General features: G+C 72.4%; 35 protein-coding genes and 1 pseudogene. 16 read left to right on the top strand and 20 right to left on the bottom strand.

Annotated elements, in window-relative coordinates:
* Positions 1-745, top strand: a 745-nt coding sequence (locus LIU39_RS28460) for an outer membrane protein assembly factor BamB family protein (RefSeq protein ID WP_227049795.1), incomplete at its 5' end; no start/stop codon positions are given.
* A 7-nt stretch (positions 746-752) separates the two neighbouring features.
* Here the strand turns inward: LIU39_RS28460 and LIU39_RS35705 are convergent.
* The 4 genes from LIU39_RS35705 to LIU39_RS28480 form a co-directional block, all read right to left on the bottom strand.
* Entirely contained in the window at positions 753-1,700 is a 948-nt protein-coding gene (locus LIU39_RS35705) for a hypothetical protein (RefSeq protein WP_372464075.1), read from the bottom strand.
* A 130-nt stretch (positions 1,701-1,830) separates the two neighbouring features.
* Positions 1,831-2,601 carry an enoyl-CoA hydratase/isomerase family protein gene (locus tag LIU39_RS28470; RefSeq protein ID WP_227049796.1) on the bottom strand — a complete coding sequence of 257 codons (771 nt, stop codon included), beginning with the start codon at positions 2,599-2,601 and terminating at the stop codon, positions 1,831-1,833.
* Positions 2,598-3,080 (bottom strand): Zn-ribbon domain-containing OB-fold protein, encoded by a 483-nt coding sequence (locus LIU39_RS28475; protein ID WP_227049827.1) that lies wholly within the window; start codon positions 3,078-3,080, stop codon positions 2,598-2,600. The genes LIU39_RS28470 and LIU39_RS28475 overlap by 4 nt, the downstream gene beginning before the upstream one ends.
* A 117-nt stretch (positions 3,081-3,197) precedes the next feature.
* A complete protein-coding gene (locus tag LIU39_RS28480) occupies positions 3,198-4,349 on the bottom strand; it encodes a lipid-transfer protein (RefSeq protein WP_227049797.1) in 1,152 nt (383 codons plus the stop codon).
* Positions 4,350-4,455: 106 nt separating this feature from the next.
* Here LIU39_RS28480 and LIU39_RS28485 point away from each other — a divergent pair, with 106 nt between their 5' ends.
* Complete coding sequence (locus LIU39_RS28485; protein ID WP_227049798.1) at positions 4,456-6,096, top strand: FadD3 family acyl-CoA ligase; 1,641 nt, start codon at positions 4,456-4,458, stop codon at positions 6,094-6,096.
* 27 nt (positions 6,097-6,123) lie between these two features.
* On the opposite strand, the gene LIU39_RS28490 is transcribed toward LIU39_RS28485, so the two are convergent.
* The 6 genes from LIU39_RS28490 to afsR all read right to left on the bottom strand — a co-directional run bounded on the left by LIU39_RS28490 (position 6,124) and on the right by afsR (position 13,637).
* Complete coding sequence (locus LIU39_RS28490) at positions 6,124-6,717, bottom strand: TIGR03086 family metal-binding protein (RefSeq protein ID WP_227049799.1); 594 nt, start codon at positions 6,715-6,717, stop codon at positions 6,124-6,126.
* Between the two features lie 173 nt (positions 6,718-6,890).
* The gene (locus LIU39_RS28495; RefSeq protein ID WP_227049800.1) at positions 6,891-8,501 is read right to left on the bottom strand and encodes a class I adenylate-forming enzyme family protein; all 1,611 of its coding nucleotides are present in this window, start codon (positions 8,499-8,501) and stop codon (positions 6,891-6,893) included.
* A 156-nt stretch (positions 8,502-8,657) separates the two neighbouring features.
* The gene (locus tag LIU39_RS28500; protein ID WP_227049801.1) at positions 8,658-9,230 is read right to left on the bottom strand and encodes an LppU/SCO3897 family protein; all 573 of its coding nucleotides are present in this window, start codon (positions 9,228-9,230) and stop codon (positions 8,658-8,660) included.
* 257 nt (positions 9,231-9,487) lie between these two features.
* A complete protein-coding gene (locus tag LIU39_RS28505; RefSeq protein ID WP_227049802.1) occupies positions 9,488-9,679 on the bottom strand; it encodes a hypothetical protein in 192 nt (63 codons plus the stop codon).
* Between the two features lie 488 nt (positions 9,680-10,167).
* Complete coding sequence (locus LIU39_RS28510; protein WP_227049803.1) at positions 10,168-10,479, bottom strand: laminin G; 312 nt, start codon at positions 10,477-10,479, stop codon at positions 10,168-10,170.
* Positions 10,480-10,694: 215 nt separating this feature from the next.
* Positions 10,695-13,637, bottom strand: a complete 2,943-nt coding sequence (gene afsR, locus LIU39_RS28515) for an SARP-family global regulator AfsR (protein WP_227049804.1) — start codon at positions 13,635-13,637, stop codon at positions 10,695-10,697.
* Positions 13,638-14,085: 448 nt separating this feature from the next.
* Between afsR and LIU39_RS28520 the strand changes: the two genes are divergently transcribed.
* The 7 genes and pseudogenes from LIU39_RS28520 (at position 14,086) to LIU39_RS28550 (ending at position 23,046) form a co-directional block, all read left to right on the top strand.
* Positions 14,086-15,303, top strand: coding sequence for an amidohydrolase family protein (locus tag LIU39_RS28520; RefSeq protein WP_227049828.1), 1,218 nt, complete (start codon positions 14,086-14,088; stop codon positions 15,301-15,303).
* A 33-nt stretch (positions 15,304-15,336) separates the two neighbouring features.
* On the top strand, positions 15,337-16,287 hold the full coding sequence (locus LIU39_RS28525) for a TIGR03619 family F420-dependent LLM class oxidoreductase (RefSeq protein WP_227049805.1): 951 nt from the start codon (positions 15,337-15,339) through the stop codon (positions 16,285-16,287).
* An 83-nt stretch (positions 16,288-16,370) separates the two neighbouring features.
* Positions 16,371-17,156: an SDR family NAD(P)-dependent oxidoreductase gene (locus tag LIU39_RS28530; protein ID WP_227049806.1), complete on the top strand. Its 786-nt coding sequence runs from the start codon at positions 16,371-16,373 to the stop codon at positions 17,154-17,156.
* A 97-nt stretch (positions 17,157-17,253) separates the two neighbouring features.
* On the top strand, positions 17,254-18,384 hold the full coding sequence (locus tag LIU39_RS28535; protein ID WP_227049807.1) for an LLM class flavin-dependent oxidoreductase: 1,131 nt from the start codon (positions 17,254-17,256) through the stop codon (positions 18,382-18,384).
* 91 nt (positions 18,385-18,475) lie between these two features.
* Positions 18,476-20,215, top strand: coding sequence for an N-acyl-D-amino-acid deacylase family protein (locus LIU39_RS28540; protein WP_227049808.1), 1,740 nt, complete (start codon positions 18,476-18,478; stop codon positions 20,213-20,215).
* Positions 20,212-21,714, top strand: coding sequence for an aldehyde dehydrogenase family protein (locus LIU39_RS28545; protein WP_227049809.1), 1,503 nt, complete (start codon positions 20,212-20,214; stop codon positions 21,712-21,714). The genes LIU39_RS28540 and LIU39_RS28545 overlap by 4 nt, the downstream gene beginning before the upstream one ends.
* An 87-nt stretch (positions 21,715-21,801) precedes the next feature.
* Positions 21,802-23,046 (top strand): annotated as a pseudogene (locus LIU39_RS28550) (RNA-guided endonuclease InsQ/TnpB family protein).
* 186 nt (positions 23,047-23,232) lie between these two features.
* Here the strand turns inward: LIU39_RS28550 and LIU39_RS28555 are convergent.
* Together LIU39_RS28555 and LIU39_RS28560 are read right to left on the bottom strand one after the other, a co-directional pair.
* Positions 23,233-24,138, bottom strand: coding sequence for a zinc-binding dehydrogenase (locus LIU39_RS28555; RefSeq protein ID WP_227049810.1), 906 nt, complete (start codon positions 24,136-24,138; stop codon positions 23,233-23,235).
* 206 nt (positions 24,139-24,344) lie between these two features.
* Positions 24,345-25,859 carry a CehA/McbA family metallohydrolase gene (locus tag LIU39_RS28560; RefSeq protein WP_227049811.1) on the bottom strand — a complete coding sequence of 505 codons (1,515 nt, stop codon included), beginning with the start codon at positions 25,857-25,859 and terminating at the stop codon, positions 24,345-24,347.
* Positions 25,860-26,061: 202 nt separating this feature from the next.
* On the opposite strand from LIU39_RS28560, the gene LIU39_RS28565 reads away from it, so the two are divergent.
* The 5 genes from LIU39_RS28565 to LIU39_RS28585 all read left to right on the top strand — a co-directional run bounded on the left by LIU39_RS28565 (position 26,062) and on the right by LIU39_RS28585 (position 31,655).
* On the top strand, positions 26,062-26,886 hold the full coding sequence (locus tag LIU39_RS28565) for a TIGR03619 family F420-dependent LLM class oxidoreductase (protein WP_227049812.1): 825 nt from the start codon (positions 26,062-26,064) through the stop codon (positions 26,884-26,886).
* 222 nt (positions 26,887-27,108) lie between these two features.
* Positions 27,109-27,510 carry a VOC family protein gene (locus tag LIU39_RS28570; protein WP_227049813.1) on the top strand — a complete coding sequence of 134 codons (402 nt, stop codon included), beginning with the start codon at positions 27,109-27,111 and terminating at the stop codon, positions 27,508-27,510.
* A gap of 43 nt (positions 27,511-27,553) precedes the next feature.
* Positions 27,554-30,217 carry a bifunctional FO biosynthesis protein CofGH gene (locus tag LIU39_RS28575; protein WP_227049814.1) on the top strand — a complete coding sequence of 888 codons (2,664 nt, stop codon included), beginning with the start codon at positions 27,554-27,556 and terminating at the stop codon, positions 30,215-30,217.
* 222 nt (positions 30,218-30,439) lie between these two features.
* Positions 30,440-31,081, top strand: a complete 642-nt coding sequence (locus LIU39_RS28580) for a hypothetical protein (RefSeq protein ID WP_227049815.1) — start codon at positions 30,440-30,442, stop codon at positions 31,079-31,081.
* A gap of 337 nt (positions 31,082-31,418) precedes the next feature.
* Complete coding sequence (locus LIU39_RS28585) at positions 31,419-31,655, top strand: hypothetical protein (protein ID WP_227049816.1); 237 nt, start codon at positions 31,419-31,421, stop codon at positions 31,653-31,655.
* A gap of 267 nt (positions 31,656-31,922) precedes the next feature.
* Here the strand turns inward: LIU39_RS28585 and LIU39_RS28590 are convergent, their stop codons facing one another.
* Positions 31,923-32,195 (bottom strand): hypothetical protein, encoded by a 273-nt coding sequence (locus tag LIU39_RS28590; protein ID WP_227049817.1) that lies wholly within the window; start codon positions 32,193-32,195, stop codon positions 31,923-31,925.
* A gap of 102 nt (positions 32,196-32,297) precedes the next feature.
* Positions 32,298-33,257, bottom strand: a complete 960-nt coding sequence (locus tag LIU39_RS28595; protein WP_227049818.1) for a D-2-hydroxyacid dehydrogenase family protein — start codon at positions 33,255-33,257, stop codon at positions 32,298-32,300.
* Positions 33,258-33,488: 231 nt separating this feature from the next.
* Between LIU39_RS28595 and LIU39_RS28600 the strand changes: the two genes are divergently transcribed.
* Complete coding sequence (locus LIU39_RS28600; protein WP_227049819.1) at positions 33,489-34,634, top strand: ADP-ribosylglycohydrolase family protein; 1,146 nt, start codon at positions 33,489-33,491, stop codon at positions 34,632-34,634.
* 28 nt (positions 34,635-34,662) lie between these two features.
* Here LIU39_RS28600 and LIU39_RS28605 read toward each other — a convergent pair whose 3' ends face one another.
* The 4 genes from LIU39_RS28605 to LIU39_RS28620 all read right to left on the bottom strand — a co-directional run bounded on the left by LIU39_RS28605 (position 34,663) and on the right by LIU39_RS28620 (position 39,286).
* Positions 34,663-36,237, bottom strand: a complete 1,575-nt coding sequence (locus tag LIU39_RS28605) for a sodium:solute symporter family protein (protein ID WP_227049820.1) — start codon at positions 36,235-36,237, stop codon at positions 34,663-34,665.
* 370 nt (positions 36,238-36,607) lie between these two features.
* Positions 36,608-37,393: an SDR family oxidoreductase gene (locus LIU39_RS28610; protein ID WP_227049821.1), complete on the bottom strand. Its 786-nt coding sequence runs from the start codon at positions 37,391-37,393 to the stop codon at positions 36,608-36,610.
* A gap of 87 nt (positions 37,394-37,480) precedes the next feature.
* Positions 37,481-37,873 carry a hypothetical protein gene (locus LIU39_RS28615; RefSeq protein WP_227049822.1) on the bottom strand — a complete coding sequence of 131 codons (393 nt, stop codon included), beginning with the start codon at positions 37,871-37,873 and terminating at the stop codon, positions 37,481-37,483.
* Between the two features lie 189 nt (positions 37,874-38,062).
* Entirely contained in the window at positions 38,063-39,286 is a 1,224-nt protein-coding gene (locus LIU39_RS28620) for an aminotransferase-like domain-containing protein (protein WP_227049823.1), read from the bottom strand.
* Positions 39,287-39,439: 153 nt separating this feature from the next.
* On the opposite strand from LIU39_RS28620, the gene LIU39_RS28625 reads away from it, so the two are divergent.
* Positions 39,440-40,318: a hypothetical protein gene (locus LIU39_RS28625; protein WP_227049824.1), complete on the top strand. Its 879-nt coding sequence runs from the start codon at positions 39,440-39,442 to the stop codon at positions 40,316-40,318.
* A gap of 90 nt (positions 40,319-40,408) precedes the next feature.
* Here LIU39_RS28625 and LIU39_RS28630 read toward each other — a convergent pair whose 3' ends face one another.
* A complete protein-coding gene (locus LIU39_RS28630; RefSeq protein ID WP_227049825.1) occupies positions 40,409-40,618 on the bottom strand; it encodes a DUF397 domain-containing protein in 210 nt (69 codons plus the stop codon).
* Between the two features lie 213 nt (positions 40,619-40,831).
* Positions 40,832-41,698 carry a helix-turn-helix domain-containing protein gene (locus LIU39_RS28635; RefSeq protein WP_227049826.1) on the bottom strand — a complete coding sequence of 289 codons (867 nt, stop codon included), beginning with the start codon at positions 41,696-41,698 and terminating at the stop codon, positions 40,832-40,834.
* Positions 41,699-41,844: the final 146 nt, after the last annotated feature.

The raw sequence follows: 41,844 nt of genomic DNA on the forward strand, positions 1-41,844 counted from the left end.
CGGCATGGGACTGGTCTATCTGGCGCGTTCGGCGTCCGGCCGGCGCGTGGCGATCAAGACGGTGCGTACGGAACTCGCCGAGGACCAGCTGTTCCGGGTCCGTTTCACCCGCGAGGTCGAGGCGGCCTGCGGCGGCGTCCCGATGCGGCTGACACCGGCGCCGGACGGCACCGTCTACGTCGTCGCGGGCGCCCGGGTGCTGGCCATCGACAGCGCGCGCGGCGACCTGCGCTGGCACTTCGAGGCGCCCGCGGTCTTCCTGAGCCCGCCCGCCTTCGCACCGGGACCTGCCGTCACCGGAGGCGGCGTCTATCTGGCGGACTACCTCGGCACGGTCTACGCGCTGGACGCCGCCGACGGCCGTGACCGCTGGCGGATCGCCACCGAGGCGCGGCAGTCGGCCGAACCGGTGCTGGTCGCGCACGGCGCCGTCCACCTGGGCAGCGGCAAGGCGCTCTACACCCTGGACGCCGTGACCGGCACGCCGCGCTGGCGGTTCCAGGCGGGCGCCGAGGTGATCGGCGCGCCGGTCGTCGCCGAGGGCCGGGTGCACTTCGGCTCCGCCGACCACTGCCTCTACACGCTGGACGCGATGGGCGGCCAGCTGCGCTGGAAGCTGGCCACCGGCGGCGAGATCACCGGTTCGCCGGTGGCGGTGGGCGGCGTGGTCTACGCGTGCAGCAAGGACCGCTGCGTGTACGCCCTGGACGCGGCACGGGGGACGGGGCTGGCGCGCCGGACGTGAAGCCGGGCTACTCCCGCTCGTCGTGGCGGTGTTGGGGCCCGGACTCGTCTTCCTGCCGGGACGCCGGACGCTGCACGGTGTCGTCGAGCGCCCGGTCATCCGCCGGGGCGCCGGGGTGCGCCTGCGGGTGCTGGACGGTGTCGTCGGGGTCCGCCTGTGGCTGCTGGACCGTGGGGTCGGGTTCCGGTTCGCCGGCCCCTTCGGAGGAACGGTGCGCGCCGCCGCCGTGGCCTGGCGGCAGTCCCTGCGGGTGCTGCCGGAGGGCCTGGGCCCATTGCACCGGGGGCGTGGGGTGGTGCGGCTGCGCGGCCCGGACGTCCGCCCGGTTCTCCGGGGGCTGCCGGGTGTCCTGAGGCGGCTGTGGCGGGCCCTGTCCGCCGGTGTGCGGCGCCGCGGGAGCACCGGACGGCGGGGCCCACTGCTGGGCCGGTGGCCGGCCCGGATCCCACGGCTCGGGCGGGTACGGCTCCCGCGCCTCCGGCGGCCGGCCGTCGCCGTACCGTCCGCCGCGGTGCCGGCCGCGGCCATGGCGCGGTGCGTCGTAGCGCGACGGGCGGCCGCGCATCGCCAGCGCGCCGATCAGCAGCGCCACGCCGCCGCCCAGTGCGTAGGCCACGCCCGTGCCCAGCCCGTTGTGACCTGCCGTGAGGCTGCCCGACGCCTGCCCCTGGCGGACCATCCACAGGATGGTGAAGCCGAGCACCACCACACTCGCAGCGGCGATCACGGCCCGCGCGCGCAGCGCCACCCCGATCAGCGTCAGCAGGGCGGCGAAGGCCATGGGGAGCAGCAGCGAGGCCAGGAGCGGGGCGGAGGCGGTGGTGATGCCGCCGAAGAGGTCCTCGATGCGGACATCGCGTCCGTGACGGCCGTCGTACCAGGGACGGAAGGGGCTCCAGACGGCGGCCGCCGCTCCGATGAGGGCGATCAGGGATCCGATGACGTTGCGCACCACGGGCGTCGCCTCGCTTCGGGTGGTCCTGATGTCCTCCGCAACCGACGCTACGCCTGCCCGCCGACCCCCGCGAGACATGTGCGGCACGACCGGTCAAGCCCTGTGGACGGGCGTACGGGGACGGCACGCCCTACGGGGAGCCGCCCCGGCCGTCCCGCTTCCTGGCGGCGAACAGCGCGGCCTGCCGGTCCCGCGGCAGGCTGCCCAGGGCGATCAGCTGCGGCGCCAGGGCCAACGCCCGCTCCCTGGTGGCCTCGTGGGCGGCCCAGAGGGCCCGTACGGTGCCCTGGACGGCGTCGGTCGGCTGGGCGGCCAGTACGGCGGCGCGGCGGAGCGCCGTGGCGGCGGCGGCTCCGGGCGCGGTGAGTTCGCTGACCAGGCCGGTCGCATGTGCACGGGCCGCGCTCAGCCGTTCCGCCGAGCCCATCAGCGCCATCCGGGCCGCTTCCCCGTAGGGCATCCGCTGTGCCATGAGGATCGCCTCGTAGGCGTTGACCATCCCGTAGGTGGTGTGCGGGTCGAAGAACGTGGACGTCTCGGAGGCGACGATGAATTCGGCTTCGCCCAGGAGGTAGCAGGCGCCGCCGCAGGCCATGCCGTCGACCGCGGCGATCACCGGCTTCCACAGGTCGTTGGTCTTCGGCCCGATGCGCAGCAGAGGGTCGTCGAGCGAGTACGGGGAGGACGGTTGCGGGACGTCCACGGAGCGGTCGATACCGGTGCAGAAGGCCCGGCCGCCCGCTCCGGTGACCACGGCCGCGCGTACGGAGTCGTCGAAGCGGAACGCCCGCCAGACGGCGGTGAGTTCGGCCGCCGTCGCGAGGTCGAGGGCATTGAGCCGCTCGGGCCGGTCGATGGTGACCTGCGCGACCCCGTCCGCGATCTCGGTCCGGATGCTCACGGCCGCTCCAGGAGCCAGCGGGGCACGGTCGTGCCTCCGGGCAGGGCGTGGAAGGCGACCTTCACCGGGGCGCCGATCCGCAGCCGCGCCGGGTCGACGGAGTTGAGGGCGGCGTCGGCCGAGGCGACGAGGTTGCCGACGAGCCGGATGCGCGGTGCCTCCGCCAGTTCCACGACGATCGCGTTGTACGGCGCCTGCGCGGCGTACGCGGGCAGCAGCGGCGGGTGCGGCAGGACGTACGACCAGATGCGGCCGCGGCCGCTCATCGGCTGCCAGTGGCTGTCGAACGACTGGCAGTGCGGGCAGCAGGGGCGGGGCGGGAAGCGCAGTTCGTCGCAGGACGTGCAGACCTGGATGCGCAGTTCGCCGCGGGCCGCGTACTCCCAGAACGGTGCGCCGTCGTCGTCGGGGACGGGAACCAGCAGGTCATCGGCGGTTTCGGGGGGATTGTCAGTGGGGGGTGTCACGATGGGTGACATGGAATTACGAACAGTGTGTGCGGTGGCTTTTCCGTCCGGCGCGGCGGCGGGCTCCCGGCCCGGTGCGGCGGCTTCGCGGCCCGGTGTGCCGGCGGTGTCACGAGTGCTCATCGGGTATCAACTCCTCAGCAGCAGGGCCGATGTGGGGACTCCCTCGCCCGCGGTGACCAGACAGGTGGCGGCGTCCGGAACCTGCGCCGTGCTGGTGCCGCGCAGCTGCTTGACGCCTTCGGTGATGAGGTTGAAGCCGTGGACGTACGCCTCGGAGAGGCCGCCGCCGCCGGTGTTGACCGGCAGTCGGCCGCCGGTCTCCAGGGCTCCGCCCTCGGTGAAGGCCGCACCCTCGCCGCGCCCGCAGAAGCCGTAGCCCTCAAGGGAGAGGGGAATCAGGGGGGTGAACGCGTCATAGATCTGTGCCACGTCGACGTCCTGCGGGCCGAGGTCGGCGCCCTTCCACAGATGGCGGGCTGCGGTCCAGGCGGGCCCGGTGAGCGGGTCGTCGTTCCAGTAGTTGACCATGCCGTGGTGCTGGGCGGGCAGGCCCTGGGCGGCGGAGTGGACGTAGACGGGCCGTTGGCGGCAGTCGCGGGCGCGCTCGGCGGAGACCACGACGCAGGCCAGCGCCCCGTCCGTCTCCAGGCAGTTGTCGAAGAGGCAGAGCGGTTCGCTGATCCAGCGTGCGGTCATGTACATCTCCCGGGTCAGCGGGCGTTCGTACATGACGGCGGCCGGGTTCTGGTTGGCGCGGTTGCGGCAGGCGAGGGCGACGTTGAAGAGGTGATCGCGAGTGGCGCCGTACTCGTGCATGTAGCGGCGGGCCAGCATGCCGATCTCGTCGGCGGGGCGCAGCAGTCCGAAGGGCCGGGTCCACTGCCCCGGGGTGGGCAGCTGGATCTGGGTGTTCTTCCAGGGCCTGGGGCCCGAGCCGCGTTTGCGGGACCGCCAGGCGACGCCGACGCTCGCCTGTCCGGTGGCGATGGCGGCAGCCAGGTGGGCGACCGTCGCGCAGGAACCGCCGCCTCCGTAGCCGACCTTGGAGAAGTGGGTGACGTCGCCGGCGCCGATGGCCTTGGCGATCTCGACCTCGTCGGTCTCCTCCATGGTGTAGGAGGCGAAGGCGTCCACCTCCGATGCGGCGATGCCGGCGTCGTCCAGTGCGGCGACGATCGCGCGGCAGGCCAACTCCTTTTCGGATGCGGGGAGTTGTTTGGCAAAGGGAGTCTGCCCGATGCCGGCTATCGCCGTAGCGTCCTTGAGGGTTGCCCCCATCGCCACCTCCGTGGTCGGTCGCCAGTGCTGACAGCGGAGGAGGCTACCGTTAATCTGACGGGTAGTCAGCTATCGGGCGGGCGGCACTTTCCCGGGAGGTCGGACGATGCGCGGTGACCTGGAACTGCGGGCGGACCTGAAGTACGGCTCCATCCCCCGCCTGGTGCGCGCGGCCGCGGAACGGCACGGTCCCCGGGAGGCCGTCGTCGACGGCAGAACCCGCCTCTCCTACGCGGAGCTGGGCGCCCGCGTGGAACGCGCGGCGGCGGCCTGCATCGCCTCCGGCGTCGCCGCGGGCGACCGGGTCGCCGTCTGGGCGCCCAACACCGCCGACTGGATCGTCTCCGCGCTCGGAGCCGTCACCGCAGGCGCCGTCCTCGTCCCCGTCAACACCCGCTTCAAGGGCGCCGAGGCCGCCTACGTCCTGCGCCGCACCCGCGCCAAGATCCTCTTCATCACCGGCACCTTCCTCGGCACGTCCTACGTCGCCTCGTTGCGCCGCGCGGCCCAGGAGGGCAGCGGCAGCGGCCCGCTCCCCGGCCTTGCGCACCTCCAGCGGGTGGTGGTGCTCTCAGGCGACGCACCCGCCGACTTCACCACCTGGAAGGACTTCCTGGCCGAAGGCGCCGAGGTGCCCGCAGGCACGGTCCGCGCACGGGCCGACGCGCTCCCCCCGGAGGCGCCGTCCGACATCATCTTCACCTCCGGGACCACCGGCCACCCCAAGGGCGCCGTGATCACCCACTCCCAGACCCTGCGCGCCTACGGCGTGTGGAGCGAACTGGCCGGCCTCCAGGAGACCGACCGCTACCTCATCATCAACCCCTTCTTCCACACCTTCGGCTACAAGGCGGGCATCATCGCCTGCCTGTTGCGCGGCGCGACGATGGTCCCGCAGTCCGTCTTCAGCGTCCCGGCGGCGCTCGCCCGCATCGCGGCCGAGCGGATCTCGGTCCTCCCCGGGCCGCCCACCCTCCACCAGCAGATCCTCGACCACCCCGCCCGCGACCGGCACGACCTGTCGGCGCTGCGGCTGGTCGTCACCGGCGCCGCCGTCGTCCCCCTGGAACTGGTCGAGCGGCTGCGCGGCGAGCTGAAGGTCTCCACCGTCCTGACGGCGTACGGCCTGTCGGAGAGTTCCGGGATCGTCACGATGTGCCGCCGGGGCGATGCGCCCGAGGTCATCGCCGCCACCTCCGGCCGCGCCCTCCCCGGCACCGAGGTCCGCGTCGTCGGCCCCACCGGCCGTCCGGCGGCGCCCGGCGCCCCCGGGGAGGTGCTGGTCCGCGGCTACCCCGTCATGTCCGGCTACTTCGAGGACCCGGCGGCCACCGCCCGTGCCGTCACCCCCGACGGCTGGCTGCACACCGGCGACGTCGGCGTGCTCGACGCGGACGGCAACCTCTGTATCACCGACCGCATCAAGGACATGTTCATCGTCGGCGGCTTCAACGCCTACCCCGCCGAGATAGAGCAACTGCTCGGCCGCCATCCGGAGATCGCCGATGTCGCCGTCATCGGCATACCCGACACCCGTCTGGGCGAGGTCGGCAAGGCGTACGCCGTCCGCCGCCCCCGCTCGTCCCTCACCGCCGACGACCTCATCGCCTGGTCCCGCCGCGCGATGGCCAACTACAAGGTCCCCCGCGAGGTCGAGTTCGTCACCGAACTGCCGCGCAACGCCGGCGGCAAGGTCCTCAAGACGCGGCTGCGGGACGACAGTTCGCACCCGGGGCCGCGTCCTTGAGGCGGCCGGGTCCGGCCGTGCGCCCGCCTACCGCCCCTGCGGCGGTGCCCAGGACGGGCTGCGCCCGCTCAGTGCCACCACCCGGTCCAGCAGCGGCGCATCGTCCGGCACGGGAACGGTCGGCCCGAACATGCCGCCGCGCTCCGGATCCTCGGCCGACGGCGCGAGCAGCGCGTACGAGACGCCGAGCGCGGTGGTGTCGGGCGCGTACGGCTGGCCCGTGGCGCGGGCGAGGTCCCAGCCGTGCAGCACCAGTTCGTTGAGCGCGACCCGTCCGGCGATTGCGGCCGGGAGCGTGACGCCACCCGCCTGGGTCTCGCCCTCCCACGCTTCCGGCCGGTGCCAGGCGTCCGCCATCGCCGCCAGATTCCGCTCCAGTTGCGCACGCCAGCCGGCCTGCACGTCCGGCCTGCTCGCGTCGGGTGTGGTGGCGGTCGACGGCCCCAGGTCCTTGGCCGCCGCATCCCGGAAAGAGCCGGTCAGGCCGACGAGATGGCCCAGCAGATGGCGCACGGCGTAGCCCTCGCAGGGTGTGGGCGCGTCGAGCTGGTCCCCACGGGTGTCCGCGGCGAGCTGTGCGACCAGGCGGGTCTGCGCCGTGAAGTCGATCGTCTCGGTCATGTCCTGGCTTCCTTCCGTCGTCACCGGTGCCTGGACGGGTGGGCCGCGGCCCTGCCTGCCTCGCGCAGCCGCCGTCACCCCTCCGGCCACCAGTGAAAGACGTCCCGGCCGCCCGCGCCCCCGCGCCACACCGCCGTACGCCCGACCGCCGCCCCTGGGTCCTGTCGTTCGGATCAGGCCGGGCCCGCGGCATCCGGTGCGCCCTGCCCCGCCGCGTACCGCTCCCGCAGTGCCGTCTTCAGCACCTTGCCCAGCGGGCCGCCGCGCGGGAGCCCGGCCGTGATCTCCAGCTGTTCGGGAAGCTTCTGCGCCATGAGTCCGGCGGCCCGCAGGTGGGCGGTCAGTTCGGCCAGCGTCGGCGGCGGCGCGGCCGGTTCGGCGAGCGTGACCACCGCGCAGACCCGTTCGCCGCGCGCCCGGTCCGGCAGCCCGATCACCGCCGCCTCCGCGACCGCCGGATGCGCCAGCAGCAGGTCCTCGACCTCCTGCGCCGAGATGTTCTCGCCCTTGCGGATGATGATGTCCTTGCTGCGCCCGGTCAGCACGAGGTGGCCGTCGGGCCGCAGGTGCCCCAGGTCGCCGGTGCGGAAGTAGCCGTCGGCGTCGAACGCCGCGGCGGTCAGCGCCGGATCGGTGTACCGCCGGAACACCATCGGCCCCTTCACCGTCACCTCGCCGCCCTCTCCGGCGGCCGCCTCGCTCCCGTCCGGCCGCGCGATCCGCACCCGCGCGCCCGCTACCGGCCGCCCCACGGTGTGCGCCAGCTGCTCGTCCCGGTCGTACGGCGTGCCCATCGCGATCATCGGGCACTCCGTCATCCCGTACCCGTGCACGAGCGCGCAGTCCAGCTCCCGCCGGACCTCGGCGTACAGCTCGGGCGGCAGCGGCGCGCCGCCGCCGGACAGCAGCCGCAGCGAGGGGATCAGCCGCCCGGCGTGCGGCAACTCGTGCCGATGGCGCCGCGACTCGTCCAGGAACGCCTGGTAGAACGCGGTGCTGCCGCCCGCCATGGTCACACCGTGACGCCGGTAGACGGCCGCCGCATCGCCGGGCCTGAAGACGTCGATGATGACCGCGGGGAAGCCGCTGACCAGCATCGCGATGACGTAGTCGGGCCCCGCGATGTGCGCGTAGGGGAAGGCGATCGAGCCGACGTCGTCCGCCGACATCCCCAGCGCGGTGGCCAGCCCCACCCCGCCGGCGATCAGCGAGGCGTCCGTGTGCTCGACGCCCTTGGGGGAGGAGGTGGTGCCCGACGTGTAGGAGATCCACCGGGTGTCCGCGGTGCCGTACGGCCGGGGCGCCTCCGCGAGGGCGCGCGGGTCGCCGCCCGGCAGCCCGTACCCGCCGTCCGCGGGGCCCTCCGCCCCGACGGTGATCACCCGCACCCCGTCCCCGGCCAGCTTCCGCGCCATCGCCGTGAAGTCGAAGCCCCGCCACACGCCCGGGACGAGTACGAATTCGGCCGCCGACTCGGCCAGGACGAAGCCGACTTCGCGTTCCCGGTGGAGGTGGATGACCGGCGTCTGCACGGCCCCGAGCCGGGCCAGGGCGATCGACGCGATCACCGTCCCGATCCGCGTCGGCAGCTGCCAGGCCACCCGCGTTCCGGCCCCGATCCCCAGCTCCTGGAACCCGGCCGCCGCCCGCAGCGCCTCGTCACGGACCTCGCCGAAGGTGGCGGTCCGCCCGTCCCCGTCGAAGAACATCGGCGCTCCGGGCGACGCGCCGGCCCGGTACTCGACCAGTTCCCAGAGCGTCTGTATGCGAGCGGACTCAAACACGGCGCGCCTCCTGGCTGCGAGGGGAGCGGGCGGAACCGGGGGTGTCCAGCCTAGAACTGACGCTCCGTCAGGTCCAGATGCGGGGCGGCCGCCGGTTCGGAGCCGCGACGTGCTCGGGAGGGCGCTTGGAGAAGGGCAGGCCCCTACGGGCGTGCCCTAGTGGCTCACGTCCGCAAGGCAGAGCGTGACCGTCTTGATGCGGCCCTGGCGCTCGGTGTACCGGGTGGTCCCGGCGGGGCACTCGTCGATGCGGGAGCTGTCCGCGCCGATCTTGTACTCGGCCTTCGCGGCGTCGCAGTCGATGACGAAGAGCGCCGGGTCCGCGGTCGTCCCCCGGTTCTCCAGGCACTCGCCGACGCGTGCCTCCTTCGCGGTGCGTACCGGCGTGCTGTTGCCGGTCAGCGCCCAGAGGCCGCCGCCCGCGAGGACGAGCAGCGCCACGGCGATGAGGCTGAACCGCACCGGGTTGCCGCGCTTCTTGCCCGGAGGCGGCGGAAAGCCGGGCGCCCCGGGGAACCCGCCCTGCTGCGGCCCGGCCTGCCCGTACGGAGCCTGCGGCGGCGGCCCGTACGGGGACGGACCCTGCGATCCGTACGGGGGTGCGCCCTGCTGCCCGTACGGAGCCTGCGGCGGCTGCCCGTACGGGGGCGGGGCCGGGGGGCCGTGCGGTGCCTGGCCTGGCTGGCCGTAGGGGGCGTGGCCGTCCGGCGGCGGTGGGTACGCGGACACGGTGATCTTCCTTTGCGGCAGCGATGGCGTCGCCCCGGCGGCGAAATCGCACAGCGGAACGAGGCGGACCACCGTATCCCGGCCCGCTGCCGGGGCTGCGCGGCGCGGATCGCGCTCGCTGCGTCCGCCCCGGCGACGGCCGTGCCGCGGCGTCCCGGAGGTGCCGCAACGGCCGTTCGCACCCGGCCCCGCCCAGGGGTTCGTGAACCACCGGAGTTTGCTGACGGGGAACGGGTGCGAGGCGTGACGTTCGCCGGTTACGGGGCCACGGGGAAGTGGCTGTCCTGAGTGGTGACGTCGCCGGGGGCCACGGGGAAGTGGCTGTCCTGGGCGGTGACAGCCGGGCCGGGGCCGGGAATGTGGCTGTCGGCCAGGGCGGGAGTCGCCGCGGCGCCGGCGGCGGCGACGGCAAGGGCGATGGTGACCAGCGTGCGTCGGGTACGACTCATGTCAACTCCTCCGTTGGGTACGCCCCTTGGAAGGAAGCGTTCCCTTGTGTAAACATCTCTTGCCGAACGACGGTAGCTCTTCGCCAGGCAGATGTTCGACCGGAAACAGATAACTTCCGTAAAAATCCCAGGAGTTGGGGCCATGTGCGGTGCTGCGGCGCGGCGTGGTCCGGGCATGCCGCAGGGGCCGGCGTCCGCGAACGGCGTGTGCCGTCACGGGGCCCGGCCCCTGCGATCCCCCGGTCCCGGCAGCACGGCTGCCGGGACGCCCGGTACGGACCGGTCCCTCCCCAGAGCTCCGGTCGTTCCGGTTGCCGGTCCCCCCTTACGAGCGCCGGGCGTCCTGGACCCGTGTCCCCCCACGGGTCCTGACGTCCCCGGCCCTCCCCCCTGCGGATCCCGGGCCACCGGCACGGCACGGCGGGATCCGCTGCGAAAGGACCGCGGCGCGCAGGGGCGATGCGCGACGGTCCGGTGCGCGACCTGCGTTACTTCGGGTCGGCGATCGGGCGGTTGCTGTCCTTGGTGTGGAGGGTGTCGTCGCCTGCGGCCTTGCGCACGGTGCCGTCCGCCGGGGCCGGCCCGTCGATGATGGGGCGGTTGCTGTCCATCGGCTGAATCGGACGGTTGCTGTCCATCGGCCTGATGGGGCGGTTGCTGTCCATGGGCTGAATCGGACGGTTGCTGTCCATCGGGCGGATGGGGCGGTTGCTGTCCATGGGCTGAATGGGGCGGTTGCTGTCCATCGGCCGGACGATGTCCTTGTCGTCGCCTGGCCGTGCCTGATTCTGACTGCTCACGGTGGCTCAACTCCTGTGTGTGGGCGCTGATGATTCCACCCGCCCGGCAACTCCCCCGTGGGTTGCCGGACGAGCGGACCCAGGGCCTGACACCTTGACGGTGGGGCCTGGGCACCGAGCCGCTTGCCCCCCGAGGCGGCGGTTCGATGTGTAAGAGATTGTCGGGTGTCGATGAACGATCGATAAACGCCCGCGACGGAGGCCCTGACCTGGCGTTATGCGACGGCGGCCGGAAAGATGAGGTGCTGCATGCCGGTGTCGGCGGGCAGGCCCAGCTGCTCGCGGAGCGACACGACTTCCTGCCAGCAGACCTTCGCGCGGCCGGTGTGCCCTATCTGGTTGAGCGCGTGCCCCAGCGTGGTCAGGGTGTCGGCGCGCCAGCGGCCGCCGCCGATGCCGCGGAGCGCGGTGAGCGCCTGCTCGGCGTAGTTGGCGGCGCTGGCGGGGCGGTCGGCGGCGAGGTCGACCTCGGCCATCCGGAGATACGTCATCCCCTCCCAGAACCGCTGCCGGCTGTCCTGGAAGATGGCGAGCGCGGCGGCGAGCTGGTCCGTGGCCTCGTCAAGCCGCCCGGCCAGGGTGAGGGCCATGCCGAGGGCGTACATGCCGTTGCCGAGGCGGCGGGAGGCGCCGGCCTCGCGGTAGCAGACGATGCCCTGCTCGGCGAGGTGGATCGCGCTGTCGATGCGCCCGGTGTCCAGGTGGACGCGGGAGAGATTGCACAGCGCGCTGGCCTCGGACTGCTTGCTGCGGTTGTCGCGGAAGGCGACCAGCGCCTGGTTGAGGTACGCCTCCGCCTCGTCGTGGTGGTGCCGGATGCCGGCGATGATGCCGCGGTCGTTGGGCCCGTTGGACGAGCTGAACGGGTCGCCGGCCGCGAGCCCGAGCAGGGTCGCGAGCTTCGCGTGCTCGTCGGCGTCGCTGAGCCTGCCGAACTGGGTGCAGATCGGCGACAGCGCCCAGTGCGCGCGCCCGGCCGCGTGCTGGTCATCGGCCTCCAGGGCGGCGGCGAGCAGCGTGAGGTTGGCCTGTTCGTACTGGCGGTTGTTGGCGCCGGACTCGGCCATGTCCCGGGTGAGCAGCAGCAGATCGACGGCGCGGCGCAGTCCGGCGTGGCCGGTGTTCTGGAGGGCGCACGCGATCAGGCAGCGGGTCTCGCCGAACAGCCAGCTCAGCGCCTCCGAGCGGCTGGTGAAGACCAGGCCCGGGTAGTGCGGCGTCTCCATCTGGCTGAGCAGGCTGTCGCCCGGCCGCTCCATCATGTACATCTGCGCGGCGGACGCCAGGTAGAAGTCGAGCAGTCGCGACAGGGCCGCGTCCCGTTCCTGCGGCGGCTGTTCGTCGCGTTCGGCGCAGGAGCGGGCGTAGAGGCGTACGAGGTCGTGGAAGCGGTAGCGGCCGGGGGCCGCGGACTCCAGCAGGGAGGTGTCCACGAGCGATTCGAGGAGGCTCTCGGCGGAGTCGGTGTCCATGTCGAGCAGGGCCGCGGCGGCCGCCAGGGACAGGTCGGGGCCGTCGGCGAGCCCGAGCAGCCGGAAGGCGCGGGCCTGCTGGGGCTCCAGCTGGCCGTAGCCCAGCTCGAAGGTGGCCTTCACGGCGAGGTCGCCGGCCTGGAGTTCGTCGAGGCGGCGGCGTTCGTCGGCGAGCTTGCGGGCGAGGAAGGAGACGGTCCAGGTGCGGCGGGCGGCCAGCCGGGAGGCGGCGATGCGGATGGCGAGCGGCAGGAAGCCGCAGGCGCCGACGACGTCCATGGACGCCTCGCGTTCGGCGTTCACGCGCTCCTCGCCCACGATGCGGCGGAAGAGGGTGAAGGCTTCCTCGGGGCTCATCACGTCGAGGTCGATGAGGTGCGCGCCGGCCAGGTCGATCATCCGGGCGCGGCTGGTGATCAGCGCGGCGCAGCCTTCGGTGCCGGGCAGCAGCGGGCGGACCTGGGCGGCGTCGCGGGCGTTGTCGAGCAGCGTGAGCACCCGGCGGCCGGCGAGCGAGGAACGGTAGAGGGCGGCGCGTTCGTCGAGCCCGTCGGGGATGGAGGCTTCGGGCACCCCGAGGGCGCGCAGGAACGCGGCCAGGACGGTGTCGGGCTCCGAGGGGCTGTGGCCCGCGCCCTGGAGGTCGACGTAGAGCTGGCCGTCGGGAAAGTGCCGGTTCGCGGCGTGTGCGACGTGGACGGCGAGGGTGGTCTTGCCGACGCCGCCGATGCCGGTCAGCGCCGAGAGGGCCATCACGTGGCCCTCGGCGGTGGCGAGTTGCTCGCTCAGCTCGGCGACGAAGGCGGCCCGGCCGGTGAAGTCCGAGACCGTGGCCGGCAGTTGCTTGGGGCGCACGATGACCGGTTCTGCCGGGTTCCGGCCGGAAGGCGGTGCGGTCGGCGGGTCGAGATCCGGGTCCGCCCGCAGGATGCGCTGCTGGAGTTCGGAGAGCGAGGCGCGGGGGTCGACCCCGAGCTCGTCGGCGAGGAGCTTGCGGGTGTCGGCGTAGACGGCGAGGGCCTCGGCCTGCCGGCCGCTGCGGTAGAGGGCCAGCATCAGCAGCTCCCGCAGGCGCTCGCGCAGCGGGTGGGCGGCGGTGAGGGAGGTCAGCTCGGACACCGCCTCGGTGTGGCAGCCGAGTTCCAGCTCCAGTTCGAGGCGGCTCTCGATGAGGGAGCGGCGCCACTCGTCGAGCCGGGTGCGCTGGTTGTCGGCGTACGGGCCGCCGAGGCCGGCCAGCGGTTCGCCGTCCCACTGGGCCAGGGCGGATTCCAGCAGGTCACGTGCGCGTAAGCGGTCGCCGGCGGCCTTGGCCTTCTCGGCTTCGACGGCGTACTGCTCGGCGTGGTCGAGGTCCAGGTCGAGCGGGCGGCCGTCGGCGGACCTGAGCGCGTAGCCGCCGGACTCGCTGACCAGCATGTCGGCGTCGTCCCCGAGCGTCTTGCGGATGCGGGACGCGTAGGTGCGCAGGGCGGCGAGCGCGGCGTGCGGCGGCTCGTCGCCCCAGAGGGCGTCGACGAGTTCGGCGGCGGTGGCGGTGCGCCCGCCACGCAGCAGGAGTGCGGAGAGGAGCGCGCGCTGCTGCGGTGATCCCGCCGCCAGCTCCTTCGCACCGCGCCACGCCCGTACGGGACCGAGCACGGTGAAGCGCAGTCGCTCCCGCCTCTGTCCCGGACCGTCGTCCATGGTGACCCCCTGCCCTGTCCCAATCGTGCGCGGTGTGTGCCGTGTTCCGCCGTGCGCAACGGTCAGTCTGCCCTGTCAGGGCCCCTTCCGTCAGTAGCGGGCCGGAGCGTGCACAAACCCTCCCCGCCCTACCGGTGCCCGCCTGGGGTGGTGAGGCCATGACAATGGGACACGGTACGCGGAGGTGCGCTCCGTGGCGTGCGCCCGTACGGATTCGGGCCGCCGGATGCCCGTTCGGTCACGTTCCGGACGCCCCCGCGTCTCCCACCCTGCTGCACCGTGCACCGCCGAGGATGCCCCTCCGGTTCCGGGTCCGCGACCTCCCCCCGGATTCTTCACCGTTCGTTCGCGCACCGTCCTTTTCGGTGCCCGCGTTCCGTCCGGGCCATCCTTGTCCGCATTGCTGACGGGTCGTCAGATCGCGGTTACCGTACCTCCCATGGAGACCATGGAGACCTTCCCCAAGATCATCTCGGTGGACGACCACACGGTGGAGCCGCCCCGCGTGTGGCAGGACCGGCTCCCGTCGAAGTACCAGGGAGCAGGACCGCGGATCGTCCGCGCACCGGTGAGGGAAATGACGTTCGTGGGCGGCAGGTTCGCGCCGAAGATGGGCGCCCCGGGCGACGAGGGCCCGCTGGCCGACTGGTGGGTCTACGAGGATCTGCACCGGCCGCTGACCCGCCTCGACACCGCCGTCGGCTACTCCCGCGACGACATCAAACTGGAGGGCATCACCTACGAGCAGATGCGGCCGGGATCCTTCTCCGTGCCGGACCGGCTCGCCGACATGGACGTCAACCACGTCCAGTCCGCACTCTGCTTCCCCACCTTCCCGCGCTTTTGCGGCCAGACCTTCACCGAGGCCAAGGACCGTGAGCTGGGGCTGCTCGGCGTGCGCGCCTACAACGACTGGATGGTGGAGGAGTGGTGCGGCCCCGAGGCGCAGGGCCGGCTGATCCCGCTCACCCTCGTCCCGCTGTGGGACGCGCAGCTCGCCGCCGACGAGGTGCGGCGCAACGCGGCCCGCGGCGTACGGGCGGTGTGCTTCAGCGAGATACCGCCGCACCTCGGACTGCCCAGCATCCACACCGACCACTGGGATCCGTTCCTGCGCGCCTGCGACGAGACCGGCACGGTCGTGGCCATGCACATCGGCTCGTCCAGCCGGATGCCGTCCACATCGGCGGACGCGCCGGCCGCCGTCGGCTCCACCATCACCTTCGCCAACTGCTGCTTCTCGATGACCGACTGGCTGATGAGCGGCAAGTTCGACCGCTTCCCGAACCTGAAGATCATGTACGCCGAGGGACAGATCGGCTGGATCCCGTACATCCTGGAGCGCGCCGACGTCGTCTGGGAGGAGAACCGCGGCTGGGGCGGCGTCGCCGACAAAGTGCTCCGCCCGCCGTCCGAACTCTTCACCGAGCACGTGTACGGCTGCTTCTTCGACGACGCCTTCGGCCTCAAGAACCTCGACGCGATCGGCGTCGGCAACGTCCTCTACGAGACCGACTACCCGCACTCGGACTCCACCTGGCCGAAGTCGCGGCAGGTCGGCGAGGAACAGATGGGGCACCTGGCACCGGACGTCGTCGAACGCATCGTGCGCGGCAACGCCATCGAGCTGCTGGGGCTCACGGGGGAGGGGCTGTGGGAGGGCTGAGCCGAGCCGGACGGGACACTACGGAGGGGTCGTATGGTGCGGATACTGCCCGTAGGACGGCTGTCCTACGGTATGCAGCTGCCGGTGCAGGCGCAGAGCACGCTGTTCGCCGAGGAGTGGGAGGCGGACGCGGGGCCAGGGGATCTGGTGGAGATCGCGCGGGCCGCCGACCGGTACGGGTTCGCCTATGTCGCCTGCTGTGAGCACGTCGCGGTGCCGCGGCGGCTGGCCGGGGCGATGGGGACGGTCTGGTACGACCCGGTCGCCACGCTGGCGCATCTGGCCGCGGTCACCGAGCGGGTCCGGCTGCTGAGCCATGTCGCCGTGGTCGGGCTGAAGCATCCGCTGGTCAGTGCGAAGCAGTACGCCACGCTCGACCGGCTCTCGGGCGGCCGGCTGATCCTCGGGGTCGGCGCGGGGCACGTCCAGGAGGAGTTCGCGGCGCTCGGCGTGGACTTCGCGCGGCGCGGTGCGGTGCTGGACGAGACCGTCGACGCGCTGAAGGCGGCGCTGGGGCCCGAGGAGTTCGCCGAGTTCGCGGGGGAGCGGTTCGCGTTCTCGGGCCTCGGGCAGGCGCCGCGTCCGGTGCAGGTGCCGCGGCCCCCGGTGTGGGTGGGCGGCTCCTCGCCCGCCGCGGTGCGCCGGGCCGCCGAGCGCGGCGACGGCTGGCTGCCGCAGGGTGACCGGCGCGAGCAGCTGCCGGCGAAGATCGCGCGGCTGCGGAAGCTGCGGGCCGCGGCCGGGATCGCGGAGCCCGCGGAGATCGGCACCATCGCCGAGCCGCTGTACGTCGGCGAGGCGTCCTGGGCGGTGGGCCGGCGGACGCTGTCCGGGCCGCCGGAGCGGATCGCCGCCTCGCTGCGGGAGTACCGGGAGATGGGCGTCGACCAGATCCAGGTGCGGTTCCGCAGCCGCGACCGCGCCGAACTCCTCGACCAGATGGCCGCGTTCGGGGAACAGGTCGCGGCGCACCTGGAGGAGTAGGCCGGGCCCGGTCGAGCGGGGCGGTGGCCGGTGGGGACAGGGGCGCCGGGTGCGCCCACATCACGCGAGGCTGGGAGAGTGGCATGGGCAAGCTGGACGGGCGGGTCGTCGTCATCACGGGCGCGGCGCGCGGGCAGGGCGAGCAGGAGGCGCGGCTGTTCGCCGCGGAGGGCGCCCGGGTGGTGCTCGGGGATGTGCTCGACGAGCAGGGTGCGGCTCTGGCCGCGGAGTTGGGCCCGGATGCGGCGCGGTACGTACGGCTGGACGTGACGCGGGAGGAGGACTGGCAGGCGGCGGTCGGCGCGGCCAAGGACGCCTTCGGGAAGATCGACGGGCTGGTGGCCAACGCCGGGATCCTGCGTTTCAACGAGCTGGTGTCCACCCCGCTGGAGGAGTTCCAGCAGGTCGTACAGGTCAATCAGACCGGCTGCTTCCTGGGCATCCGCACGGTGGCGCCCGAGATCGCGGCGGCCGGCGGCGGCACCATCGTCAACACCGCCTCGTACACGGGCCTGACGGGCATGGCGGGCGTCGGCGCGTACGCGGCGAGCAAGCACGCCGTGCTGGGGCTCACCCGGGTCGCGGCGCTGGAACTCGCCGCGAAGAAGATCCGGGTGAACGCGGTGTGCCCCGGGGCGGTGGACACGCCGATGACGAATCCGGCGGGCCTCGCCCCGGGTGCCGACCCGGAGGAATCCCGGCGGGCCGTGGACGGCCTGTACCGGAAGCTGGTGCCGATGGGGCGGATCGGCCGGCCGGAGGAGATCGCCAGGCTCGCCCTCTTCCTGTCCTGCGAGGACTCCTCGTACATCACAGGGCAGCCGTTCGTCATCGACGGCGGGTGGCTGGCCGGCGTCGGCCTCTCCTGATGCCTCGTCAGGTATTGACGGTCCCGGATGCCGGTGGAACAGTCGACCACATTCGAATCTGACGGTACGTCAGAAAACACTGGGACGGTGAACCCCCTTGGAATTCGGGCTCTTTGTGCAGGGATACGTGCCCGCGTCGCGGGCGAGGACGGACCCCGAGGCCGAGCACCACGCGCTGATGGAGGAGACCGAGTACGTCATCCAGGCGGACCGGTCGGGCTTCAAGTACGCCTGGGCCTCCGAGCACCACTTCCTGGAGGAGTACTCGCACCTCTCCGCCAACGACGTCTTCCTCGGCTACCTCGCCCACGCCACCGAGCGCATCCACCTCGGCTCCGGCATCTTCAACCCGCTCGCGCCGGTCAACCACCCGGTGAAGGTCGCCGAAAAGGTCGCCATGCTCGACCACCTCTCCGGCGGCCGCTTCGAGTTCGGCTCCGGGCGGGGCGCCGGCAGTCACGAAATCCTCGGCTTCATGCCGGGAGTCACCGACATGAACCACACCAAGGAACTCTGGGAAGAGACCATCGCGGAGTTCCCCAAGATGTGGCTCCAGGACGAGTACCCCGGCTTCAAGGGCAAGCACTGGGAACTGCCGCCCCGCAAGGTCCTGCCCAAGCCGTACGGGGCCTCGCACCCGGCCATGTGGTACGCGGCGGGCTCGCCGTCCTCGTACGCGATGGCCGGGCGCAAGGGTCTTGGCGTGCTGGGCTTCAGCGTGCAGAAGGTCGCCGACATGGAGTGGGTCGTCGACTCGTACAAGACCGCCGTCAAGGAGGCCGATGCGGTCGGCGGCTTCGTCAACGACAACGTGATGGTGACCTCCACCGCCATCTGCGCCGAGACGCACAAGAAGGCGGTCGAGATCGCGGTCGGCGGCGGCCTCAACTACCTCCAGTCGCTGCTCTTCCGCTACCACGACACCTTCCCGCGGCCCGACGGCGTACCCGAGTGGCCAGAGCTGCTGCCCGAGTACACCGAGGAGCTGGTCGAGCTGCTGATCGCCGAGGAGCTGATGATCTGCGGCGACCCGGACGAGGTGCTCGGGCAGTGCAGGCGCTGGGAACAGGCCGGCGCCGACCAGCTCTCCTTCGGACTGCCCATCGGCATCGGCTACGAGGACACGCTCACCTCGATCAAGCTGATCGGCGAGCACGTCATCCCGAAGATCGACACCGACCCGGTGCACCGCACGACGCGCTTCCGGCAGGCGGCGGGCGGCAGCTGAGCCCGCAGGCCCGTTCCGGCACGGGCGGCGCCCCGTACGCGACGGAGCGCCGCTCGCCCCGCACGCACCCACCGAGAAAGGGATCCACGCCATGCTCGACCACCTGATCAAGGGCGCGACCGTCGTGGACGGGACGGGTGCGCCCCGCCGCGCCGCCGACGTGGGCATCCGGGACGGGCGCATCGCCGTCGTCGCGGACCGGGACACGGTCACCGAACCCGCCCTGACCAGCGAGGACGCCACCGGCCTCGTCCTCGCGCCAGGGTTCGTCGACCCGCATACGCACTACGACGCGCAGCTCTTCTGGGATCCGTACGCCACCCCCTCGCTCAACCACGGCGTGACCACCGTCGCCGGCGGCAACTGCGGCTTCACCCTCGCCCCGCTGCACCCCGACCGGCCCGACGACGCCGACTACACACGGCGGATGATGAGCAAGGTCGAGGGCATGTCGCTGGTGGCGCTTGAGGAGGGCGCGCCCTGGAACTGGCGCGGCTTCGGCGAATACCTGGACGCCCTGGAGGGCCGGATCGCGGTCAACGCCGGTTTCATGGTGGGGCACTGCGCGCTGCGCCGGCACGTCATGGGGCCCGACGCGGTCGGCGGGCAGCCCACCGAAGCGCAGCTCGCGGCGATGGTCGCGCTGTTCCACGACGCGATGGACGCCGGCGCCTGGGGCCTGTCCACGACGCAGTCCTCCACCCACTCCGACGGCGACGGCGCGCCCGTCGCCTCCCGGCACGCGTCCCCCGCCGAACTCCTGGCGCTCTCCCGCGCGGTGGCCGACCACGAGGGCACCCAGCTGGAGGCCATCGTCTCCGGCTGCCTCGACCGGTTCGACGACGACGAGATCGACCTGCTGGTGGCGATGACCGCGGCCGCCGGGCGCCCGCTGAACTGGAACGTGCTGACCATCGACGCGGCGGTGCCCGAACGGGTACCGCGCCAGCTGATACCCAGCGCCCGCGCCCGCGAGGCCGGCGGCCGCATCGTCGCGCTGACCATGCCGATCCTCACCCCGATGAACATGTCGCTGGGCACCTTCTGCGCGCTCAACCTCATCCCCGGCTGGGGCGACATCCTCGGCCTGCCGGTGCCCGAACGCATCGTCCGGCTGCGCGACGCGGACGTACGGGCCGAAATGCTGCGGCGCGCGACCAGCGAGGAAGCCGGGATCTTCCGCCGGCTGGCCCGCTTCGACCGCTACGTCATCGGCGACACCTACTCCGCCGCCAACGAAGGGCTCAGCGGCCGCGTGGTGGGCGACATCGCCGCCGAACGCGGCCAGGAGCCGTTCCACTGCCTGGTGGAGATCTGCGCCGAGGACGAACTGCGCACCGTGCTGTGGCCGATGCCCACCGACAACGCCCCGGACAGCTGGGCGCTGCGCCGGGATACCTGGCAGCACGAGGACGTCCTGCTGGGCGGCTCGGACGCCGGGGCGCACCTGGACCGTATGTGCGGCGCGCCCTACACCACCCGCTTCCTGGGGGACTGCCTGCGCGGGCGCAAGCTCGTCGGTCTGGAGGACGCGGTGCGGATGCTGACCGACGATCCGGCGCGGCTGTTCGGGCTGCGCGGACGCGGCAGGGTAGCCGAGGGCTTCCACGCCGACCTGGTGCTCTTCGACCCGGAGCGGATCGACGCGGGGCCCGCCACGCTCGTGCACGACCTGCCGGGGGACAGCCCGCGGCTCGACTCCAAGGCGCTGGGCATCGTGAGCGTACGGGTCAATGGCGTGGAGACGATCCGGCACGACGTGGTGACCGGCGCGGTGCCAGGGACGGTGCTGCGCTCGGGCCGGGACACGGAGACGGTGAGCACCAAGTGAGCCGCCGGGGCGGGGAGTTCGCGGAGCGGCTGCTCATCGGCGGCGAGTGGACCGAGCCGGACTGCGGGCACTACGACGTGCTGGACCCGGCGACCGAAGAGGTCGTGGGGCGGGCGCCGGAGGCGAGCGGTGCGCAGGTGCGGGCGGCGGCCGAGGCGGCCCGCGCGGCCTTCGGCCCCTGGTCGCGCACCGCGCCACAGACCCGCGCCCGGGTCCTGGACCGCACCGCGGAGATCATCCGGCGCAACTTCGGGCGGTACGCGGAGCTGGCGCAGGCGGAGAGCGGCGCGACGACGGCCACCGCGCGCGGGATGCAGGTGGGGGTGTCACTGGCGCGGTTCCAGCGGTACGCGCGCGGCGCCCTGGAGCCCGTCGAGACGCCGCTGCCGCCGCAGATCAACGAGGCCGGGCCGATGGGGAAGGCGGGTGTCTTCGGAGCGTTCGCGGCCCGCCGTCCGGTCGGCGTGGTCACCTGCATCACCTCGTACAACAACCCGTGGGCCAACCCCGCGGGGAAGGTCGCCCCTGCGCTGGCGATGGGCAACACGGTCGTCGTCAAACCGGCGCCGCAGGACCCGCTGTCGGTGTACCGGATGGCCGAGGCGCTCCAGGAGGCGCTGGCGGAGGCCGGGGCGCCGCCCGGCGTGGTGAACGTGGTCTCCGGCGAGCGGACGGCGGTCGGTGCGGCGGCGGTCGAGTCGCCGGACGTGGACATGGTGAGCTTCACCGGATCCACGGCCGTCGGGCAGCGGATCGCGGAGGTGTGCGGGCGCGGGATGAAGCGCCAGCTGATGGAGCTGGGCGGCAAGGGCGCGGCGCTGGTCTTCGACGACCTCGACGAGGCGGGCCTGGCCGCGGCGGTGGCCGGCATCGGCACCACCTTCGCCTTCTACAGCGGGCAGATCTGCACCGCGCCGACCCGGGTGCTGGCCCAGCGCGGGATCCACGACCGGCTGGTGGAGCGCCTGGCCCGCTACGCAGGGCAGCTCACGGTCGGCGATCCGCGGGCGCGGGGCACCGTCGTCGGCCCGGTGATCTCCGCGGCGCACCGCGACCGGGTCGAGTCGTACATCGAGCTGGGGCGCAAGGAGGGGGCCAGGGTGGTCACCGGAGGGGAGCGCCCGGACGGGCCGGACACGGCGCGCGGCTTCTATGTCGCGCCGACGCTGTTCGCGGACTGCACCGCTGCGATGCGGGTGGTGCGCGAGGAGATCTTCGGCCCGGTGGTCGTGGTGGTCCCCTTCGACGACGAGGAGGAGGGCATCGCGCTCGCCAACGACAGTGACTACGGCCTGCTGGACTACGTCTGGTCCGGCGATGTGGCGCGGGCCTTCCGGGTGGCCGGGCGGCTGCGGGCCGGCGGGGTCGGCGTCAACACCGTCGGGCGGAACATGGAGGCGCCGTTCGGCGGCTTCAAGTACAGCGGGGTGGGCCGGGACGTGGGCTCGTACGCGCTGCACGCGTACAGCGAGCTGCAGTCGGTGGTCTGGCCGGGGTGAGGGCGGGGACGGTCCGTCAGAAAAACGGACGGGAAACTTTCGGGTGAGGGGCCTCAACTGTCAGACCTCCCGGGTGGGTTGCTGTTCATGACGACGGAAGCGAAGCCGGGCGAGAGGGCCGGGCGCGCCCGGTATACCTACCGTCTTCGCCTCTCCCGCACGGCCCGTACCGCGCTCGAAACCGAGTGGGACCGGTGCCGGTGGGTGTGGAATGAGTGCGTGGCCAAGTCGAAGGCCGTGCACCTGCGCAACAGAGCGACCGGTGGTAGGGCGACGTGTGGGGCCGGTGCAGCTTGCCGCGATGCTGACGGAGGCGCGTTCGCGTACTGAGTGGCTGCGTGCGGGTGCGTGTGTGCCGCAGCAGCAGGTGATACGCGACTTCGGCAAGTCCCGCGCCAAGGCGCTGAAGGACGTCAAGGCTCGGCTTCCTCAGCGGCAGCGGGCGGGGATGCCGGGGTGGAAGCAGAAGCGCGAGGCGCTGCCGACTCTCGAATACACCAGGCGTGGTTTCCGTCTCAAGGACGGCCGTCTGCACCTTGCGGGCGGCATCGTGGTGACGGTGGTGTGGTCGCGGGATCTGCCCGAGCCCCCGTCCAGCGTTCGCGTGTACCAGGACAGCACCGGAGCGTGGCACGCGTCCTTCGTCGTACCCACCGTGACCGGGGAGCTGCCTGCCACGGGCCGTGTGATCGGCATCGACTGGGGCGTACGCGAGACCGCGACCACCACGAGCGACGAGCACGACCTCCCCCACCCGCAGCACGGCAAGACCGCTGCCCAGCGCCTGGCCAGGTATCAGCGGATGATGGCCCGCAGGAGGCCCAGGCGCGGGCAGGCCGCATCCCAGGGCTACCGCGAAGCCAGGCGGCAGACCGCGAAGCTGCACAAGAAGGTCGCCAGGCAGCGTCAGGGCACGGCCCGCAAGTGGGCCAAGAAGGTCGTTCGCGACCACGACGCCCTGGCTGTCGAGGACTTCCGGCCGAAGTTCCTCGCCAGTCGGCCATGGCCCGCAAGGCCGCCGACGCGGCGATCGGCGCGACGGAGCGAGCCCTGGTCGACATGTGCCGCAAGCACGGCCGGGCCGTGCATTTGGTCCATCCAGCGCACACCACGATGGACTGTGCGCAGTGCGGAGCGAGAACCGAGCACGCACTACCTCTTTCGGAACGAACGTATGCCTGCACCGTGTGCGGAGCCGTATCCCCCAGGGACAAGAACTCCGCGCGCGTGATGCTGGTCCGGGCTGGTCTCCACCCGGCTGGTGCTGATCGTGTAAGACCTGTGCGCCCGCCGGGCCGCAGGCGACGTGAGCCAGGAATCCCCCTGTCTTAGCTGGGGGAGGAGTCGAGGTTCAGGTAGCCCCCGGCCCCGGCCCCGGACCGGAGACACGGGGAGCGGGGAGCCCGCAGAGGACGGGCGGCCTTCGTGCGGCGCGGGGGTGCCCCGGCCGCCCGCCGGCGGGTCCGGCGGGGGCAGTGCCGCCGGACCGGTGGGGGGTCCGGTGAGCGGGCCGGCGGGTCAGCCGATCGTGAGTACGGCCTTGCCGCGTACTTCGCGGTTCAGCAGGGCGGTCGCCAGCTTGCCCGCTTCGGACCAGTCGGCGACCCGGTCCACGCTCGCCTCAAGGCGGCCGTCCGCGACCAGCCGCACGAGGTGGGCGAGGTCGTGGCCGATGCCGTCGCCGAGCTTGACGCCGCGCAACGTGAGGCGGTTGGGGACGAGTTGATAGGGGTGGATCGGCGCGGGCTGCCCGGAGGTGGCGCCGATGGACGCGACGACACCCTCTGGGGCGAGGTGTCCCAGCAGCTCCGAGAGCAGCGGCCCGCCGACGTTGTCCAGCACCGCGTCCACCGGCCTTTCGATCTCCGCGGCGCCGGTCAGGACGTGGTCGGCGCCCAGGGCCGCCAGGCCCTCGCCGCGGGCCGCGCTGCCGACCAGCGCGTAGACCTCGGCGCCCGCGAGGCGGGCCAGCTGCACGGCGAACCTGCCGACGCCACCGGACGCGCCGGTGACGACCACCCGCAGGCCGGGCCGCACACCCACCACCCGCAGGGCCCGCAGCGCGGTCACGCCGGCCACCGGGAGGGCAGCGGCCGTGGTGAAGCCGACGGCGTCGGGGAGCACGGCGAGTTCGTCGACGTGGACGGCGCGCAGCTCGGCCCAGCCGCCGCCGCGCCCGCGGGTGACGACCCGGTCGCCGGGCTGCGGGCCGCGCCCGCCGGACGCCGCCCGCTCCACCACTCCGGCGGCATCCCAGCCGGGCACCACGCCCTCGGCGGCGCCGGTGTTCGTGGGCAGTTCGCCGTAGTTGAGCGAGATCGCGGCGACGCGCACCAGGGCCTCGTCGGGGCCGGGTTCCGGGTCGGCGACGGTACCCAGGGCGAGCCGTCCGGGTGCGGAGTGATCGACAACGAGAGCGCGCATCGGGTATCTCCTCGGTAGGGCAGACGTGATGAGCCGTAACCGGCGGCCACCTGCGGTTATTCCGGCGCCGGACGCGGGCCTGGGTGCGGGCCGGGAGACTGGCCGGGCGCAGGCAGGGGTGCGGGCCGGGGCGCAGGCCGGGCGCGGGCCCGGAGTTGGTGCCGGTTCCGGTGCCCGGCATCCCGCGAGCGCTGCGGTCGCCGGCCTCAACCCCGGCCCAGGAACACCGGGTTGGTGAGGGCGGCCGGCGGGCCCGGCAGGCCGGGAGTGGTCGCCGGGTGACGTATCTCGGCCCGTATGTAGGCGGCACGGTCGGGTGTGGTGGGCCAGCTGACCGTGCCCGCACCGGACGGCGGCAGCGAGGCGGTGTGCAGCACCCCCTGGTCGGTGTGGAGGGTGACCGTGCAGCCCGGAGCGCCGGACACCTCCAGGCGGGCGGTGACGGGCGCCGTACGGGGAAGGGCAAGACGCCCGCCAATTCCGGCGTGTTCGCCGCGCGGCCCGCTGACGGAGAAGGCCAGACCGACCGCGGCGGACTCGGCGATCCAGACCCGGCCCGCCCGGATGCCGTCCTGGAGCGCACGCCGGGAGAGGTCGTCGGCCAGCACGACGGTCTGCGGCAGGCCGACGACATCGGGATCGCGGTGCGCGTCGCTGTGCCCCACCGCGGGCAGCCAGCGGTCGCGCTCGCCGCGGGCGTGCGCGACCAGTGCGTTGTCCCACTCCGCGAGGGCGATGTCGTCATCGGGGGTGTGCGGGCCGTTCCACACCTCCACCGCGTCGGCGTCGGCCAGCCCGAACTTCCAGCCGCAGCCGATGCAGGGCGCGTGTGGATGCGCCGGGATGACCAGGCCGCCGGCCCGGCGGATGGCCCGTGCGTACCGTCCGAAGGCGTTGTCGCGTGCGCGGTAGCGCCAGTCGATGAACGTCCCGGGGTCGGTGCCCATGGCCACGACGTGGCCGTTGCGGGTCGTGACCTCATCGCCGGTCAGGATCAACAGGTCGTCGCCCCACAGACCGGCCCAGGCGCGGTGCGAGGACGTGGTGTTGTGCTCCGAGGTGTTGAGGAAGTCGAGACCGGCCTCGCGGGCCAGCGCGGCGATCTCGGCCGGGGTGCGCCCGCCGTCGGAATGCACCGAGTGCAGATGGCTGTCGCCGCGGTACCAGGCACGGCCGCGGCCCCGGGCACGCTCGGGTGGGTACACCGGCGCGGGAGTGCGCCCGGGAGCGCCGCGCCGCAGCGTGACCGTGATCTCGTACGCCAGGCCCTGCGGGGCGATGGTGTACGGGCCGAGGGCGATGTGCCAGCGGCCGGGGCGCACCGGGCCCGGCAGGTAGCCGGGGGTGGCGTCGTCGGCACGCAGGAAGAACTCCGTGCGCGCCCCGCCCGACCAGCCCCGGAACCCGGCGCCGCCCGGCGCCGTACCGCGCTCGTCGAAGATGCCGATGTCGCAGGCGTTGCCGACCGTGCCCTCGGGGACCGCCGGTCTGTCGTAGGAGTACGCGACGGCGATCTCCCGCACGCCGGGCGGCACTTCGACGGGTACGTAGACGTAGTCCGGTGCGCCCGGAGGCAGCCGGCCGCGCACCTTGCGGGTCTGTGTGGCACCCGACCCGCCGTCGGCACCCGGTGCCGCGTCGGCGAAGCTCACAGGACCGAGCGTAAGCGCGCCCGCAGCCCCCGCAACCGCCGACCGTTTCACTACCTCACGCCGGTCCATTTCCGCCCCCCGTCCTGATGGATGCCGCTGCCGCCCGCGCCGCACGGCACGCTCTCACGCACCACCGCCGCGTATCGCCGTGTGTCACCGCGTGAAAACTGTTGTACGCGGGTGTGACACGGAGGGAAAGGGCTGTGGATAACCCGTGGACGGTAGGGCACCATGCGGTCACCCACACCCTTCACGCGGAGGTGCGCGCTGTATGCGGATCGCGACCACGATCTTCCTGACCGACGAGACGATCCGGCCCGTACGGCTCGCCCGCGAGCTGGAACAGCGCGGCTTCGACGGCCTCTATCTCCCCGAGCACACCCACATCCCGGCGAGCCGGGACACTCCCGCTCCCATGGGCGAGCCGCTGCCGCGCGAGTACGGCCGCACCCTCGACCCGTTCGTCGCGCTCGGCCAGGCAGCCGCCGTCACCGAACGGCTGCGCCTGGGCACCGGAATCACCCTCGTCGCCCAGCACGACCCGGTCGACCTCGCCAAACAGATCGCCACCCTCGACTTTCTCTCGGGCGGCCGCTTCACCCTGGGCGTCGGCTTCGGCTGGAACGTCGAGGAGGCCGCCGACCACGGGGTGACCTGGTCGACCCGGCGGGAGCTGACGCGCGACCGAATGGCGCTGATGCGCGCCCTGTGGGCCGACGAGCCCACCTCCTACGAGGGCGCGTTCGGCTCCGTACGGGCGTCGTACGCGCACCCCAAGCCGTGCCACGGGGCGCCGCGCACCCTGGTCGGCGGCGCCGCGGGCCCCAAGCTCTTCTCGCACGTCACCGACTACGCCGACGGCTGGCTGCCGATCGGCGGCCGCGGCCTGACCGGGACGCTGCCCGCGCTGCGCGCCGCCTGGACGGACGCCGGGCGGCCGGGCGAACCGGTCGTGGTGCCGTTCGCGGTCCTCCCGACACCAGGGAAACTGGCCTACTACCGGGAGCTGGGGATCGACGAGGTGGTGCTGCAACTGCCGCCCGCCGACGAGGCGGAGGTACTGCGCACGCTGGACGACTACGCGCAGTATCTGTGACACGTCACTCGGCGAGCAGGCGGCAGACCGGGGCGGCCGTGCCCTAAGACCAACGGCGTACGGCACGGCGTCCGAGGTGGGGACCGGAGACCGATCCGCGGGCGTCCCCGGTGGTCGTAGCGTCGTTACTGCGGGCCGTCGCAGCGCGCAAGGGCCACGTGCGCCGCGCGCGGACCGCAGGCCGCAGATCGCGGCCGCAGACGCAGGTCCAAGGAGCAGACCATGCCGCAACTCGACCACACGATCGTGCACAGCACCGACCGCTTCGCCTCCGCCCGCTTCCTCGCCGCGCTGCTCGACGCCCCCGAGCCGCGCTCGTACGGCCCGTTCGCGGCCCTCGCCCTCGACAACGGTGTGGTCCTCGACTACGCCGAGCACGTCGCCGCCGGACGCGAATTCGTGCCCACGCACTACGCGTTCCTGGTGACGGAGGAGGAGTTCGACGGGATATTCGGCCGTATCCAGGAGCAGCAGCTGGCCTATTGGGCCGGGCCCCGGCACGCAGGACCGCAGGAGATCAACCACCTCGACGGTGGCCGTGGCGTGTACATCGATGACCCGGACGGCCACGCCATGGAGTTCATTACGCGTAAGTACTCCGAGGAGTTGCTGACAAGTTTGTAAGCGCGCTCGTCCGACTGTCGGATGCCGCTCGTATGCTCGGGGGATGACTTCCAGCGCGCAGGCACCTGACCAGGGATCCGACCGAGAAGCCGACCCGTCGGCGGACGACGGAACGAACCGTTCCGAGCGGCCCACCGCGAACGCGATGCGCCGCGCGCTGCGGCGCGCCCGCGACGGTGTGGCGCTGGACGTCGGCGAGGCCGCGGTGCTGCTCCAGGCACGCGGCGACGACCTCAAGGACCTGTGCGCCTCGGCCGCCCGGGTGCGGGACGCCGGTCTGGAGGCGGCGGGCCGGCCGGGCGTGATCACGTACTCGCGCAAGGTCTTCATCCCGCTGACCCGGCTGTGCCGCGACAAGTGCCATTACTGCACCTTCGTCACCGTCCCCGGCAAGCTGCGCAGGGACGGCCACGGCATGTACCTCTCGCCCGACGAGGTGCTGGACATCGCCCGCAAGGGCGCCGAAATGGGCTGCAAGGAAGCGCTGTTCACACTCGGCGACCGCCCCGAGGACCGCTGGCCCGAGGCCCAGGAGTGGCTGGAGGCGCACGGCTACGACGACACCCTGTCCTACGTGCGCGCCATGGCGATCCGCGTCCTGGAGGAGACCGGCCTGCTGCCGCACCTCAACCCCGGCGTGCTGACCTGGACGGACCTCCAGCGCCTCAAGCCCGTCGCGCCCTCCATGGGCATGATGCTGGAGACGACGGCGACGGGCCTGTGGAGCGAACCTGGCGGCCCGCACTACGGCTCGCCCGACAAGGACCCGGCCGTACGGCTGCGCGTCCTGGAGGACGCCGGGCGCTCCAACGTCCCCTTCACCACCGGCATCCTGATCGGCATCGGCGAGACCTACGAGGAGCGCGCCGACTCGGTCTTCGCGCTCCGCAAGACGGCCCGCGCCTACCACGGCATCCAGGAAGTCATCGTGCAGAACTTCCGCGCCAAGCCGGACACGGCGATGCGCGGGATGCCCGACGCCGAACTGGAGGAACTGGCCGCGGCCATCGCTGTCACCCGCCACATCCTCGGCCCGTCCGCCCGCATCCAGGCGCCGCCGAATCTCGTCGACGCCGAGTACGCGCTGCTGATCGGCGCCGGCATCGACGACTGGGGCGGGGTCTCGCCGCTGACCCCCGATCACGTCAACCCCGAGCGCCCCTGGCCGCACATCGACGACCTGGCGGAGCGGACCGGCGCCGCCGGCTTCACACTGCGCGAACGCCTCACCATCTACCCCGAGTTCCTCCAACGCGGCGAGCCCTGGCTCGACCCCCGTCTGCTGCCGCACGTCCGGGCCCTCGCCGACCCGGAGACGGGCCTGGCCGTCGAGGACGCCCCCGTGGTGGGCCGCCCCTGGCAGGAGCCCGACGAGGGCTTCTCGATGGCCGCCACGGGCCGTACGGACCTGCACCGCACCATCGACACCGAGGGCCGCACAGGCGACCGCCGCGACGACTTCGACGAGGTCTACGGCGACTGGGAGGCGCTGCGCGAGGCCGCGGCGCCCGGAATGGTCCCGTCCCGCATCGACGCCGACGTACGCCAGGCCCTGTCGCAGGCGGCCGACGACCCCACCCGGCTCACCGACGCCGAGGCGCTGGCGCTGCTGCACGCGGACGGCCCGGCCCTGGACGCCCTGTGCACCATCGCCGACGACCTGCGCCGCGCCACCGTCGGCGACGACGTCACCTACATCGTCACCAGGAACATCAACTTCACCAACGTCTGCTACACCGGCTGCCGTTTCTGCGCCTTCGCCCAGCGCCGCACGGACGCCGACGCCTACACCCTGTCCCTCTCCCAGGTCGCCGACCGCGCCGAACAGGCGTGGGACGTCGGCGCGGTGGAGGTGTGCATGCAGGGCGGCATCCACCCCGACCTGCCCGGCACCGCCTACTTCGACATCGCGCGCGCCGTCAAGGAACGCGTCCCCGGGATGCACGTCCACGCCTTCTCGCCCATGGAGGTCGTCAACGGCGCGACGCGTACGGGGATGTCCATCCGCGAGTGGCTGACCGCGGCCAGGGAAGCCGGCCTCGACTCCATCCCCGGCACGGCCGCCGAGATCCTGGACGACGAGGTCCGCTGGGTCCTCACCAAGGGCAAGCTGCCGACCGCCACGTGGGTCGAGGTCATCAAGACCGCCCACGAACTGGGCATCCGCTCGTCGTCGACGATGATGTACGGCCATGTCGACCAGCCCCGCCACTGGCTCGGCCACCTCCGGCTGCTGGCGCAGATCCAGCAGTCCGCGCTGGAGAAGGGGGTCGAGGGATTCACGGAGTTCGTCACCCTCCCCTTCATCCACACCAACGCTCCCGTCTACCTCGCGGGCATCTCCCGCCCCGGCCCCACCACCCGCGACAACCGCGCCGTGACGGCCATGGCCCGGCTGCTGCTCCACCCCTACATCCCCAACATCCAGACCAGTTGGGTCAAGCTCGGCACCGAAGGCGCGGCCGAGATGCTCCGTTCCGGCGCCAATGACCTGGGCGGGACGTTGATGGAGGAGACCATCTCCCGGATGGCGGGCTCCAGTTACGGCTCCTACCGCTCCATCCAGGACCTGATCGCCATCGCCGACCTGGCCGGCCGCCCGGCCAGGCCCCGTACGACGGGCTACGGCCCGGTCTCCGATGAGCGGCAGGCGGCCGCGCTGTCGTCCGACGGCCATCTGCCGGAGCTGCTGCCGGTCCTGGAGTAGTCCTGTGGCCGGCCGGGCGTCTTCCAGGGGCGATACCACTTGCCCTGCAGTCTGTTGGATCCCTCCGGTGGTGGCATCGGTGCAGGTCAGCGGCGTGATCGACCGTAAAGTGCGTGGCGCCGGCCCACTGCATTAGTCGTCTGTTAGCGGAACGCCAGCCCGGTCTTCGAAGCTGGTTGTCGTCCGGGAGCAAGACGAGAGAACAGAGCTACGGGAGATCCGATGAACACCGCCACTGCCACCCGCCGCGGCCGCGGCGCCCGCCGCATCGCCGCCGCCGTTGTCGCCGCGGCGGCGCTGAGCCTGGGAGTCACGGCCTGCGGGCCCGACTCCGGGGCGGCGGGCGCCGCCGGCTCATCGGACTCCCCGGCCGCGTCCGGCTCACCGCAGACCCCGGACTCCAACCGGTCCACGGGCGGCTCCTCATCGGGCGACTCCGGCACGCAGGGCCAGGACGCCGGCAAACCCGCCACGGCACCGTCCGCCACCCAAGGCTCCGGGACCGGCGGCAGCACCGGCAGCCATCCCGCGCCCCCCGGGGGCGGCGTCGCCCACGCGGGCAACAACCTCACACTCGTCGGCAAGCTGGAATACCTCGCACCCGGCAAGCTCATCGTCAAACCCGAAGGCGGCGGCACGGACCAGGCGTTCCTCGTCGCCAACGCCACAACCGTCCTCGGCGCGGCCGCGATCTGCGGCGACCCCGACGGCAACGTGACCATTGGCAAGGACGGCTACGGCACCACGAAATGCAACGTGGACCAGCTGGAGAAAGCCGCAAAGACCAGCAGCGTGACCGTCCGCGTCACCATGGACCGCAAGAACGGCGCCGCCGACACGGTCGAGGAGAAGTACCACCCGTAAACCCCGCACCCCGCACCACACGCGCCCCGTGAGCCCGGTCCTGGATGCCGTCCTGTCAAGTCCAGGGGAAACAGGGGGAGGTGAGATGACGGGCGTGGAGGTAGCTGTCGGGCCCTGTAACAAGAGAGCTTGCTCTCTTGAATGAGAGGGATCCGCTGTGATGGGCCGCCACGCGTCCGAGGGAACCCTCGGTACACACAGTGTCCACCCCGGCCGGCATCCCCGACCGGCCGCGGGGCCGGGCCAGTGGTGCGGTTACTGCCACCACGCTCCCGGAGGGTGGATCCACACGCCGTCGAGCGTGTACGCAACGCACATGCACAAAAGGAGAGAAGACATGCGCAAGTTCAAGCGCACTGCAGTCGTCGCCGCCGGCCTCCTGGCCCTGTCCGGCATCGCCGCCGGAGCCGCGCAGGCCGCCGACCTCCAGACCATGGAAACGCAGGGCAACTACCAGTCGGACTGCCACACCGACCAGACCCAGCAGGAGCTGGACAGGGCGGTGGGGCACCACGTCACCATCGACCACTGCGAGGCTGACGGCCCCGGCAGCATGGTCATCTACTACTCCTGAGCCCGGGAGACAGGTGACGCCGAGCGCCCTCCGCTGACGCCGCCCCATCCGGCTTCCTCTGCTGGGCGCGCGCAGCAGAGGGCCGGACCGTGGAGACGAACTGCGAACGGCGGCTCCTCCGCCCCTCGGGGCCAGGGGAGCCGCCTTCGTGCTGTGAGGAAGCCTTCCCCGCACGCGCGAGGCCGGCCGCGTTCACCGGCCGTGGCCCGGCCGATCAGGACACCTCAACAAGACCGTGTGACGAGCTCTGCGTAAGTGGCCTTGCTTCTAGGGGGCGTCCGGTCCCTGGCCGCCGTCGTGCTCCGCCTCGTGCCGGAGGATGGACCGCTGCCACTGCGACAGGGCATCGGCGCGGTCGCCGCCGGTGTCCTGGGCCGCGCTGATCAGCGCGTCGGCCGCCATGGCGGCCAGCCGGACCGCGATGTGGCAGACATCGCGCTGCGGCAGCGGACGGAGAAGTTCCACCGCGCCGTCGCTGTCTCCGGCGAGCGCGGAGGCGACGACGGCCCTCGTGGTGCGGTCCCACTCGTACTCGGACATGGCAAGAGCATGCCCAGCCCGCGCCCCCGGCATCGTCGCGCACCGAAGACGGCGGGCGGCCGGGTACGGACGCCTGCGAGCGGGGGCGCGGCCGGGCGCCGCTCAGCGCAGCAGGCGCACGGGAGCGCCCGCGAGGAACGCCTGGATGTCCTCGACGGCCTGCTGGAAATACCCCTCGTAGTTGCGCCGGGTGACGTAGCCGATGTGGGGCAGCGCCAGGACGTTGGGGAGGGTGCGCAGCGGGTCGTCGGCGGGCAGCGGCTCCTGCTCGAAGACGTCGAGGCCCGCGCCGGCGATCCAGTTCTCGCGCAGCGCCCGCAGCAGCGCCGACCGGTCGACGATGGCCGCCCGTGAGGTGTTGACGAGGTAGGCGGTGCGCCGCATCCGGTGGAGTTCGGCGGCGCCCAGCAGCCCGCGGGTGCGCTCGCCCAGGACCAGGTGGACGGAGACGAAGTCACTGCTCTCCAGGAGTTCCTCCTTGGTGGCGGTGGCGCGCACCCCCACGTCCGCGGCCCGTTCGGCGGTCAGGTGCTGACTCCAGGCGAGGACGTCCATGCCGAAGGCCAGGCCGACCTTCGCCACCTGGCTGCCGATCTTGCCGAGCCCCAGCAGGCCGAGCGTGCGGCCGTGCAGATCGGCGCCGACGGTGCTCTGCCAGGGGCCGCCGGCCTGCATCGCGGCGCTCTCCGTGACGACGTTCCTGGCGAGGCCCAGCAGCAGCGCCCAGGTCAGCTCGGCCGGCGGCCGGCTGCTGCTCGCCGTGCCGCAGACGGTGATGCCGTGCCGGGCCGCGGCGTCCAGGTCGATCGCGGCGTTGCGCATCCCGGAGGTGATCAGCAGCCGCAGCCGGGGGAGCCGGGCGAGCAGCGAGGCGGGGAACGGGGTGCGTTCGCGCATCGCCACCACGATCTCGCAGTCGCCGATGGCCGCGGCCACCGCGTCTTCGGAGTGGAAGGGCGTGTGCAGCGTACGGACGTCCACGGCGTGGTCCAGGGCGGACCAGTCGGCCAGGGATCCGGCGATTTCCTGGTAGTCGTCGAGGACGGCGCACTGCATGGTCATCGGGGCTCTCCTGTGGGTGCCGGGGCGGCGGTCCCGTTGCGGGTGCGGCGGGTCGTCGGGAGGCGTGCGGCGAGTGGTCGGGCGGTGCCGGGCGTCTCGTACCGATCGTGATCTGCCCGGTCAAAAGCCACCTGATGTGCGACTGCTCGCATTATGTTCCTGCCCCGGAGACGATCATTCCCGGTCGATTACAGTGCTGCGCCAGAGGGCCCGTACGGCCCCGGACGGGCGATGTGGGGCTTCGGGAGGGACACAGTGAACGCAGCGGCAGGCAATACCGCCATCTGGGGCCGCTCCGAGCAGCAGGACTTCCGCAGCCGGGTACGCGGCTGTCTGCTCGGCGGCGCGATCGGCGACGCGCTCGGCGCGGGAATCGAGTTCGACGCGCTGGACGCCATCCGGGAGGCGCACGGCGAGGAAGGTGTGACGGACTTCGTCCCGGCCTTCGGGCGGCGCGGCGCGGTCACCGACGACACCCAGATGACCCTGTTCACCGTCGACGGCCTGATCCGTGCCCAGGTGCGCCGGGACACCGGCGCCTGGCATCCGCCCACCGATGTGCACCGCGCCTATCTGCGCTGGGCGGCCACCCAGCGCGACTGGGGCCCGGACGAGCGCAAGGAGGAGGACGGCTGGCTGGCCCGCGAGGAGTGGCTGTACGCGCGCCGGGCACCGGGCCGGGCCTGCCTCAGCGGCCTCGGCGACGAGGTCATGGGCACCCTCGACAAGCCGAAGAACCCCGAGTCCAAGGGCTGCGGCGCCGTGATGCGCTCCGCGCCGTTCGGCCTGCTGGTGGGCTGGGAGCCGCAGCTGGTCTTCCAGCTCGCCGTCGAGTGCGCGGCGCAGACCCACGGCCACCCCACCGGCTATCTGGCGGCCGGTGCCCTCGCGGTGATCAGCCATGCGCTGGCCCGCGGCGACGATCTCGACAGCGCCGTGCAGAAGGCCCTGGTGCACCTGGGCACCCGACCGGGCCACGAGGAGACCACCGACGCGCTCAAGCGGGCGCTCGGCGCCGTACGGCAGGGGATGCCGACGCCGGCCAGGGTGGAGTCGCTGGGCGAGGGCTGGACGGCCGAGGAGGCGCTGGCGATCGGCGTCTACTGCGCGCTGGTCGCCGAGGACATCCGGCACGGGCTGCTGCTGGCCGTCAACCACGGCGGCGACAGCGACTCGACCGGCGCCATCTGCGGCAACATCCTCGGCACGCTGCACGGCGAGACGGCGCTGCCGCCGGTGTGGCTGGTCGAGCTGGAGGGCCGCGACACGATCCTCCAGCTCGCCGACGACTTCGCCCTGGAGATGACCCAGGGGCCCGCCCTGCACGGCCCCGCCGGCTCGGCGCCCGGCTGGCTCGCCCGCTACCCGCGCGCGTAGCCGTCCGGGCCCGCCGGTCCCGCATCCGTCAGACGGACCGCGGCACCCCGCCCTCGTCCCCCGCGGCGCCCTGCCCGGGAACCGGCAGCGCCGCCGCGCCGCCCTCGCCGTCCCCGTCGTCCCCGGAGTTGATCCGGGCCAGTACCGCGTCACGCTCCGGTGTGTCCTCGGGCTTGAGGAGGCCGATGACGAGGTACAGGACCAGCGAGGTGGCGACCGGCGAGACGATCTGGATCTGGAGCTGTAGGCCGCTCATCCCGTAGTTCGTCAGCCAGAAGGCGAAGAGGCCGGCCGCCCAGGAGACCAGCGCCGCCGTCGGCCCGGACTTGCGGCAGGACCGCAACATCCCCAGCAGGAACGGAATGGAGATCGGCCCGACGAGACCGGCGACCCATTTGATGACGACGGTGATGATGTCCTTGAACGTCGGCGAGTTGACCTGCGTCGCTATGGCCATGGACAGCGCCAGGAACGCGACCGTCGACAGCCGCGCGGCCAGCAGCCCGGCCTTGTGCGACCACCTGCGGGCCCGTTCGCCGATCCTGGGCAGGGCGGGCGCGATGTCGCGGGTGAAGACCGCGGAGATGGCGTTGGCGTCGGACGAGCACATGGCCATCGTGTGCGAGAAGAAGCCGACCACGACGAGTCCCAGCAGGCCGTGCGGCAGCAGCCGTTCGGTCAGCAGCGCGTACGCGTCGGAAGCGTCCGGCCGCTCGGCCCTGACCAGCAGCGGGGCGACCCACATGGGGAAGAAGAGGACGGCGGGCCAGACGAACCACAGGGCCGCCGAGAGCCGCGCCGAGCGCTTGGCCTGCCGGGCGTCGCGGGTGGCCATGTAGCGCTGGGCCTGGTTCCACATGCCGCCGCTGTACTCGAAGGTCTTGATGAAGAGGTAGGCGAGCAGGAAGGTCAGCGTGTACGGGCCGACGGTGGGCTCGGTGTGGCCGGCCGGCAGCCGGTCCCACACGGTCCACAGCGAGCTGAAGCCGCCCAGTTCGCCGAGGACGGTGACCAGCATCGCGACGCCGGCCAGCAACTGGATGACGAACTGGCCCAGTTCGGTGAGCGCGTCCGCCCACAGGCCGCCGACGGTGCAGTAGATGCCGGTGATCACACCCGTGATGAGGATGCCCTGGTTGAGGGACATGCCGGTGAACACGGACAACAGGGTGGCGATGGCCGCCCACTTGGCGCCGACGTCCACGATCTTCAGCAGCACGCCTGACCAGGCGAGCGCCTGCTGCGTCGGCAGGTTGTAGCGGCTCTTGAGGTATTCCAGCGGCGAGGCCACGTGCAGCCGCGACCGCAGCCGGTTGAGCCGCCCGGCGAACAGCTGGGCGCCGATGGCGATACCGATGGCGATGGGGAAGGACCAGGTGACGTAGGAGGTGATGCCGTACTGGTAGGAGATGCCGGCGTAACCGGTGAACATCACCGCGCTGTAGCCGGACATGTGGTGGGAGATGCCGGACAGCCACCACGGCATCCTGCCGCCGGCGGTGAAGAAGTCGCTGACGTCCTCGACGCGCTTGTGCGACCACACGCCGATCGCGACCATGACGCCGAAGTAGCCGATGAGCACGGCCCAGTCGAGACTGTTCATGCCCCCTCCAGGGGTCCGCCTTGTGAACGTGGATCACTTCGCCGTGACGTCCTGTGGGGCGGTATCCCCGTGCGGGAGCGGGGACTTCGGGGATTGAACCGTCCGTCGCGCGGGCCGGTCAAGAGGACGTGTGGTCATGGATATGAACCAGGATCAGCAAAGCGAACGATTTTGCCGTCTCTTGACTCCACGGGCCGTTGTCCCGTGCCGGACGCCGCGCCCACGATGTGCGGACACTTCGCCGGGCGCCACAGGCCCGAACACACAGCAGTCACCCACACCACGCGTACGCCGTACGGGAGCGGGATCCCTGCGCCGGGCGGGCGCGGGCACGGGAGAGGGGGAGGGAAGCGGCCGTCGCAGGCGTCCGCTACCGCATCAGTTCGCCCGCGTTGACCAGCAGCGACTGCCCGGTGATGGCGCGCGCCCGGTCGGAGGCCAGGAAGACCGCGGTGTCCGCCACATCCGCGTCCGTCGCGAGTTCGGGCAGCGCCATCCGCTCCGTGAGCCGCTCCAGCACCTCGGACTCCGGCACCCCGTCGGCCGCCGCGGTGAAGCGGACGTACGCCTCGACCGGAGGGCCCCACATCCAGCCAGGCTGCACGGTGTTGACCCGGATCCGGTCCGGCCCCAGCTCCCGCGCCAGCGCGTACATGGCCGAGACCAGACCCCCCTTGGACGCGGCGTAAGCGGTCTGCCGCACCTGGGAGGGGGCGGCGAGCGACGACTGGGTGCCGATCATCACGACCGCCCCGCCGCCGCGCGCCGTGAGGCCGGGCAGGCAGGCACGGGTCATCCGCAGCGTGCCGAACAGGTTGGTGTCCACGACCCGGCCCCACGTCTCGAAGTCGGCGTCCCGCAGCCCGCCGAAGTGCGAGTCCAGCGCCGCCACATGGATCACCGCGTCGATGCCGCCGAACCGCTCCACGGCGAGCGCCGCCAGCGCCGCGCACTGCGCCTCGTCCCCGATGTCCGTCACCCGCCACGCCGTCCGCGCGCCCGAAGGATCGATCCGCGACGCCGACTTCGCGAGGTTCTCCTCCGTACGGGCCCCCATGACCACCCGCGCGCCGTCCCGCACGCAGGCCGCCGCCACCTGGTGGCCAAGCCCCGTCCCGACACCCGAGACGACGACGGTCTTGTCCCGCAGCAGCATGGGCGCCTCCCGGCCGGATCCGTACCTGATGGGGCGTCAGAGTAAGTCCGTGGAACGGGAATGACCAGAGAAACAGCCGGCGCGGGATCATTCCCAGGCGGAGCGCTCCGTCGCCTCGTAGCAGTACCTGACCCACTTGCCGCGGCGGTTCGGGTGCGTCGACGGCACCGCACAGAACCGGACGCGGAAGGTCGTGCCGACCGTCGCCACGTCGGTGAACTTTTCGGTGCCGTAGTCGACGGAGGCGCCGCGGGACGAGCCGCCGGTCACCTGGACGGTCACCATGCGCCGGGCTCCCCCTTGACGAGCCGGCCCCGCACGGCCCCGCAGGACGGGCTGTACCGCAGGTGCCCCGGGGCAGGCGGGCGGCGGGTCCTGGAAGAGCGGGGGAAGCACGAGCGGGGCGAGCGCGCCGACGACGGCGGTCACCACCCCCACCACCAGAGCGTGCCGCAGATGCTCCCGCAGCCGGCGGCCCACGGCCCGTATCCCGGACCGGGCGTGCCGCCGTCCGCGGCGGCGTCGGGCGGGGTGCGGCCGGTCGGGTCGGTCGGTTCTTCGTCCGAGGGCGGGCGGAGTCCACGGGGCGTGCCCGGTCCCGTGGTCGGCGCCATTACGGGACGCGGCAGGCGGACCGCGCCCCGGTTCTCCGGACCGCCCCCGACCTCCTCAGCCCGCCCTGCGGGCGCCGCGCAGCGCCGTGCCCAGCCGGTCCAGGCCCTCACGGATCTCGTCGGGGGAGTGCGTCACGAACGACAGCCGGACGGCCGCGAGGTCCGGCGGGCCCGCGAAGAACGGCGCACCCGGGACGTACGCGACGTCGTACCGCACCACATCGGGCAGCAGCGCCCCCGCGTCGTATCCGCCGGGCAGCGTCGCCCACACGAACATCCCGCCCGCCGGACGGTTCCAGCGCGAGCCCGCGGGCAGCGCCGCGCCAAGACCGCCGACCAGCGCGTCCCGCCGCTCCCGGTACGCGCCGCGCACCCGCGCCAGATGGGCGTCGAGATCCGCGGCCGCCAAGTACCGCGCGGCGGCCGCCTGGTCGACGGTCGAGGTGTGCAGATCGGACGCCTGCTTGGCGACGACACAGGCGGACCGCAGGGCGGCGGGCGCGCGCAGCCAGCCAAGGCGCAGGCCCGGCGCCATCACCTTGGAGAACGAACCGAGCAGCGCGGTACGGTCCTCGGCGCCAGGGAAGGACGCGACCCACGGCACCGGCTCGCCCTCGAACCGCAGCTCGCTGTACGGATCGTCCTCCACGATCCACAGCCCGCGCCGCGCCGCGACGGAGGCGACCGCGGCCCGGCGCCCGGCGGACAGCGTCCGGCCGGTCGGGTTCTGGAAGGTCGGCACGAGGTACAGCAGCTTGGGGTTCTCGCGCGCGGCGATCCCGTCCAGCGCGGCCGGATCCAGGCCCTCGTCGTCGGTCGGCACCGGCACCACCCGGGCGCCCGCGAGCGAGAAGATCTGGAGCGCGGCCAGGTAGCAGGGATCCTCGACGAGCACCACGTCGCCCGGCTCCAGGAGGGCCGTCGCCAGCAGCGAAAGCCCCTGCTGGGAACCGGTGGTCACCAGCAGCTCTCCGGCGTCCGTCGGCAGCCCGCGCGCGGTGGTGCGTGCCGCGACGGCCGCGCGCAGGTCCGGGTCGCCCTCGGTCGTCGAGTACTGCAAGGCGCGCTGCGGCTGCCCTTCCAGTACGTGCTGGAAGGCGGCGGCTATCCCGGCGGCGTCGAACAGCTCGGGCGCGGGCAGCCCGCCGGCGAACGAGATGACCTCGGGGCGGGCGGTGAGTGCCAGGATGTCGCGCACGGGCGAACTGCCGGTCCGCACCGCACGCGCGGCCAGGCCGGGGAGGGGGGCGGAAGCCCGGTCAAGGGGATGGTCCGTCATGGCGGCTCCAATCGCTCCTACGCGGTGAGCCCGCGTCAGCTTCGGACGACAGGGAGCTTAAGCGCGGAGCCGGCCGCGCGCAGGAGCGCCCGCATGGTGAGTGACCGCCCGCGACCCTCCCTTTCTGACGCCACGTCAGCTACACCTGTCGTCATGACCGGAAACGGAAACCCCCGCAACGCCGCACCGGACCCGGCCGGGGACACCCGCAGCGAGACCTACGGCGAACTGGCCGCCGTCGGCCCCTACGGCGTGCACCCCGGCCATGCGCTGATCACCATGGTCGAACCGCATCCGGGCCAGGAGCGCGCGTACAACCGCTGGTACGAGGACGACCACTACATCGCCGGCGCGATGGCGATGCCCTGGCTCTTCGCTGGCCGCCGCTGGGTCGCCACCCGCGACCTGCAACTGCTGCGCCACCCGCAGGACTCGGCCGTCGCCCGCCCCGTCACGGCCGGCTGCTACCTGACCACCTACTGGATCACCGAGGGGCGCTACGACGACCACATGCGCTGGACCGTCGGCATCAACACCCGCCTGAACCGCGACGACCGGGTCCACCAGGCCCGTACGCATGTCTTCACGGCCTTCCAGGACCACGAGGCGACGGTCTACCGGGACGGCGCGGCGGGCCCGCGCGACTTCCACGCGCTGGACCACCCGTACGCCGGTCTGGTCCTGGAAGTGATCGACACGGACGGGCCCGAGCGGCGGGCCGAGCTGCTGGCGTGGCTGCGGGAAAGCCATCTGCCGCGGCGGCTCGCGGGGTCGGCGGCGGCGATGGTGACCGTCTTCCGGCCGACGCCGCTGCCCGCCGACCGGATGGCGTACGTGCGGCAGGTCGAGGGTGTCGACACCCGGCTGACGCTGCTGTGGTTCCTCCAGCAGGATCCGCGGGAGGTCTGGGACGACGGCTTCGCCGATCTGGGCGCGGAGGTCGCCGCGTCCGGGCGGGGGCGGGTCGAGCTGGTCGCGCCCTTCATCCCGACCGTCCCCGGCACCGACCGGTATGTGTCCGAACTGCGGTGAGCGGACAGGGGCGAGCCCCCTCGGCCGGGACGGCGATCCAGTCGAGAGGGCCCGATTCTGCGGTACTGCGGTCCTGCGGTGGTGCCCGGGTCAGGCCAGGTCGAACGTGCCACCGGCAACGTCCGAAACGAAGGTGCTCCAGGCGGAGTTGTCGAACGTGAGGCGGGCGCCTTCGGGGTCCTTCGAGTCACGCACCGCGATGGCTTCGGCGGTCGGCACGGCGATTTCGACGCAGGCGCCGTTGCCGCCTGAGTACGAGGACTTCGTCCAGGAGAATGCGGAATTAGGCTGCATATCCATGTTTGCTCCGACTCACTCTGAGTTGCCGCGGATTCGGTAGTGCTGACGCTACGCGCCAACATCGCTTGCGGCAGGCAGAGTTCACCCGTCCGAACGGTATGTGCCTTGATCTCTTTTCGCGGGGGGCGGGCCAGGTGTACCGTGCGGAACTTTCTACCGGAAGCGCTGATTCCGGCCCTGGCGCGCCCACCGCGAACGCGCAGTCGTGCCCGGTCAGTTCGAGGCGTCCGCGTGCCGCTTGGCGGCGACGGCGATGAACTCCCGGCTCTGTTCGGCGCTCAACGCCTGTGCCCGCAAATGCTCGTACATGATCGTGTACTTGTTGACGTCGTTGGTTTTCTCCAGATACAGATCGCTCGTGACGCCCTCGATATAGACCACGCTCGAATCGGCGGCATCGTCGAATTCGAGAATCGAGAACGTCCCCGACATTCCGGCGTGCGCCCCGGTGTCGTACGGCAGCACCTGCACCGTCACATGCGGCAGATGACTCACCTCGACGAGATGCTCCAGCTGTTCGCGCATGATCAGGTGGCTGCCCACCACGCGCCGCAGCGCGCTCTCGTCCAGCACCACCCACAGCCGCAGCGGCTTCTCCCGGTCGTTGACCCGCTCCTGGCGCCGCAGCCGCACCTGGATGCGCTTCTCCAACTGGTCGGCCGCCAGCTCGGGAACCGCGCCGGGGATGACCGCCTCGGCGTAATTGGGCGTCTGCAGCAGACCGGGAACCAGCAGCGACTCGTAGACCCGCAGCGAGGCCGCCTCGGTCTCCAGACCGATGTAGACGCTGTACGGGATGTCGCCGAACGCGTGCCACCAGCCCTGCTGACGCGAGTCCTTGGCCATCTGCATGAGCGATTCGACTATGCGGTGATCGTCCACCTCGTAGACGCCGCACAGGTCGCGGACGTCACGCTGGCTGATACTGCGACGGCCGTTCTCCAGCCGGCTGATCTTCGACTGGGAGACGAGCAGCCGCTCGGCCACCTCTTCCGCCGTCAGGCCCTTGAGCTCCCGGAGCCTGCGCAGCTCCTGGCCCAACCGGCGTCGTCTGACGGTGGGGTTGACATGGGACGCCACGGGACGTGCACCTCCGGGTCCGTACTGCTGTTGTTTCCTGTTCAGCAGAGTGCCACCAGAGGCCGACGCCGCGCAGTCAAATGGACACAGAAGGCGAGCACGCATGCGCGCGGGGTGGCGTGCCGGCCGCTCTGGACGACGGCCGG

Origin of the sequence: Streptomyces pinistramenti, from assembly GCF_020564935.1 — a bacterium.
Taxonomy (GTDB): domain Bacteria; phylum Actinomycetota; class Actinomycetes; order Streptomycetales; family Streptomycetaceae; genus Streptomyces; species Streptomyces pinistramenti.

What these genes read in the sequence shown, in the direction of transcription:
- LIU39_RS28475 (WP_227049827.1), bottom strand. Translation starts at nt 3,080, where the DNA reads ATGTCACCCATCGTGACACCCCCCACTGACAATCCCCCCGAAACCGCC.
- LIU39_RS28480 (WP_227049797.1), bottom strand. Translation starts at nt 4,349, where the DNA reads ATGGGGGCAACCCTCAAGGACGCTACGGCGATAGCCGGCATCGGGCAG.
- LIU39_RS28485 (WP_227049798.1), top strand. Translation starts at nt 4,456, where the DNA reads ATGCGCGGTGACCTGGAACTGCGGGCGGACCTGAAGTACGGCTCCATC.
- LIU39_RS28490 (WP_227049799.1), bottom strand. Translation starts at nt 6,717, where the DNA reads ATGACCGAGACGATCGACTTCACGGCGCAGACCCGCCTGGTCGCACAG.
- LIU39_RS28505 (WP_227049802.1), bottom strand. Translation starts at nt 9,679, where the DNA reads ATGAGTCGTACCCGACGCACGCTGGTCACCATCGCCCTTGCCGTCGCC.
- afsR (WP_227049804.1), bottom strand. Translation starts at nt 13,637, where the DNA reads ATGGACGACGGTCCGGGACAGAGGCGGGAGCGACTGCGCTTCACCGTG.
- LIU39_RS28520 (WP_227049828.1), top strand. Translation starts at nt 14,086, where the DNA reads ATGGAGACCTTCCCCAAGATCATCTCGGTGGACGACCACACGGTGGAG.
- LIU39_RS28525 (WP_227049805.1), top strand. Translation starts at nt 15,337, where the DNA reads ATGGTGCGGATACTGCCCGTAGGACGGCTGTCCTACGGTATGCAGCTG.
- LIU39_RS28530 (WP_227049806.1), top strand. Translation starts at nt 16,371, where the DNA reads ATGGGCAAGCTGGACGGGCGGGTCGTCGTCATCACGGGCGCGGCGCGC.
- LIU39_RS28540 (WP_227049808.1), top strand. Translation starts at nt 18,476, where the DNA reads ATGCTCGACCACCTGATCAAGGGCGCGACCGTCGTGGACGGGACGGGT.
- LIU39_RS28555 (WP_227049810.1), bottom strand. Translation starts at nt 24,138, where the DNA reads ATGCGCGCTCTCGTTGTCGATCACTCCGCACCCGGACGGCTCGCCCTG.
- LIU39_RS28560 (WP_227049811.1), bottom strand. Translation starts at nt 25,859, where the DNA reads ATGGACCGGCGTGAGGTAGTGAAACGGTCGGCGGTTGCGGGGGCTGCG.
- LIU39_RS28565 (WP_227049812.1), top strand. Translation starts at nt 26,062, where the DNA reads ATGCGGATCGCGACCACGATCTTCCTGACCGACGAGACGATCCGGCCC.
- LIU39_RS28570 (WP_227049813.1), top strand. Translation starts at nt 27,109, where the DNA reads ATGCCGCAACTCGACCACACGATCGTGCACAGCACCGACCGCTTCGCC.
- LIU39_RS28575 (WP_227049814.1), top strand. Translation starts at nt 27,554, where the DNA reads ATGACTTCCAGCGCGCAGGCACCTGACCAGGGATCCGACCGAGAAGCC.
- LIU39_RS28580 (WP_227049815.1), top strand. Translation starts at nt 30,440, where the DNA reads ATGAACACCGCCACTGCCACCCGCCGCGGCCGCGGCGCCCGCCGCATC.
- LIU39_RS28585 (WP_227049816.1), top strand. Translation starts at nt 31,419, where the DNA reads ATGCGCAAGTTCAAGCGCACTGCAGTCGTCGCCGCCGGCCTCCTGGCC.
- LIU39_RS28590 (WP_227049817.1), bottom strand. Translation starts at nt 32,195, where the DNA reads ATGTCCGAGTACGAGTGGGACCGCACCACGAGGGCCGTCGTCGCCTCC.
- LIU39_RS28595 (WP_227049818.1), bottom strand. Translation starts at nt 33,257, where the DNA reads ATGACCATGCAGTGCGCCGTCCTCGACGACTACCAGGAAATCGCCGGA.
- LIU39_RS28600 (WP_227049819.1), top strand. Translation starts at nt 33,489, where the DNA reads ATGTGGGGCTTCGGGAGGGACACAGTGAACGCAGCGGCAGGCAATACC.
- LIU39_RS28605 (WP_227049820.1), bottom strand. Translation starts at nt 36,237, where the DNA reads ATGAACAGTCTCGACTGGGCCGTGCTCATCGGCTACTTCGGCGTCATG.
- LIU39_RS28610 (WP_227049821.1), bottom strand. Translation starts at nt 37,393, where the DNA reads ATGCTGCTGCGGGACAAGACCGTCGTCGTCTCGGGTGTCGGGACGGGG.
- LIU39_RS28620 (WP_227049823.1), bottom strand. Translation starts at nt 39,286, where the DNA reads ATGACGGACCATCCCCTTGACCGGGCTTCCGCCCCCCTCCCCGGCCTG.
- LIU39_RS28625 (WP_227049824.1), top strand. Translation starts at nt 39,440, where the DNA reads ATGACCGGAAACGGAAACCCCCGCAACGCCGCACCGGACCCGGCCGGG.
- LIU39_RS28630 (WP_227049825.1), bottom strand. Translation starts at nt 40,618, where the DNA reads ATGGATATGCAGCCTAATTCCGCATTCTCCTGGACGAAGTCCTCGTAC.